The sequence below is a fragment of the Streptomyces sp. NPDC046349 genome (assembly GCF_055587885.1).
In genome coordinates this window covers 1-55,561 of record NZ_JBVJFK010000020.1, presented here as the reverse complement: position 1 = coordinate 55,561, position 55,561 = coordinate 1, and the positions used below count along the sequence as shown (strand labels likewise).

Here is a 55,561-nt window from a genome sequence, read left to right as displayed (position 1 = left end):
GGCGGAGCGAAGGTGTACGTCGCGGACGCGTACTGGGGTCCGGGGGGTGATCGGATCACGTCCGTGGGGCGCGAGCGGCACACCGGGCGGTGGATCGTCATCGACATGGCGACGCGCCACCTCCACAGCTTCCGGCCGAAGCTCGTCCACACGCCGCGGGTCTTGGAGCGACTGGAAGAGGCCCGACGTGCACGTGGGTTCATCTCAGCGGATTACGCAGCGGACATCTCCGTGACGCTGGAGCAGTACGCGTGCCAGTTCCGAGCCAGGACGGCGCCGTTCGCTCCTCACCCGGACCGATGCCTATGTCACGCCTGCCTCACTGGTGAAGCCGGGTGACGCGTGATACTTCGCTCGGGCTGCGTTCCGTTTCTGTAGTCAGCATCGTGCCCAGATGAGGATCCCCGCGAGATGTAGTGCAGCTTGGTAGGCGATGGCCAGCTTGTCCGTCCGCATAGCCAAGCCGCGCCACTGCTTGAGCCGATTGATGCACCGTTCGACTGCGCAGCAGCGCGCTCAAGGCCCGAGAGGACGGCCTGGCCACGTAACCCTTCGGGCCGTGACAGGCCGCACCAGGCGGGTTCTGCGCACCGGAGGCCGCTCCCAACCTCTCTCGGGCCGGCGTCTGCCCGGAACTGGTCGCGGGGCTGAGGCCGAGCAGCACCACCGCCATGCCCTCGCAGAGGCGCCTGCCCCGCTGCTCCGCGACCGCTGGATGAGCACGGCCCGGGTCAGCGCCGGGTGATGCCGTAGCCGGTGTCGTTGAGGGCGGACGTCCAGACTCCCCGGTTGAACCATTTCGTGATGTCGGGCGTCATGGCGGTGATGGTGTCCATGCGGGCCTGCCAGTCGGTGCAACCGTCCTCGCCGTGGATGTGGCCGGCCATCCAGGCGTTGACGGCGACGTTGACGATGACGCTGTAGAGGTCACCGCCGCTCTCCTCCAGGGCGTCGGGGACACCTCCGAGGATGAGCGCCAGCTCCGGGTTGTCGACCGGCGGCATCGGGGCGCGTCCCACCTGGCCGGGCGCGCTGCCGGTCTCGGCCGCCTGCCGTTGCCGGGCGATGTTCGCCGCGAGGCAGGCTGGGTCGAAGTACCGCCAGGCGGAGCGCTCCTGGATCCCCGTCGGGGCTGGGTGGCGACGGCGCGGATGTTCCGTCCGATGGTGTCGGCGACCGTACCCGGTCGGACCGTCACCCCGCGGTGGGCCAGCTGGGCCAGGGTCTCCGCGACCGCTTCCTTGAAGGCTCCGGTGTTCCTCATAAACACCATCCTTCAGCAAGAGAACAAGATCCACTGCTCCAGGCCGGTTCTCGAACCGCTGCCGCGGAGGCCGAGTCGTGGAGCCGTCAGCCACCGGGTCGGCGGCCACCGGTCCAGCCCTCGCTGAACGCCCTGAGCCGGTCCCGTTGCCGTTCCTCTTCCGCACCGTCGTCGAGTTCAACCCGGTCCGGGGCGAGCCCTGCGCGGTGATCCAACGCTAAGGGGAAGCGGAGGTAAAGGATGGGAGTGGCCCCGTTCGCAGAGCGTTGACGGCCGCGAACGCGGCTCGCAGGGCCCTTCCCGTGCGACCATCACAACCCACAGAGGACGACATGTCTCAAGTTCCGGCAGATCTGCGATTCACCCGGTCCCACGAGTGGGTCCGTCTGGAGGCTGACGGCACCGTGACCGTCGGCATCAGCCACCACGCCCAGAACGCTCTCGGCGACATTGTGTCCGTCGAATTCCCCCCGGCTGGGGTGGTGGTCGCCGCAGGCGACCCGGTCACTCCCATCGAGTCAACGGAGGGGGCAGCGGACATCTACGCCCCGGTCGGAGGCAAGGTCGTCAAGGTCAATACCAAGCTCGAATCCCTCCCTCGCCTGCTCAACACGGAACCCTACGCCGCCTGGCTCTTCCGACTGGAGCCCTCCGACAGGAACGCACTCGACGGTCTCGATCTCCTCGACGCAGCCAGCTACAAAACAGAGTGCGGCGAATGACCGCAGGCTTCAGGGGCAGAGCGCAACTCTGTCCCTGAAGCCCACCCTTGTCGGGGTGGCGGCCCGCACTGCTGCGTTCACGCTCCGCCGGTATCCGGGCGGCGGCCGCGCGCCGGCCGTCGCGGACTGACGGAGCGGATACCAGCAACTTCAGCCACCCCGTAGGCGCACACCAGCTTGGCTAGGTACCTGAATTACGATCAAATGCCCACTTGGAACCGTCTGGAGGGATGCTCGCTGGCAATTGTTTCTCGGTGTTCACCCCACTGCCGCCACTGATCATGTGGCCGGGCCACGGCTTGCTGCCCTTGGCCTTCGCGACCGCCGCGGTCGTCGCCGTGCCGCTGCTCCTTCATGCCCGCCCGTCCGGCTTCGGGTGGGCCATCGGACAGCATGCCTACCCCGTGCCCGGTGGATCTCAGGTTCCTCCGACCGCCACGCACCGTTGGCGGTTCAGCCGAGCCCGGGGCGCGGCGGTTCCTTACGTATCGGGGAAGTCGACGACCGCCAGCACGAGCGGCAGCGCATCGGTGCGGGACTGTGCGTCGGGCAGCCTGCCCTGCAGGAAGGTGCCGCTCAGGTAGCTGTCAGTGGTCACCCAGGTCGTGAAGGGAATCTGGCCCAGGTAAGTGAAGCGGTCGATGACGTAGGGGACGGCGTCGGCCTGCAGCAGTGACGGGTCGTCCATAAGTTGGAAGTGCAGGTGAGGGGCGTTGGAGTTGCCGGTGTTGCCCAGCTCCGCGATCTTCTGGCCCTTCTTGACCGTGTCCCCCGGCTTGACCAGCAGACTGCCCTTGATCAGGTGCGCGTACATGGCCCAGACGCCATCGCCGAGGTCCTGGATGATGTTGTTGCCGTCCACGTTCTGGACGGTGATCTTCGGACCGAGAACGGGGTCGTTGGCGGGCAGGATGCCGGGGGTGCCCGCCTCGACCGTGTCGAGCGTCGAACTTACGGTGCCGTCGGCGACCGCGTACACCGCCTCGCCGTAGCCGGCGTAGCTCTCGTTCTTCGTCTTGTCGCCGCTGTAGAACTTGCCGTCGTCGGTGAGTTTCATCCAGTCGATGGCGAAGCGCTGGGAGTTGGCCAGTTTGCCGTTCAGTGAGTTGAGCGCGATGCGGTGCGACCCGCCGGTGCCGCAGCAGCTGTTCAGGGCGACCCAGTCGCCCCCCTTGAGCGGGGGTACGATGATCCGCGGCTTGCCGGAGGAGATGTTGTACGGCGCGGCGAGGTAGTCGACCGGGCTCGGCTTGGTGGCCGGGGGCACGGCCTGCCCGGTCAGAAACAGCCGGTGCATGACCTCGGCGGGCACCTGGTCCAGCGAGTCGAAGGTCAGGTCCACCATCAGAGCTCGGGACTGGCCGGCAGGCATGACGGTGTCGGTCGCGTTCGACGAGGGCAACGTCCGCAGCAGATTGCAGGCTCCGTACTCGCATTCGGGATTGACCAGTTGGCGGCTGGAGAGGGTGGCGACAACAGTGTCAGGTCGTTTCGCGTCGACCACCTGCACCTTGGTGAGCGTGGCCGGCAGCCGTGAGGCGTTGGTCAGCTGCAAGTCGTAGGAAACGTGGTACTTCTGGTCGCTGCCCAGCCAGGGGAACGTCGGATCGCTGATCGGTGTCACGACCACGGGGCTGAAGCTGTCCGGCACGGTCACAGCGGCCCGTGCGCCGGCAGGCGCGGCCTGCTCACCATGGCCCGAGGACGCTCCTTCTGCGGACGTACCCCCTGCGACAAGCAGCCCCGCGACCAGCGTCGCGGATAGCGCCATCGGGCTCGTCCGCCGCCAGCCCGGGTGCGACCACGTCCGTCGTCCTGAGCGGTGCGCTGCTCGCGACGCCAAATGCCGAGTGATCCCGTTCGAGTCCGGACGGGAGAGTTGGATCTTTTCACTCCACCCCACTGGCCAGGTGTCCTGTCGGACGCACAACGGGCCCCTTCTTCCAGCGTGGCACCGCGCCGGTCGGGCCGCGTGAGGTGCGGGTCCGTACGGGGCGGGCCAGCGGGGTGCGGCCGTCCGGGGGACGGAGCGGAGCGGCGCGTTCCCAACCGAAATCGAACAGGTTTACGATTGATGGGTGACCTCATCCGACGCGCGCTCCTTCCCCGACGACCTCCTCAAGCTCCAGGAGCAGCTGCACCGCGCCAACGCCGAGCACCGCGCCTTCCTGGCCCGGCTGCCGTGGAGCGTGGAGCCGATGCCGGGGTGGGCGCGCGGGGAGCGCTTCTCCCACCGCGGGGACGTCCCCGACAGCCCCGGCTGGTCGCAGGAGGAGAAGGAGACCGTCGACCGGATGTGGGCCGAGATCCGGGAACTGGCGATCTCCGTCGTCGACCACCCCCACTGGGCGACCCTGGCGCGGGAGGAGGTCGTCTCCGCGCGCATGGAGCTGAAGAAGCAGGCCCGCCCCGCGGAGGAGCCCTCCGAGCCCGAGGCGGCGTAGGCACGTGTCCGGCCCCGATCCCCTCCTGCCGCTGCCGCCCGCGCTGGAGCAGCTGCTGGTGATACGCCGCTGGCTGGAGCTGACCCTGGCCCGGGTCGACGAGAGGATTGCCGCGGTCCGCGCGGCCGACGCCGAGAAGGCCCGGCGCCGGCCGATGCCGGAGCCGCCGCAGTGGTGGATCGAGTACGGCATCGGCGTCCGCCGCACCCCCGAGCGGGTGCACACCGGCGACTGCCCGATGAGCAGCCGCGGCCGGCCCGCGACCGCGCAGAACGTGCGGGAGATCCTGCTGACGGCCTCCGGCGTGATGGCGTGCCCGCTGTGTCGACCCGACAGCGAACTGGGCCTCCTCGACACCTGACGCGACGCCGTACCCGCACGCCGATTGCACCAGCTGCTCGGGCGGGCGCCACAGGTTCGCCCGGCGCCGACCGTCGCGAGGGGCTATGCCCCCGGCGGGCGCGGCGACCGCCCCGCCGATGAACGAAGCGCCCTTCGCCCTGGTCCACATCAGGGCGCCACATGTGCGACCTGCGGAAGTGTGAGCGAAGAATTCCGCAGAACGGTTGTTACCTGATCAACTAGCCCGGCCGGGTGAGGTCGGCGAAACGTGCGCCCGGTGGTGCGCCGGGGTGCGCGAACCGGAGCCGCGTCTTCCGGGGCGGCTGGGTGTAGCAGTCAGCGAATGTCAGGGGCACGTTCGGGCGGAATGCGTGCAGTGTCCAGGCGACTGTGACGGATATATCCGTGTCTGGTAACCGGCGTCGGCGGAGGCTGCCGCGGGGGTCGTGTCGGGTCGAGAGTGTGGGTCCTCGGCTCAACCGGGCCGACACCGCAAAGGCCTTCACCGACCTGTTTCGGCTGGTGGAGCGCTGTTCTTGAGGGAGCGCCACCCATGTCTTCTGCTTCTTCCTCCGTACGCCGTATCGCTGCCACGGTCCTGGCCGCGGGCGCCATCGTCTCCGCCGCCGCACTGCCGGCGGCCGCACACGACGGCGACCGCCACCACCAGCGGCACCCGCGGGTGGAGATCAGCCGGGTCCAGGCCGACAGCCCCGGACGTGACGACCGCTCCAACCGCTCCCTGAACGCCGAGTGGGTGGAGATCCGCAACACCACCCGCAACCCGATCAACCTCCGCGGCTGGACGCTGCGCGACAGCGACGGCAACCGCTACCGCTTCGACAACGTCCGCCTCGGCGGCCGCGACACCATCCGCATCCACACCGGCAACGGCCGCGACACCCGCACCGACCTCTTCCAGGACCGCCGCGACTACGTCTGGGACAACCGCTCCGACACCGCCACCCTGCGCGACGACCGCGGCCGCACCGTCGACACCGAGTCCTGGGGCCGCCGCCGCTAACCTCCGAGAGGACCCACCCGCAGCCGGACGATGCGGCCACCGCCGCTGACCGGCCGCGAATACGGGCCGTCGCCCCCACCGGGCGGCGGCCCGTACTGCTGCAGAGGCACGCGTGCAGTGGCGTTTCGCCGGTGAACCGCCGTGCGCGGGCGGGTGAATCGGGTCCGCGCGGCCTGTCGCTGACGGCGTGGAGGCCGGTAGAACCGGCTCATGATGATCATGAAGCGGTCCGCTGTCGCGGCCGCCGCCGCCCTGACCATGACCCTTTCCCTCCCCGCCGCCGCCGAGGCGAGCGCACACCCGGCTGCTCCGGCCGCTGCTGTGCCGCAGGTCCTGCCGATCGGGGCGGCGGTGTCCACTCTCCCGCTCGCGGTGGAGGACCGGACGGGCTACCAGCGCACCTCCTTCCGGCACTGGAATGCCGGCGACGTCCCGGCCGACGGCTGCAACACCCGCGCCGAGGTCCTCCTGGCCGAGGCTGTCGTCTATCCGGAGATCGGCCCGGGCTGCACCCTGACCGGCGGCGTGTGGTGGTCGTACTACGACGAGCGCGAGGTCACACCGGCCAGCGCGCTGGACATCGACCACATGGTCCCGCTCGCCGAGGCCTGGGACTTCGGGGCCTCGGCGTGGACCGCAGCGCGGCGTGAGGCCTACGCGAACGACCAAGGGCAGCCGGCCTCGCTGGTGGCGGTGACGGCGCGGTCGAACCGGTCGAAGGGCCGACCAGGATCCCGCGGAGTGGCTGCCCCCGTCCGCGGACGCGCTGTGCCGGTACGGCGCGGAGTGGACCGCGACGAAGCTCCGCTGGGGCCTCGCGGTCGACGAGTTGGAGCGGGACCGGCTGCTGGACATCGCGGCCGGCTGCGGCGGCACCGACGTGGAGTTCGCCCCCGCCTCGTAGCGGGGCGGTCGAGCCCGGGCCTAGACGGCCCCGGTCTCCTATCCCTGACCCACGGTGCAAAGTAGCGGTCGGCTTCCTCTTCTCTCCCGTTGCTCCTGCTCGGCCTGTTCGTTAGGCCGAACGAGGAGTCGACGGAGGAGCGGGAGCGGTCGCCTATGCTCCCGAGCTCAACCCGGTGGAGCTGCTGTGGTCCTCACTCAAGAAGCGTGAACTCGCCAACCTCGCCGGCGACCACCTCGCCGATGTCGCCGACGCCACCGAGCAAGGCATCCATCGCATCAACCACAACCCACAACCGCCATGGTCGTTCCTCGCCCACACCGGCCTGACCATCCACCCACCACACCCACCGAACTTACGAAAAGATCAGTAGCGCCGGTTTTCGTTCCGATGTTCCAAGCGCCGCCAATTGCATCGGATGCGAACTCGCGGCGGTCTGCGATGCGGCGTCGGCGGATGCCCGAATTCCCCTGCGTGACCAGGGCGGTTGAGGCGCTGAAGCGGCATGCGACGTTAGCGGGTGGTGGCACCTGAACGCCAGCCGCGTCACTCGTATGGCTGGCTGGCCTGCGGATCGGCGGCCGACTCGCATCGGATGCGGTTTTCTCGCACCGAATGCGAGTGACGGAGGGTGGCGGAATGGCGTGGTTCAGCGGGTCGGTGCCGGGGGCGGCGAGGCTGCATCTGGTCGACGGGGTCGCGCTGCTGCGGCCCGAGGAGCAAGTCTTCACAGCGATGCTGACCGGCTTCGCCAACCAGCAGCTGGCCCGCAATCTGGCCCGCACGACCGTGGAAGGCCGGGAGAACACGGTGAAGGCGTTCGCCGCCTACGTGAACACCTATCCGTGGCACTGGACGCCGGCGATGGTCGACGAATGGCTCGGTGACCTGCGTTCTTTGCGAGAGTTGAAGCGTTCGACGATCCGCTCGTACTCCGAGGCGGTGCGGGCCTTCTGCCACTTCATCACTGACCCTCTCTACGAGTGGACGGCGACCTGTCAGGAGCGGTTCGGGACCCACCCCGTTCAGGTCGTGCACGAGTGGAACACCGCGGTGCACGTCCAGGACAATGAGGCGGACGCGAAGAAGCGCGCGTTCACCAAGGCCGAGCTGCACGGCTTCTTCGCGCACTGCGACGACGAGGTCGCAAGGATCCGGGCCTTCGGCCGCAAGGGCTGGTTGCCGGCGTTCCGCGACGCCACCTTGTTCAAAACCGCGTACGCCTACGGGCTGCGGCGCAACGAGACGCGGATGCTGGACGCCGCCGACTTCGGCCGCAATCCGTACGGCGCCGAGTTCGGCGAGTACGGCCGGTGCCTGGTCCGCTTCGGCAAGGCCAAGAAAGGTTCGCCGCCCAAGCGCCGCGAGGTGCTGACCGTGTGGGACTGGCCCCCGGACGTCCTGGACGAGTGGTTCACCGAGGTCCGCCCGCTGTTCGGAACCGACAACAACCCGGCGGCCTGGCCCTCCGAACGGGGCTTGCGGATCGGCTGCCAGCGGCTCAACTCCCGCTTCATCGCCTACCGCAAGGCCCTGAGCCTGGACGACGGACTCGACTTCCACTCCTTCCGCAGGTCCTACGTCACCCACCTCATCAAGGATGGCTGGGACCCGCGCTTCGTCCAGGAACAAGTCGGCCACGAGCACGCCAGCACCACCTCGCTCTACACCTGCGTGTCCTCGGACTTCCGCACCCGCACCCTGCGGCGGCATCTGGACTCCACCATCGCCGCGGCCCTCCAGACCCAGACCGGGAAGCAAGCATGAAACGCAAGGTCGGATACGTGTGGCGGCTGCGCGAGGTCATGGCCCAGCACCAGATCTTCACGGCCACCGAACTGGTGCCGCTGCTGCGCGAACGGGGCATCGACCTATCCGCCTCCCAGGTCCACCGCCTGGTTTCCGGCACCCCGGAACGCCTGTCGTTGCAGATCATGGCCGCGCTCTGCGACATCCTGTCCTGCACCCCGGCCGACCTGGTAACCACCACCGCCGAGAACGCCGGAGTCCGCAAGACCGCCACCGACGACCTGCCCGCCCCGCCCGCGAACGTCGCGAAGCTGCGGCCCCGCGCCGCCCGCATCCTGCCCGACTCATGACCCGCACCTACGCCACCGACGAACAGTACGAGCGCTGGTACATGGCCGAGTGCTGCCGCTGCGGCCGCCGCAGGCACAAGGCCGGCAGCTGGCCGGACGGATACGTCTGCCGGACCTGCTCGGACCGCGCCGTCCGGACACGGGGGACGTGCCCGGGATGTGGCCAGGAACGTGCCCTTCCCGGGCTCCGCCCCGGTGACGGGGCCCCGATCTGCACCACCTGCGCCGGCTTCTCCCAAACTTTCGACTGCTCACGCTGCGGCTTCGAGGGAAAGCTCCTGGGCGGGCGGCTATGTGAACTCTGCACGCTCACCGACCGCCTCACCGCGCTCCTGGACGACAGCACCGGCCGGATCCGTCCTGAGTTGGTCCCGCTGTTCAACCTGCTGGTGGCGATGGACAAGCCCAGTAGCGGGCTGGCCTGGTTGGAGATGCGCCGCGGCCAGCCGGGAAACGCCTCACAGTTGCTGCGTCGGCTTGGCCTCGGCGAGATCCCGCTGACCCACGACGCCTTCCACGAGCTCCAGCCCTGGCGGGCCGCCGCTCACCTGGAAGAACTCCTGATGACGTGCGGAGTCCTGCCCGCGGTCGACAAGTACCTGTGTTCCTTCCAACGCTGGCTTCCCGGGCATCTGGCCGGCATCGCTGACCCCGAGCACGTCAAGACGATCAGGCTCTTCGCGACCTGGCGCGTCCTCCCTCGGCTGCGGGCCCGCGCCGAGCGGAGTCACATCACACCCAGCGTCCGACGGTTCGCCGCCGAGCAGATCAAGTACGCGACCGCATTCCTGCAATGGCTCGGCGAGCGCAACAGCACCCTCGCGTCCTGCGGCCAGATCGATGTCGACGCCTGGTATGCCGAGAACACCGAACACGGCCGCACCTGTGTGCGAGCCTTCCTCAACTGGGCCATGCAGAGCCGCCACTGCCGACGCTCCCTCTCCATCCCCGCGCTGAAGGTCTCCCGGCGGGCCGCACTGAGCGAAGACGAGCGCCTCGACGCCCTCGGCCGACTGCTGACCGACACGAAAATACCGACACCTCTGCGTGTCGCGGGAGTCATCGTGCTCCTCTACGCGCAGCCCGTGAGCCGCATCGTCCGGCTCACCGTCGACGACGTGATCCGCGACGGCGACACGGTGCTGCTACGGCTCGGGGAGCCAGCTTCGCCCGTTCCGGCACCGGTCGCGGCCCTGCTGCTGGAGCACATCGCAAACCGCGACAACATGAACACCGCCACCAACCCCGCATCCCGCTGGCTCTTCCCGGGCCGCCGGGCGGGCCAGCCGTTCCGCCCCGATCACCTGTCTGCGCTCCTGAACGAGGCCGGGGTCCCGGCCGCCGCTGCCCGCGGCGCGGCCATCCGGCAGCAACTCCTCGAACTGCCCGCCCCCGTCGTCGCCGACGCGCTCGGCTACCACGACAAAACCACCACCCGGCTCCGCAACGAGACCGGCGGAACATGGAGCCGATACGCCCCAGGGGATCACGCAAGGTCACCAGCGGGCTGGGTTCCTCGGGGAGCCAGCGACAGTTGAAGAAGGGGTGGCCGCACCTCATGCACGATCACACCACGGGCCGTCTGGCACGAGGGCGTCGAGCACGGTCAGCAACTGCGGCGGCTCAACCGGGTCCGGCAGCGAGTCCAGATCCGGCCATGCGATCCAGGCATGCGTGTCCAGGTTGGCCTGCTCGTCGGGGAGCAGGCCGGTACGCACCAGGGACGGTTGCTCGTCGGCAAACTGAGCCACGAAGAAATGCTCCGTCCCGATGTGCCGCTTGCCGTTCCACTGCACATCACGGTCTACGAGCACCGACCGGTCAAGGACGGCAGCCGGGTCGAGTCCGGTTTCCTCGGCCAGTTCACGTCGTGCCGCCACCAGCGGCGTCTCGCCAGGCTCGATGCCGCCACCGGGAGGCTCCCAGAGCCATGTCCCGTCGAACGGATCCCGCCAGTGCAGAAGAAGCAGGCGGTGGGCAGCGTCCAGGCAGATGACCCGGGCGGCGGGCCGGTGCGTTGTTTCCACCGTCCTGACGCTATGCGGTGCTCGAAATGTCGATCAAGACCTGTGTTGATCGACATTTCAAACACGGTTTATCAGGGTTACAGAGGGTGAGTGGCAGGACGGAGTCCCCAGAGGAACTGGCGACGGTTGAATAGGCGAGCCCACCAGTATCGACCCCCGAGTCAGGCGGTGCCGCGCCGAGCGCCTCACGCGCACTCCGCCTTCTCGCCCACGGGGCTCCAGTCGGATGGGCCCTGGTTGCCCACTGCCCGGACCTGGAAGCAGTACCTGACCTTCGGGTCGAGGTGGGGAACCGAGAAGGTCTTGGTATTGGCACCCACGCCGAAGCTCTGGTTGAGGGTGGTGTTGCGGACCTCGTAACCCGTCTCGTTGTTGGCGTTGTCTTCCCAGTCCACTCGGACGGTCTTTTCGTCGCCGACAGGGACCGCCGTGGCGACGACGTTCGAAGCCTCGGTCGGCCGCCCGACGTCCACTGCGGCTGCCCTGTGCGTGATCGAGAATTCCGCCGACGTCGAATCATCCGACAGGAACTCACGGTTCCTCACGACCAGCTCCTCGTTCCGGACTTTGCCCAGGAGAATTGGCCTTTCCGAGACCCGTATCGCTCCCTCTCTGTCGGGGTCGTTGCACTGCGTCCCTTCGTACAGGGACAGCGTGCCGTTGGGAGCGACGGTCTCGTCGCGGAGGAGGTAAAACGTGAGGACGAGGACGCCCGTGGTCTCCCCGCCCGCGCAGCGGGAGAAGCGGAAGGTACCCCTCGTGGCGTCATGCGTGAGGTCGACCGCTTGGGTGAAACTGCCTCCGGTCACCTCCCCGTCGGCGTCCCGCACATTGAGCACTCCCCGAATCCACATCGTATGAGTGTTACGCGCAGCAGCGGGCTCCGTCATGCCCACGAACAGGACGGGGGTCAGCAGCACTGCAGCCCCCGCGGCATATCGCAGCTTCATCTCACACCTCGTGGTTCTCCCCCTCGCCATGGCACTGCGAACTTGGTGCGGGCGTGCACCTGATACCGCCCCTACCGTTACGGTCCCACCGGGGCAATTCCGGCGCATCCCGAGAGTGACGCCCGTGCGGGGCCGGGCCGGCCGCCGGCAGCGGAGCCCGGTGCGCTCCAGGGTCGGCCACCGCAGCGCGGCTAGAGTCAGGGCCGGCCCGTGCCGATATGGCGTGCGCGGGCAAGGCTCGGTGCCCGGTTCCCGGGGGCAGTACCACCGGCTACGGCCTGGGGGTGATCCGGCAGGCTTCGCTGTTGGTCCGGCAGTGCTCCTGCCACAGGTCAATCAACGGGGGCGGCACGGGTTTCTGGGCTACGGTCACGGACGCTTCGGCACTGTCCCACGACTGGGCTTCCTGTGCGTTGGTTACCCAGAGCCTGTCGATCTGTCTTGTTTGCCCTGGGTTGACGCTTGTCGAGGCCCAGTCAGTGTCGTCAAGGTCGAGGTTCTCGCAGGTCGACTCTTCATACAGTTTTAGCTCCGCGAGTGCGTCGACCCTTTGGGAGGGCTGAAGTACCAGTTGGATGGTCAGCTTTCCCATGGTCTCCCCTGCTGCACAGACTCTGTGAGTTATGCGACGGCTGGGCCTGGTATGCGTAAGGGTGAGTGTCGTGGTGGGGATAGTGAAATTGACGGTGTGCCTTTGATTTGGGGGGATTGAAAAAAAGGTTCCATTGTCGGTTACACGCATCCATCCGCTGGCGACGACAGTGTGTGAGGAAGATGCGGCAGCAGGATTCGTCATGCCCGCAAATGGTATGGGGGTCAACAAAACCGCAGCCGCTATGACGTGTCCGAGTTTCATGATGAGGCCTAGCAGATATCGGGTATCGGTGTGCTGTCCCGTATCACCAGAATCTCACCGTTGTAGAACTGGCGCATTCCGAGGAAGGTTCACTAACAAACTACTTGGGAGTTCGTCAGTTCCGGTCTCCCTACGAGCCACTTTCCCGGTTCCGGACATCTTGATCGCCCGCGCCCGCCACGCGGCCACCAGCTTCTCCGAGCAGTCCGCGAACAACCCCTCCGGCAAGCCGAGCCGCCGGACGGCAGTCAGCTTGGTGATCTCCGTCAGCAGCGAGTCCAGCCCCACCGCGCCCGGGTCCCGCTTCAGCGCGGCCAGCAGCGCCGTGCCGTCCTCGCTGCCCTCCTCCACGAGAGCCAGCAGGCGCCCGGCACACGCCCCGCCCAAGCGCTCGACGGTCTGCGCGCAGAAGACGCGATCGGCCCGCGCTCGCGCGGCGGCCACGATCCTCTCGGCTCGCCCCGGGGGCTCGATGCGGTCGCTGCGGCACTGCACGAGCAGGGCCTCACGCAGGCCGGTCCTCGACCAACTCCAGCGGGCAGACCTCATCGGCGAGCCAGGCAGTCAGCCGTTCCTCGTCGGCGCGGGTCGCCGGGCGGAACCCGAGGGCCTCGCGGATCTGCGTCCGGTGACCCTTCGCCGACCGGGACGACAGGTCGTACTTCGCCAAGTCCTCCGCCGGCACCTTGACCACGCTGGCCACGTAGTCGACCGCCGCGGGCGGAACCTCCTCCACGAACTGGGGGAACCGGCCCTCCACCAGACGGCGTCCGGTCCGACGGAGCTGGCGCGGCTGGTGGCAAGGTCGCGGAGGCCGCCGAGGTCACGGTGCTCCCCGGTGACGGAGCGGCCGCCCGGGCCGAACTGCAGGCGGCAGCCGACCGGGCGTCCGAGGCCGCCCGAGCGCGGCGGGGGCCGGACGTAAGGGCGGACCTGGCCGCCGTGCGGGCCGGGTGCCGGCGTGCGGCTGTCGCGGTCGGCGAGCGCGTCGCCGTGCCGGGCCCTGCAGCGCTCGTCGAAGGTGGCCGTCGCCAAGTTCGCGTGGCACAACCGCGAGCGCCTGGGCCTGCTCCGCGTCCTCGACGACGTGATCGTCCTGCACGCGATGCTCTGGCCGGACGAGATCCGTTCCACCGACCAGGTCCCGGTCCCCGACGTGCAGGTCACCGAGGAGGAGCTCGACGTGGCCGTCGCGCTCGCCGAGACCCTGACCGGCCTCGACATGAGCCAGATGCGCGACGAGTACCGGGCCGCCCTGGAGGAGGCCATCGCCGCCAAGGCCACCGGCGAGCGCCCCTCGGCGCCGGAGCCGGCCGAGCCCGCCTCCGCGCAGGTCGTCGACCTCATGGCGATGCTGGAGAAGTCCGTCCAGGACGCGAAGGCCACCCGCGGCGAGCCGGCCACCGTCCACCCGATGCCCGCCAAGAAGAAGACGACGGCCAAGAAGACCAGTTGGACCTAACAGGGTTGACCGTGGCCGAGCAGCTCGCTCAGGTACCGGGGCCAGTTCCGAGAACGCGTCGTGCGACCGAGCCAGGCTCGGGAGGCGGGGCGGGCAGCTGTTGGGCCTCGGTGAGCCGCTCGGCGGCGGTACGCCCGCGCACCGCACGCTCTGCTGCCGCCTCATCATGCGGGACCGGCCCGTGCCCGAGAGGGCGGCGAATACTGCTCACCACCGCAGTCTCGCAGCAGCCGAGTCGTAGACGGCGGCCATTGCGGCGGCCGCGCCCGCACCTCCGTTGACCCGCAGGCATGCGGCCGTGTCCATGGCCGGCCCCGGCACGCGCCGGACGGCAGCGCCCTTTTGCCGGTCGGCCGTCCGCAGGGTGCGGACGGCCGTCAGGAGGCAGGCGCCGTGTAGGTGATGCCGACGTCGCCAGCGGACGTCGCGGCGAGGGCCACGACCTTCCAGATCGCTGCCGGGAGCCCGGGGCGCGGTCCATCGCAGGCATCGTTCAAGAGATCGACCGCTAGGCCCACGCTGTTCCCGCCCGGCCCCTTTGCCGAGAAGCGGACCTTCTGTGCGGTCCAGGGGTCCCCCATGGGCGCCGCGAACTCGACCTGGGCGTGGTAGGGCGCGTACTCCGTGCCGTCCTGGGTGAGCACGAGCGTGCCCTCCTGGAAATGGAGACCGACGTCGACCTGGGGGTCGTCCTGGGTCACGACGGGCTCGCCGGTGGCGCTCAGAACCATGCTGCTCTCCAAGGGAAGGATGGTGACATCGCCCGAGGATCGCAGCCAACCGCTACCGCGGGAGAACGGAACGGATCCCCGGACGGCCCCAAGGCCGATCTGACGGCATCCAACCCGCCGCACCATAGAACGTGCCGCTGCCGGCCTCGGCTGGTTCAGTCCTCGTCGGTTCGGATGATGCCGCCTGGCACGTGGGGATCGAAGCGACCGACGCGCAGGGCCTCGATGCACTGCAAGACACGGGCGTACGACGTCAGCCCGTACGTGATGTATCGCGTGGGCGAGTCCCCGAAGACACTTTCACGCTCAACGGGAACGCCGCCCATGATTGCCTGGTACGTGTCATGCGCCTGGTGCTCCGGGTGAGCCGCCGTCCATGCCATCCCGACGTCCATGGCGAACTCGTTGGCGGCCGTGCATGTGTACTGGTCCCATCCCTCGACGGGCTTGGTTGGGTCGTGCGCAGCGATCGTGCGTACGGCCTCAATGCAGCGCTCGTAGATGCGGGACAGCTCGGCGTTCAGATCCTGGGCCATCGGGTTCCCCTCTCTCGCCGGACTGCCCGGCGACTGGTGAACCCTGCCCGGTGCCGCGGTGGAACAGTCGCGTCGCCTCAGTAGGTGATCCCCCGTTTCATAGGTGGTCCCCGTCGCAACACGGCGCTGCAAGGTCATCCACCTGCAGCGATCAAGTTGCATGAGGCGTTGCAAACGGTGCGTCGCCTGAAACACCTCATGAACGACGGCGGTCTCCGGGACGGCTGACCGCGTGCACCGCGGTCAGCCGGCACGCCAAATCAGCCTGTGGTGCGGCCACTCTCCTGCCCGGCGGGGCGCGAAGCTGCCCGTCGGCGGGCCATCCAAGCCCCGCCCGCGAGGACGAGACTGGCGCTCAGGCTGCCGAGAAACTCGGGCAGCGCTGCCCAGGCCAGTGCGAGCGCGGTGTTCACGCGGCACCGACCAGGGGCCGCCGGCGCCGGTACTCGACGCCGAGACGTCGGAGCTTGCGCATAACGCGCTCGCCGATCTGAGGCGGCAGCCCGGCCGACTCAGCAGCCTCGGCCCAGGACCCGCTGCCGAGTGCGAAGACCTGCGCGACCCGTCGCTCGTCCTCCTTGAGCCGCCCGAGGACGGCGCAGGTGTCGCCCCGGTCCGGAGACCAGTCCAGGACCTCGTCCTCGATCCGGTACGACCCGGCGACCAGCTCGTGGAGGGTCTCCCCGGACGGCAGCCGGTAGTCCAGCATCCACACCCGGCCCGGCCCGGACTTGCGCTGCCACAGCGGCATCAACTGTCGGTGGACCGCCCGGGCCTCCTGGCGCAGGTGGTGCAGGGTGCCCGCGTCGTTCGGTGGCGCTTCGAGAGCATCCACCCAGTTGCCCAGCAGCGCCGTCGAGACCGCCTCCAGCCATTCCCCGTCCGTGCGGGAGACGCCTAGATACGTCCGCGCGAAGAAGGCGACTGCCGGCTTCCAGTCGTCCAACTCTTTGGACTCCAGGATCGCGCGGCGAGCGCACAGGGCAGCGGCCATTACCGATTCGGCCTCGGCCCGGACTGCGGGGTCGCTGGAGCCGGACCGCACGAGGAAGAGCATCAGCATGCGGCCGACGGTGATCGCCAACAGGCGCACCACCGGCTGAGGGGTGAACCACTGGAGGATGTCAGTGTTCAGCTGGCGTGCCTGCCGCTCGATCGGGCCGACCTCGGCAACGGAGGTGGCGATATAGCTGAGCCACGCCCGTCCCTGTGTGGGCATGGGGTAGGGGTAGAAGACGTCGGGGCGGTTCGGCCTGGTTCGCAGAGCCCGTACGACGCAGCGCTGCGGGGTGCTGTCGATGCCGAGGACCAGGAAGCCGCGGGTCAGGTCGAAGTTTCCATGGATGGTCGCCTCCCAGGGCCCCCCGCCGAAGGTGGTGTTGTAGGGACTGCCGAACTCCACGTGGCTCATCATCTGCTGCTCCCTGCTGCTTGGTGTCCAGCCTTCACTGCTCGGGCCCGGGGCGGCGGCGGAGTGTCAAAAAATCTTGGAACAGAAAGAAGTGAGCTCATCGCGTCGGATAAGCTCTCCTTATCCGACGCGACAAACCCGGACACCGGCAGGGGGGTTGGCCACGATGCGCGGACACGACGAAGGGCGCCGGACCGCGCGGTCCGACGCCCTCGTCCCCCGACTGGCGGCCGGGCCCGGTTCAGGCGAGCAGCTGCAACTTCTCCAGGATCTGGAAGGCGATCGGCACCGCGAGCCCGCCCGCCGCGCCGGCGGCCAGCAGGGCCGGCCCCGGCGCCATCGAGACCGGGGCGGCGCGGGAGACGTGGTAGGTCACGACCGCCACGAGCAGGCAGGCGGTGAGCGCGAACAGGACCCACGCGGTGTTGGCAGACCCGGCGGCGACGAGCATCGGAACTCCCCAGACGAGGCGGCAGGGTGACGGCGCGTCTGCGGACGCCCCTATTGTCTCAAAGGGTAGAGACAATCGAGAGACAATGCGAACATCCAGCTCAAGGAGGCAAACAGATGGCCGGACGGCCGCCGAACCCCGTGCCGGACGACGCCCCCGCGGAGCTCGCCGAACTCGCCCACGATCTCCGTGAACTGCTCAGGCGTCACGGAAGCCCGTCCTACGCCGTGCTGGCCCAGCGCTCGGGCCTGGGCAAGTCGACGATCGCCCACGCGCTCAGCGGACACCGGCTGCCGAGCAGGGAGACACTCGCCCGGATCCTCGACGCGATTGCCTCACCGGAGGAGCTGGACCGCGCGGAACGCCGGGTGTACCTGAACCGATGGCTCCAGGCGGCCTCTTACGAGAGGGGCGCACGTGCCGTCACCCCGCCGCCGAGCGCGGACACCGGGGCGGACGCGGTACTAGTCCAGGGCAACCGGATCTGGCTCGTTCAGGCCAAGCACAGTCCGGCGGCCGGCCCCGGGGGGGGCGAGGGGGCCCAGGTCTGGGTGTTCGACACCGACGAGCACCAGGCGGCGGCCGCCGAGGTCGAGGCCGCCACGCAGGCGCTCAACGCGGCAATGGACCGGCTGGAACGGGCGACGGCCGAAGTGGCCGCGGCGCGAGCCGCACTGCGGGACGCGACCGCCCGCGCCGGCTCGACCCTCCGCCCCGCACCCGAGCAGACGAGGCGGGACGCAGAGGCCGCCGTCCGAACCGCCGACGACACCCGGCCCGAACGGTGACGGCGGAGGCGACGGACCCGGTGGGCAGCGCGGCGGACGAACTCCTCCCGGCTGCCGAACGCCTGCTGCTCATCGAGCAGTGGGCGCGGCGCCACGGCATCGACGCCGCCCGGCGGCTGGCCGAGGCCGAGGACCTCGCCGATGCGATCGCCGCGGCCATCGTCCCGGACAGCACCGTGGACACCTACGCGAAGTCGTGGCGGGTGTGGACCCGGTTCTGCGCGGGGGCCGGCCTGCCCGAGCGGGAGGGATCTCGCGGCGCGCTGGTCGCCTTCGTGGCATGGATGCTGCGCGAGGGCCGGCAGAACGGGACCGGCTACGCGCCGAGCTCCGCCGACACCCACCTCGCCGCTGTCGTCATCGGCCTGCGCCAGCGCGGTGCCGCCGTCAGCGGCGACGACCAGGCCGCCGCCCGCAAGGCGCTGGCCGGGCTGGAGGTCAAACTCCTGCAGGCCGGCCAGCGGCGCGGCCGCGGCCAGGCCGTCGGCGCCGACATCGACGGTCTGTACGCCGTCGCCCGCTCCTGCCCCGACACCCTGACCGGCGACCGGGACAAGGCCCTCGTCCTCACCGGCTTCCACTACGCCTCCCGCGCCCAGGACCCCGCCGGCCTCCAGAGCGGCGACGTCACCCTGCACCCGCGCGGCCTGGTCGTCGCCGTTCTCACCGGCAAGACCAAGCACTCCGTCCGCAACGCCAAGATCGGCTACGCGGCGGACCCGGAGATCTGCCCGGTCCGCGCCTACACCGCCTACCGCGAGCGCCTGGTCGGTGAGCACGGCCATCGGTGGGTCGACCCCTCCACCCCCGCCTTCGTCGGCATCGACCGGCACGGCCACATCACCGGCGGCCTGGTTCCCGACTCCGTCACCCGCGCCATCAAACGCATCTCCGCCCGGGCCGGGGTGCCGATCTCCTGGACTGGGCACTCCCTGCGCATCGGCCTCGCCTCCACCGGCCGCCGGAAGGGCAAGGACGCCATCGCCATCGCCGACCAGGGCGGCTGGGCCCGCCACTCCCGCTCCATGCTCGGCTACATGCAGCGCGAGGACGGCTGGGACGACAACGCCTCCGCCGGCCTGACCTGACGTTGCGTGGGCCCCGAGGCGGCGATGGCCGGAAATCTCTCTGCGCGAATTTGCGCCATCCTGAGCATTTATCGAGGTTCCAAAATTTCGAAGCGCTCATCACGTTTCGCCGGGAAGTAGACATTCTGGCTTGAATTCGATCTGAGAATTGAGGTGCCTATGAGGTTTCTGTGCGACCTGAGGCACAGTCAATTGGTCCTCGTTGACTGCCATGTGGCGCGATGGACAAGATTCCTGGGTCATTGAATGCAGCTCGCGGAACTGACCAGTCCGGGATCTGTATTCGTCAGTCCCGATATAGGGGGAGCGTCATGAAGAATTCGGATGACGGGTCGAAGCGGCGTGGAATCGGTACGCTCATTGCCGGTGTGGCTATGGCTGGCACGCTGGCTGCGACGCTGGGGTCGGGAGTCTCCTACGCCGCCAACGGGGCCCCGTTAGGAGTTCCCGCCAGCGCTGTCTCGGCGGACGGCAAGTTCTTCACGCCGGGCCCGAACACCGTGGTCAAGAGGAACGCCGTTCCCGCCGACGCCGGCGCGATGTCGGTCGAGTCCGCCTCTCCTGTCACCCCGGGGCCGGCAGGTACCGCGGACTACTACACGATCAAGAACGCGCACTGGATCGCCCAGTCCTGCGGGACCGAGCTGATCCAGCAGACGAGCGGCCAGGGCAAGACCACGCTGGTCCTCTCGGTCGACAAGAGCATCGCCGCTACCGTCACCAAGGAGATCAATGTTGACCTGAAGTACATCTCGGCCGGCATGGGCTGGAGCGTCACCAGCAGCTACGGGGTCAAGAATGAGACGCGCTACGAGGTGCCGGAGGGCAAGTGGGGGACCGTGCAGGCCTTCCCGCTCTACGACGTCTTCGAGGGTGACGCCCACGCAGGCGTGGGCGGCGGCCTGCCCACGGGCAAGAGGGTCTGGGCGTACAAGCCCGTAGGCGTCTGCTTCAATCAGTGGACGTCGTAAAGAAATTCCTGGCATTACTACATGAGTGAGGTGCAGCCCCGATGGCTCGAATTGCGAAAACTCTAGTCGTTGGGGCTGCATTCCTGTTACTGCTCACAGCCTGCGACGGGGCAGACTCCCGAGCTGACTCTCCGTCGAGCGATTCCCGGCGTGTACCGCTGTCAGATCTGGAATCAATCTCGATCGCGGATGACCCGCTGGCCGACAGCGGCGGAGCCGTAAGGATCCTCTCCGAAGTCAAGTATGAGCACGGCCGCCTTATCGCATACGTGAAAGGCGAATCCTGCGGAATCGTCGCCACATCGACGCACGACACCCAGGAGGAAAAAATCGCGCTCTCATCGGAGTGGCCCCGAGGTGACGAGGGCAGCAACACCCTCCCTGCGGGCCCCTACAACAGCGCCTCCGGTGCCGGCGGCACAAACACCTGGGCGTCCCTGCTGTGCGGCAAGAACGCCATGGTGATCGAGTACTCGGGCCAAGCCGGAGGACCCGGGCAGAGCCGCGGGCAGACCGCCGTCGGGCAGGTCCCCGGCCAGCCCAAAACCTCGCGGATCATCGTGGCCGCCCCCGACACACGCGACGAGATCCAACGGCAGCCAGCAGGCTGAGGAGCGCCTTCAGGGCGAGGCGCCGACCCTCCCGCGCGGCCTCGCACTGGCGCCGCCGACACGACCACTTCTCCGACTCGACGGCGGCACGAAGGCCGAGGTGGCGGCCTGGCTCCTCGCTCACGGCGAGATCACCGACCTGCTGCGCTGACTTCGCTGTCTTGGTCGTTGCCGACGGCAACGCTCACACCGAGCTGCTGCTGCACCGGTTCTTGCTCGAGGGCACAGGTACCGGGGCCCGCCCGGAATGCCGCTCGGTTCGAGTAGCACTCCCCGCCAGCTGGAGCGGCGAATGGACGGCGGCGCGGCGGTAGGCGTACGCGAACGACCAGGGCCAGCCCGCCTCCCTAGTGGCGGTGACGGCCCGCTCGAACCGGTCGAAGGCGGATCAGGACCCGGCGGAGTGGCTGCCGCCGGCGCCGGACGCGTTGTGCCGGTACGGCGCGGAGTGGACTGCGACGAAGCTCCGCTGGGGCCTCGCGGTCGACGAGGCCGAGCGGGATCGGCTGCTGGACATTGCGGCCGGCTGCGGGGGCACCGACGTGGAGTTCACCCCCGCCCCGTAAGCGGGGTGCGGCAGGCGTGCAGGGCTCTCACCTGTCAGGGGTGGGGGCCCCCTTCGTCGGTTGGTGCCCCCGTCCGGCGTCATGCCCCGGGCGGGTCCTGACTGCCCCGCCTGTGCGGTGCAGGCCGGAGCAGGGGTGTGGTCGGGATCCCGCCCTCATGACCTGACCGACCCGCTCGGCGCCCGGATTCTTTCCGCTCTCCTGCCGGTTGCGGGCGTGCCGTGATGCGGGTCGGAAGGGGCTCTGGCCAGGAGGGTTTCCGCCGGGCGTGCGCCGGTGCGTGGGCCGCGCAGGGAAGCGGAGTTGACCGCTCCGGAAAGTTTTCGAAAGTGCCCTGAACGTTTGGGGGTTGTTTTCGCTTGGCTGATGAGTAGGAGCCGGTTTTCGGGCCGGGTCCTGGCTGCCGGACCCGGGGGGTGGCACGGCTGTCTGTCTACTTCATTTGCTTGGAAGGACTCCGTTCGACGTGAACAGCACCGAGCCCCTCGTCCTCGCGCTGATAGCCGCGACTGCTGTGCGGGTGTTCGCGCCCGACGTGGTGAGAGGTCTGCGGCGCCTGCTGGGCGCCGGTGTCCGGGTCGGCGCGGCGGAGCTGTCCGCGAGCCGCCCCGTGTACGGGCCCCGCGGCCCGTCAGCAGGAGATCCCGTCCGCCGGCCTGGACGGGCCTGGGGAACAGCCGTGGGGGAGCTCATGACCGACGCCGAGTACGACCCCTTCGGGGAACAGGCCGTCTCCAGCGAGCTCGCCGGTGTCATGCCGGTGGACTTCGTCGCCTTCCGCGGCGACCACGCCGACCCTGCACTGCCGTCCGGCCGGCACGCGGTCCACGTCCACGTGTCCAAGCAGTCCGGCCACCGCGGCGTCGAGTATCTGGCTGCGCAGGCGGGCGTCCACCCGTGACCAACTCGGCGCTCGTGCACGCCGCCGTCCGGTCCGCATCACCGCACTCGTCCAAGCCGTCCTCGCCCTAGATCTGACCAGCTCAGCGTGAAGTTGGAAAGAGCTCAGTACCGGTGCGAGCAGTGTGCCCGTGACGCAGACCAGTGTCACCGTCAGTGCCGGCATCGTGTTCCCATGGAGCCCCCCGCCGCCCGGCCACTGCGGGGCGCCTCCACGAGAAGTCCCCGTACCGTCCGGACAAGTTGTGGATGCTGCTCGTTCCTGGAGACGCTCCGCCCGGATGCCGCGCGTTGAGGCAGCTCGTAGGCTGGTTGCAGGGCCTCACCGCTCGTGGCCGATGGGACCGCGGACCGCGCTGACATCAGCGTCTGAACGCGACACCGGCCCGGCATCGAGCTTCGACGTTTCAATGGTGCGTCATGACAATTTGGACCGATCTGGGCTTCAATCAGAGCCCCTATGACACTAAATCTCTTCCTCCGACGGCGATCGGAGAGAGGCTGCTGGTGGGGCGGGAGAAGCATATTCAGCGCCTGATTAACCGACTCGCCTCATCGTCGAGCCATGTGACGATCGAAGGCGAGGCCGGGGTCGGTAAGACCAGCCTCATCACCATCGCCAATTATCGCATGAAGAGGAATAGTGATAAGGCTCGGAGCCCAATCCTGCTCCCCATCGAGAAATCGTTTCAGATCACCACCCAGGATGGCGTGAAGCTGCTTGAGGCCGCGGTTTACCGCGCGGTCGCGGAAGCTTTCATAAGATACCGGGAAGCATTGCAGGCCTGGGGCTATGACACGCCTAAAGTGGCAGACATCAACAAATGGATGAACTCTCCCATCATTAAGAACATCTCCGCCGGTGTTTCCGTTGCGGGTGTCGGTGTCTCGGCAGGCAGAAGTGAATCGTTGAATGCCTCAACCGCATTCGCGGAATCCGGCCTGGCCAATATGGTGCGTTCTTGGATGGCTGAGTGCTTCGACCCTCCAGGGTGCGGATACTTCGTCTGCGTATTGGATAACCTGGAGCTTCTCGTCAGCTCGGCCTCGGCGCGACAGGCGCTCGAAGAGATTCGCGACACGATTCTCGCCGAGCCGGGGTTGAGGTGGGTGATATGCGGAGCGCGAGGCGTAGTGCGCACCGCAGCGGCGTCACCGCGACTCCAGGGTCGCCTGTGCCACCCCCTTGAGGTCGAACCTCTGTCCATGGGTGATGCGATCGGGGCGCTTGAGGCTCGCATCAACGAGTTTTCGACAGGAGGAGCTCCGCCGGTCGGTCCTATAGGGTTTCAATATCTCTACGAGATTCTTAAATGCAATCTGAGGAACACTCTTCAAAAGTGTGAGGACTTCAGCTTCTGGCTGCACGACGAAGGGGTCATCGGCGCGGGGGAAATTGAGCATGTTGCGCTGATGCAGTCCTGGATGACGCTCCTTTCGGATGAATATGCGAACAACCCCAACATCTCTCCGTGCGGTTGGAAGCTTCTTGACGACATGGTCGGCAACGAAGGCTCCTGCGATTTTGGCGACTACGAGCTCTTCGGCTTCTCCGGTCCCGACGAAATGAAACGATGCGCCGCGGAGCTTGAGCATCAAAATCTGATCGAGATGTCGCCCGGTGATACCGGAATGGATTCGGCTCTTGTCGCACCGAACGGATGGCTTGCCCGGTTTTCGAGATCGGGTTACCAGATCCCACGTAGCTGAGCGACATCCTGGCTCGGCGGCCGGCCGCGCTGCCCGAGGCCGATCCAGCGACGAGAGAGGACACGCCAGGCTGAGCCGGGGCGTACTCTCGCGTCCCGGGAGCGGGAGGGGTTCCCACACGTAGTCGTCGGTGTAGGCCCAGGCGGCGTCGGTGAGCCAGCCCAGCTCGAGCCGGTGGTCGCGGGCCAGGGCAAGGCCCTGGCGCAGGCAGCCGACTAGCAGGCGCCGGTCCGGCCCGCTGCTGGTCTGCCACTGCGCGCCGAGCGCGGCCAGCGCGCGGGCTGCGGCCTGGTGCCAGTACAGGCCAGGCACCCATGCCGAGAGCCTGCGCGAGAGGACACACCCGCAGCCGGACGATGCGGCCACCGCCGCTGACCGGCCGCGAGTACGGGCCGTCGCCCCCACCGGGCGGCGGCCCGTACTGCTGCACGGGGCACGCGTGCAGTGGCGTTTCGCCGGTGAACCGCCGTGCGCGGGCGGGTGAACCGGTCCGCGCGGGCTGTCGCTGACGGCGTGGTGGCCGGTAGAACCGGCCCATGATGATCATGAAGCGGTCCGCCGTCGCGGCCGCCGCCGCCCTAACCATGACCCTCTCCCTCCCGGCCGCTGCGCAGGCGAGCGGACATCCGGCCGCTCCGGCCGCAGCTGTGCCGCAGGTCCTGCCGATCGGGGTCGCGGTGTCCGCGCTTCCGATCGCGGTGGAGGACCGGACCGGCTACCAGCGCACCTCCTTCCGGCACTGGAACGCCGGCGACGTTCCGGCCGACGGCTGCAACACCCGAGCCGAGGTCCTCCTGGCCGAGGCGGTCGTGTATCCGGAGGTCGGGCCGGGCTGCACCCTGACGGGCGGGGTGTGGTGGTCGTACTACGACGAGCGGGAGGTCACGCCAGCCGGTGCGCTCGACATCGACCACATGGTCCCGCTCGCCGAGGCCTGGGATTCTGGAGCGGCGAAATGGACGCCCGCGCGGCGTGAGGCGTACGCGAACGACCAGGGCCAGCCCGCCTCCCTGGTGGCGGTGACAGCCCGCTCGAACCGCAGCAAGGCGGACCAGGACCCGGCGGAGTGGCTGCCCCCGGCGCCGGACGCGCTGTGCCGGTACGGCGCGGAGTGGACGGCGACGAAGCTCCGTTGGGGCCTCGCGGTCGACGAGATGGAGCGGGACCGGCTGCTGGACATCGCGGCCGGCTGCGGCGGCACCGACGTGGAGTTCACCCCCGCCCCGTAGGGCAGCCGGGGGTGAGGGCCGCCACCTCGATAGGTGGCGGCCCTTTGCTGCTGCCTGGCCAACTACGTGCGTTGTTGGGCCGGCGGGGGTGTGGGTGGTCGTGCGTGCGGGGCAGGGTGGTCGGCGGGGATGTGCGGGGGAGGGTGGTGTGCTGGTGGAGTGGGACTGGTGGACGGTGGAGTTTGGGGACGCGCACGCGGGCGTGGTGGGTGTCCTTGTCGGTGGTGGTGAGCCGGGGCCGGTGTACTTCGACGTCGGGAGCGGCTCGGACGTGCCGTCGACCTCGCACTGGTCGGCCTACGACGGCCGGGCCGGCCGCCCGCGTGCCGAGGCGCTCCGGGCGGGGTGCGCGTGCGGATGGCGCGGCGCCGCCGAGTACCCGCTGGGCTGGGCGACGGCCGGAGACCGGCCGCTGTACGCGGCGGACGTCGACCTCGCCGGGCCGCTTGCGGACTGGACTGCGCACCTGTCCCTCGTCCGCGACAACGCGGTACCACTGCCCGAGCCCCTGGCCGCCCTCCTCGCCGAGATCACCGAGCAGCTGACCGCCAGGACCGCGGACACACCCCTGGCTGCGCTGCGCGCCGTCGGGGTGCTGGAGCGGATCGCCACCCGCGTCGGGCGGGAAGCCGCGGGCGCGCTGGCGGAAGACGGCGTGTCCGCCGAGACGGTGGCCGCCGGGCTCGGGACCACCCACTCCAAGGCCTTGATGCTGCTCCTGACCGCACAGAACAGGTAACAGCACCAGGCATCGGTCTCTTGTCGGCCTTCGGCTACCCGTAGTCCGCCATCCGGGCCGTCACCCCTTGGGCGACGGCCCTTTCGCATGCCCGGTATCGGCTCCCCGGCAGCCCGCCCGGCGGCGCTACAGGCCGGTTCCGCCTGGATGCCCCGCGGCTCGGCCTCGCCGACGACATCGAGGGCACCGACCGACTGTCGGGCTGGGTCGCCGACGATCCGGACGCCGACGCGCTGGCCGCCCGGGCGGCCGGGTATGTCGGAGCCACACTCACCCGGCTCACCGCACCGGCTGCAGGCCCCCTCGCGGTGCTCGGGGACGTCCGGGTGACCGACCGGTTCCGCTCGGGGTCGGGCGGGCTGCGCATCACGCTGGAATGGCCGGCCCGCCTGCGCGGCACCGCCTCGCCAACCGGCGGTGGTGTGGTCCGCCACGGCGTCCCGCAGACGAGGACCGACAAGGACTGCGTGTGCGCGCGGCATGGCTGCGGCGGACTGGACCCGGTCCTGTGGTGCGACGAACACGGCGGCGAGGCGCCCCCGGTGCTGGATGTGGCACGCGGGCGGCGGCCTGGGCTGCGGGCAGCTCGCGCGCGGCAGGGCGGCAAGCGCGTAGGGGCTCGTCGGCTGCGGGTGGTCCTGGCGCACCCTCGGATGAGCCGGGGCCGGTCAGGCCCGGATATCACCGTCCGGGGTGCTGGCGGCGCGCTGGTACCAGGTTTCTGCCTCGGCCACCCGCCCTGTGTTCTGCAGCAGCCGTGCGAGGTTGTTCATGGCAGGGGCGTTTCCGGCTTCGGCGGCGCGCCGGTACCAGGTTTCTGCTTCGGCCGTGCGCCCGGTGCCCTGCAGCACCACTCCGAGGTTGTTCATGGCTTCGGTGTGTCCGGCTTCGGCGGCGCGCTGGAACCAGGGTTCCGCCTGGCTGGTGCGGCCAGTGTTATGCAGCAGCCGTGCGAGGTTGTTCATGGCTTGGGTGTGTCCGGCTTCGGCGGCGCGCTGGAACCAGGCTTCCGCCTCGGTCTCGCGGCCGGTGGTCTGCAGCAGCACCCCGAGGTTGTTCATGGCCTTGATCTGTCCGGCGTCGGTGGCTTTTCGGTACCAGGTTTCTGCCTCGTTGGTGCGGCCGGTGTTCTCCAGCAGCAGTCCGAGGTTGGTCATGGCGCCGGTGTTCCCGGCGTCGGTGGCTTTTCGGTACCAGGTTTCTGCCTCGTTGGTGCGGCCGGCGTCCTCCAGCACCATGCCGAGGTTGTTCATTGCGTTGGTGTTTCCGGCGTCGGCGGCGCGCTGGTACCAGGGTTCCGCCTCGGTCTCGCGGCCAGTGTTCTCCAGCAGGAGTGCGAGGTTGTTCATTGCGTTGGTGTTTCCGGCGTCGACGGCGCGCCGGTACCAGGGTTCCGCCTCGGTCTCGCGGCCAGTGTCCCGCAGCAGCACTGCGAGGTTGTTCATGGCTTCGGTGTTCCCGGCTTCGGCGGCGCGCCGGTACCAGGGTTCCGCCTCGGTCTCGCGGCCAGTGTTTACCAGCAGCATCCCGAGGTTGTTCATGGCGTCGGTGTTTCCGGTGTTGGCGGCGCGTTGGTACCAGGGTTCCGCCTGGCTGGTGCGGCCAGTGTTATGCAGCAGCACCCCGAGGCTGTTCATGGCGTCGGTGTGTCCGGCGTCGGCGGCGCGTTCGTACCAGGGTTGCGCCTCGGTCTCGCGGCCAGTGTTCTGCAGGAGCAGTGAGAGCTGGTTCATGGCGTTGGTGTGGCCGGTGTTGGCGGCGCGCTGATACCAGGTTTCTGCCTCGTTGGTGCGGCCGGTGTTCTCCAGCAGCACGCCGAGGTTGTTCATGGCGTCGATCTGTCCGGCGTCGGCGGCTTTTCGGTACCAGGTTTCTGCCTCGTTGGTGCGGCCGGTGTTCTCCAGCAGCACGCCGAGGTTGTTCATGGCGTCGATCTGTCCGGCGTCGGCGGCCTTCCGGTACCAGGTTTCCGCCTCGTCGATGCGGTCAGCCTCTTTCAGCAGCCACGCGAGGCTGAACATGGCGTCAAAGTCTCCGGCTTCGGCGGCCCGTCTGTGGCGCTGCTCGTCGGTTTCCGATGCCTCCGCTGCCGGCACGGGGGTGGGCCCGGGTGCGAGATGGGCGGTGCGCAGGCGTGCGGCGACGTCCTTGGCGGTGAGGGGACGGCCGGCGGGGTCTTTGGCAATAAGGGAGGTGATGAGGTTGTCGATGTCGGGCGGGATTGCCGGCTGGTGGGTGCTGGGCGGTTCGGGAATGGTGGACAGATGCATGGCGATGACGGCGTACGCGGAGTCCGCGGTGAACAGGGGGCGCCCGGTGAGGAGCTCGTAGAGGCTGACGCCCAGGGCATAAAGGTCGGACGAGTGCGTCGGTGTCTGTCCGCTGAGCTGCTCGGGAGCCATGTACTGAGGGCTGCCGAGCAGCGCTCCGGTCATGGTCAGGCCGATCGTGCCGTCCTGGACCTGGGCGATCCCGAAGTCGCAGATCTTGACGGTGCCGTCGTCGAGCAGCATTAGGTTGGCCGGCTTGATGTCGCGGTGGACGATGTTCCGCGTGTGGGCGGCGGCCAGCCCGTCGCACACCTGGGCGCCGTACTCCACCACCTGCTCCAGGGGGAGCCCGCCGGGGTGGTCCTCGCGCAGGACCGTCGCGAGATCACGACCTTCCAGGAACTCCATGACGAGGAACGGAGAGACTTCCACCTGCCCGTCGGCGCTCGTCTCCCGGTGCTCGCCCAGGTCGTGGACGACGGCGATGTTGCGGTGGTTAAGCCGGGCGGCTGCTTCGCCCTCACGGCGGAAACGGGCCAGGACCTGGGCAGCGAGCCGGTCGTCACGCAGATGGGAGGTGAGCACCGTCTTGACCGCGACGGTACGGCGCAGCCTCAGATCGGACGCCGCCCACACCTCGCCCATGCCGCCGCGCCCCAACCGGCTCTCGAGCCGGTAGCGGCCCGCTAGCTCCATCCCCCTGTACATGCAGGTCAACGTATGCGACTCACCCGCGATGCGACAAGAATCCTCCGAACCTGGGCGGGGTCTTCCGGCCGCATCCGCCAGCCCGCTGCCAGGAGTACGAGCACCGCCGCGACACCGTGACCGGTCCGCTGCGCGGGTCGGCCGCGGGCGGTCCCGACGCACCCTCGGATGCGCCGGGGGCCGGTCAGGCCCGGATCTCGTTGACCAGCATCCGCAGGGTCAGGCTGTGCTCCTCCGGCGGCAGGGCATCCATCGCTGCGGTGGCGTGCGCGACACCGCCGACCCGGTCGCCGGACCGGGCGAGCATCACGGTGGAGCTCCAAGTGGGTGGCGAAGCGCGGCAGGCTCGTGGGGAGTTCCGTGAGGGCCTGGTCCTGCGCCTCGGTGGCGGCCTTCTCGTCGCCGAGACGGGCGAGGAGCAGGGGCCTCGGCCTCGACCGTGATCTCCGCGGCATGGGGGTCGGGGTACGGCCGGTCGGCGCCTTCCCACTCCACCCACTGCGCAAGGGCCGTCAGGCTCCGGTGGAATGCCTGCTGCGTCTTGCTCGGCCTCCCCTTCGTCAGTACGCCCGGCCCCCCCGGGGCCGGTGGCGGTGCCTGGGCGGGCTCCACGCCCAGTGCGGTCAGCCGTGTCTGCTGTTCAGGCAGGAGCCCTGCCCAGGTGGCCGGCTGCTTCTGCTGCTGGAGCCACACTTGCCGATGTCGTCGCCGTCCATGAGCACGCCGGGGGCGATGCCGTGCAGCCGGCCGTCGGCGTCGACCAGGTCGCTAGCGGCTGGCCCTGCTGCCCTACCGATCGAGAAGTATGCTGGCGGGCGCACAGGTACGGAGGCCCGCCAGGAATACCGCTCGGTTCGAATGACGCTCCCCGCCGGCCGGGGCGGCGGAATGGACGCCCGCGCGGCGGGAGGCGTACGCGAACGACCAGGGCCAGCCCGCCTCCCTGGTGGCCGTGACGGCCCGCTGACCGGTCCAAGGCCGACCAGGACCCCGCGGAGTGGCTGCCGCCGTCACCGGACGCGCTGTGCCGGTACGGCGCCGAGTGGACCGCGACGAAGCTCCGCTGGGGCCTTGCGGTCGACGAGTTGGAGCGGGACCGGCTGCTGGACATCGCGGCCGGCTGCGGCGGCACCGACGTGGAGTTCACCCCCGCCCCGTAGGGGCGGTCGTGGCCGGGCCGAGGCGTGTTGTCGGTGGTGGCGGTGACCATGGGGAGATGAGCGCTGGCATAGCACCCGACGGCCCGCACGCGGGGATCGAAGGGCTGTGTGAGCAGATCCGGGGCGCCCTGGCAGGGTGGGCGCCCCGGCTGCTCGGCGTGCACATCCACCAGACGGCGTCCGGTCCGGCCGAGCTGGCGCGGCTGGTGGCAACGGTCGCGGAAGCGGCCGAGGTCACGGTGCTCCCCGGTGATGGTGCGGCCGCCCGGGCCGAACTGCACGCGGCAGCCGCTCGGGCGTCCACGGCGGCCGATGAGCGGCGGGGGACGGACAGACGGGCGGACCTGGCCGCCGTGCGGGCGGGGTGTCGGCGTGCGGCTGTCGCGGTCGGTGAGCGCGTCGCCGTCGGCTTCTGACCGAGGGCTTGCGCGGAGGCTGTTCGCCGGGTTCATCGGCGTGCGCGCCAGGTGCCGTAGAGGGCGGCGACGGCGCTGATGACGCCGGCGAAGCCGGCTTCGCCGACGGTGAGGTAGATGCCGGCGCAGGTGGCGAGGAGCGCGACCAGGACCACGGCGTCGGGGACGCGCCGCTCCCCGGCAGCCGGGTCGCGGGTGGCCGGCGGCTGGGCGGGATCGGGGTCGGGCTTGGGTGTCTGCGGGGTGGTTCCGGTGTCGGTCATGACTCCAGGAGAGCGCCCTGAAGCCCTGCTTCCCAGTGATCCGTACGGGCCCGCCCGGACCCGGATGATCTTGTGCTTCGGTCGTCGGGAAGCGGGCTGTTCCCGGACGGGGCGGAGCGGCCGGAAGCGTTCGGCGCAATCCGCATACATCCGGCTTCACCGCCCTCTAGCGTGGCCTTTCCGCACAGGCAGGGGGGTTGATGGCAACCGAAGCACCCGGGGGCGAGCCGCAGGACCGTGAGGCCATCGACGCCTACGAGGCCGCGCTGCACGCCTTCGCCGACAAGCTGAACCTGGTCCACATATCCGGCGGGACCCCCTCCTACGCCACGGTCGCCGCCGCGTCGGTGCGGCCGCGCCTGACCACGACCGGCCTGAACGAAATGCTCACCGGCAAGCGTCTGCCAACCCTTGAGGCGCTCCTGGAGTACCTACGGGTTGTCACCACCCCCAGAGGCCTGGACAAGCCGGCCGCCGCGAAGTTCCGCGCCGACGCCGCCCTCATTCAGGAGTGGCGCGGGCACTGGCAGGACGCCAAGCTGCTCCAGCGCCGGGCCCAGGCCGCGAAAAGAAGGGTGCGGGCCACGGTCCGCCGGACCCACGACGACGCCGTCCGCGCCGCCGAGGCTCTGCGCACGGAAGCGCACGCGGAAGCCGAACGAATCCGTACGAGCGCGCACACCGATGCCGAGGACATCCGCGCGCAGGCCCGCCGCGACGCCGACGAGCTCCTCGACCGGGCACGCGAGACAACGGCCGCCACGACACTGGACAGATCCGAACCCCGACTTTCCGGCAGCAGAGTTGTAGCCGTCGGATTGCCGCCGGGCCTGAGGGCGCCCTGGGTACGCCCCGCGGGCGTGGTGCTGGGGGTTGCAGTCGTGGCGGTGGCCACGATTTTGGTGGGCGACTCCTTCACCGGGACACCCAGCGGCTGCCGGGACGGCAGCACCCAGGCCGCCGAGCTGCACGCCGACGCCGTCTCGTTCCACGACCCCGGGAGCGTCCGACCGGTCGCGTTCGCTGCCGAGCCGGCCGCCTGGATCACTGTTCCCGCCGGGCATCCACTGCTCCGCGGCTTCCCGACGCCGTCCACCGCCTCCACGACAGGGGAGTCGCCGAGGCCGGACGCCTCCCCGACACCGGAGGCATCGCCGACGCCGAGCCCGTCCGCCACCCCGACACCGACCCCCGCGCCGAGCCAGTCGGCGCGCTGCAAGAACCGCAGCGGCTGACGCACCTCACCACCCACCATCCGCATCCACACCGGCAACGGCCGCGACACCCGCACCGACCTCTTCCAGGACCGCCGCGACTACGTCTGGGACAACCGCTCCGACACCGCCACCCTGCGCGACGACCGCGGCCGTATGACATGACGAGGGCCCGGTCATCGGCCGGGCCCTCGTCGGATCTGGCTTACCGGGGTAACCCGGACGGCGTGCTCACGGTGGTGGCGGGGGCCGAGGGGTTCGAGGTATGGGGCGTGCTTCCGCCGCCCCCGCCGCCGAGTGCCGCCAGGATCAGGATGAGTACCAGGAGTCCGCCTCCTCCCGCAGCGGCCGCGGCCGCCGGGGGCCCGATCCGCCGACGGTGAGGTCGCACGTAGGTACCGTCCGCGCGGTGGTGCCCCCGCACCCCCGTGGTCAGCACCATGTCCGGCGGGAGGGCAGGATGTGATGCGCCGCGCTGCGACGGGATCGTGTGAGCCGACTTGGGCCGGGTCCGCCGTGTGTGAGGCCGGACGTAGGTGCCGTCCTTGCGGTAGTGCCCTTTGACGTGAGCCATGGGTGGTCCATCCCTTGACGAGTCGGGGAGGTGCACGACGACGGCCCGCTCGGCCGCAACCTCCCAAGGTAGACCCGCCCACTGACAACGCTGGGGCACACGCATCGCGGACGAGCCGCAGCCGGGCACCGCTACCCCCTAGGAGAGGGGGAACTGGCGCCGGGGCGGAGGTATCGCGCGCAGCAGCTCCCACAAGGGGCGCGATCCGGCGGCCCACTCGGCGAGCACCCTGCGGTCCACCAGGTGCAGGCGCTGGTCCTTGGCGAAGTCCACGGCGTTGCTTGTGATCCGGCCGTTGGTCAGCATGACCAGCACGTCGCCGTTGTGGACCTGCCGGCCCGTGCCGTTCAGGACGTGGAGATCGGGAGTGCCGACCGGCTTCCCGGACCAGCCGGCCTTGCGGTGCTTGCACTGGATCACCCAGCGCCGCCCGTACGGATCAGTTGCCTTCACATCCGCGCCGTTGTCGCCGCGTCCGCCGACCCGCTGCGCGTCCGCGCATCCGTCCCGGTGCATGAGGTCGCGCACTGCGAACTCGAATTGCGTGTGGTGCAGATGGTCCAGTTGCTCCATCGCGTAGCGCAGGCCCTGCGCGCGAACCTGCTCCCACCGCGCTGCTTCCCCGCGACGCCACATCCAGGCCCCGCCCGCGCCGGCCGCCACCAGGACGGCGAGGACCACGACCCAGGGATGTTCGGCCAGCCACCGCAGTGCTGCGGCCGCCAGGCTGAGCGCGACCGTGGCCGCGAAAGCGGCGAGGAGCACCTGCTCCAGGTGCTGGTTCTGCCGCCGCCGGGACCGCCGTACCGGCCGACGCCGCCCACTCACCGGCCACTCCGCGCCGACGGGGAGTCCGCCGTATGCAGACCGAGCTGAGCACGAAGGGAGTCGGCCGGGGTCACTGGCTCGCCTGGGAGACACCGCTGACGAGCTGGCCGAGGAAATCGGCGATGCCCTGACCCACGTCGGTGGGGGCGAGCATGATGCCTAGCGCCAGCACGATGACCACGGTCATCTTCTCGTCGAACCGGCTCCGGGCCTCAGTACGTCGGCGCAGCCGAAGTACAACGATGACCACCAGCAGTACCGCCACATTGATCGACAGCAAGCGTCAGCCTCCCCGCCGGAACCGGGGCAGCGGACGACAGCCCCCGACCTCTTGTGTAGCTCGGGGTCAGCGGCGGTGTGGCTGGATTGCCAGGGATTGGCGGCAATGCAACGTGCTGGCCGAATCAAGGTCTCCGGCCTCACGTACCAGCAATTCCACCGGCGACTGTCTGTCGTGTCGAGCTCGACGACCGAGCTGCCGACGAGCCGGGGAGCTTTCCGCGCAGCGGTTCTGCCACGCCGCGGGGGCCGCCCCGGGTGGGGCGGCCCCGTGTACGTCTTGCGTGTCTCCAGGAGAGAGTTGCCGGTCAGGGGAGGGCGCGGCGGTGGTGTTCCTGCCTGTGGCTGGTGTGGATGTCCTGGTTGCTGTCGGTGAGGAGGTGGGCGAGGAGGAGGCCGGTGGCGCGTCGGCTGAGGCCTTGGGCCGCGGTGATCAGGCGGGCGTGGTCGTGGGCGGGCAGGGACACGGCGATGCTGGAGGCCCGGCCGGGTAGCCCGAGGGAGAACGCGACGCAGACTTCCTTCTCGGAGTATTCGAGGAGGTCGAACTGGGCGGCGTGGGGACCGGGCTCGTCAAGGACGTCGAGCAGGGCGCGGGGGCTGGTGATGGTGCGTTCGGTCAGTTGCACGGAGGGGTAGCGGGTGAGGTGGTCCATGCGGGAGTCGAAGTCGAGTTGCGCCAGGAGGCTCTTCCCGACAGCGCTGGCATGGGCGGTTTCGGCGAAGGGGGCCCACTCGTGGACGGGTGGGGCGGAGGCGCTGTGTGCGCAGCCGTTCACCTCGATCTCGCCGTCGGCGTAGGTGCTGATGTAGACGGCGGCGCCGAGGTCGTCCCGGAGTTGTTCGAGGGCGAGGTCGAGCATCCGCCGGTGGGGATCCGCCTTGGTGACGAGGTCGAGAACGGGGCCGGTGAAGTAGGCGCCGCCGACGGACTCGACGAGTCGCTGCTCAAGGAGCCAGTCCAGCAGCCGCACGGTCGTGTTCAGCGACATCCCGGCCTTGTGCGCCAGGGCGCGGCTGTCGATGCCGCTGGCAGTGCTGATCAGCTGGAGCAGGTCGCGGGCACGCTGGGTGGTCTGCCACTTCTGGGGCACACGGGCGGGGGTGTTACGGTGCCGGGCCATGTCGTTGAGGACGGCGGGGCGCAACGCGTTCACCGACCAGGGGTCCGTCGTCCCTTGGCCGTCGCCGGTGTCCGCTTCGGCGGCGGCCTGCCGCAGCAGGTGCACCGCGGCCGCGGTCGCGTCGGGCCGCAGATCGGGCAGCGCCAGACGAAGTCCGCCCTCGGCGGGGGGCAGCGCGGCCAGGTGCGGCCGCCGCCCGCCGGCCGTCGTCGGCCGGGGGGCGGGCCCGTATTCGGGGACTTGGGGAGCAGGTACGAGGTGCAGCTGCGGATGCTCGCTGCCCACCGCGCCGGCCGTGGTGGGGGAGTCGTCGGTGTCGGGGTGCAGCAGGTGCCCGGGCACGCCCAGCCCTTCGCGGACCTCGTCGAAGTACTCCTCGTCCTCGGGCTGTCCGGGCTCCTTGTCGGGGAGGCGTCGGGCGAGCGCGGCCAGGAGGCGCGCGGCGTCACCGTGGCCGTGTCGGGCGGCCTCGGCCACCAGGAACCGTGCATCGTCCGTCCAGTCCGCTCCCGCGCGCAGTGTGAGCGCGGCCATGCGGAACATCGCTCCCGGGTGGCCGGCGGAGGCGGACTCACCCAGCCAGTCCGCTGCCACGGTCAGCTCACCCCGGCGCAGGGCCTTCGACCCGAGCAGGTACAGCGAGTTCGCCCGCTCGCACCCGTCCCGGTCCAGCCGGTACAAGCCGCTCAGCGGACCGAAGTCCCCTTGCGGCCGGTCCCAGAAGTCTTCCGGCCCGGCCAGCTTCGCCAGCAGCTCCACCAGCCCGGCCGATGGCGGAAGGCCGCGGCTGTCGTCGATCAAACGGGTCACCACCGTCACCTGTCCCTCTCCCTGCGTCCTGATGATTTCCGGTGCGCATCACGGATGAACTCCTGCAGCGCGTGCCGCAGCTCCACAACCGCGTTATGACGCTCCTGGTGGAGTCGTCGGGCGCGTATGCCGAGGGCGGCGGCGATCTCGACGTCGGTCAGGCCCTGGATCTGCAGCCGCACCACCTGCCGGCGCACCGACGACGGCATCGCATCGATCGCCCCCACCAGCAGGTCCCGCATCGGGTCCAGATCCCCGACCGCCACCTGCTCCGGCGACGGGGCCAGCGACGTGGCGGACGACTCCACCATGTCCCCCACCAGTTCCTGACGGGCCTTCGCGTTCAGCTGGTTGAGCGCCAGGTTCCACGCCGACCTGCGCAGGTACGCGGTCAGGTTCACCACGCCACCCAGCAGCCCTTCGGCCGCCCGCGTGATCACGTTGGACACCGCCTGACCCACGACGTCCTCGCACGCCGCCCACGACAACTTCCCGCCGGTCTTCCCGCGCAGCACCGCCGGTTCCTTCTCCAGGAACTCCAGTGCCTGCCTCGTCAGCTCTTGGGCCTGCTCGGAGTCGGCCCACCCGCTGCCGCGACTTCCTTCCTCCCCGGCCGCGCCGGGTTCCACCGCCGCCAACGGCTTGTCCGTGCGCGAGCGCGGTGGCGTCTTGGGCATCTCACCTGCTACCACGGCGCGCGCTCCCTCGGGGAAGGCCACGATCGGTCGGCCTCGGGGTCCACCTCCATGTCGACCAGGATCAGCCCCCCGCGGTCGGCGACCGTCACGCGCACCCGCGAGGCTCCGGATACCTTGACGTGCATGACGTGCACCAGGACCGGCACCCGGCCGGCCGCCGCCGGGACCACGGCAGCCTCGTCCTCTTGAGGGGTTTCCGGTACTGCCGTGCGGGACCTGCGGTCACGCCACAGCTTCATCAGGGGGGCCGCCAGGGCAGCCACCGCGCCCACAGCCGGGGGGATCCCGGTCCAGTCGAAGGGCATCTGAAGTCGTTCTCCATCTGCGGTTGGTACGGGCGCGGATCGCGCCCACGCAACCCAGACAGCCGACCCGCCCCCCTTCTCCCTTCAACAACCCCCGAATCACCCATTCGAGTGACGCATGCCGTCCGCGGCCACCGCACGTGGATAGCAGCCGCATATTTCCACCACCTGCTGAACTGCAATGCGGGCAGTCGGCAGCGGGTCGGGTGGGGGTTCGGCGGCTGACGCTGGCCTGGACGGCCAACCTGCGCGGCACCGCCGCATCGGGGCGGTCACGGGGCCGCGGACGCGGGTCCGGGCGAGGCCTGCTTCCGCGCGCAGGTGGTGCGGCTCGGCTGGGGCCCCGCTCGGTTCCGTGACCGTCGACGGCAAGCGGCAGGGAGGGGCGACCAGATCCCCCTCTGCCCGGGAGATCGCGGTCCTGGAGTTGGTCCCGGCCCTCCGTGGACTGGTGGGCACGGGCGCGTCCTTCCGTCAGGCTGTGGGCACGGCCCACTCGGCGGGCTCAGCGAGGAGCTTGGTCGTGTAAAGGATCTTGGTGGGGCGCTGGGCGGCGGGGACCGCGTAGACGGTCTTCCCGCGGACGCAGTCGCCTTCCTTCACCGTGGCCTCGATGGGGTACTCGGGTTTGGGGAAGTCACCGAACGTAGTGCCGCTGGGCTCGATGCGGACGCCGTCGGGGTAGGAAAGGATCCAGGGGAACCGGCTGGTGTGGATGGTGCCCTTGGTGCTGCACACCTTCAGCTCCAGGGCGGCCCACACGTAGCCATCGGTGCCGTTCTCCTTGTCGGCGCTCTGCTGTGTTTTGACGCCCTGCTGGTAGCCGATGACCGTGGCGGTGGCGACAGAGCCGTCTTCCGCGGCGTTAGTGGTCAGGGACTGGCCGAACGTCAGCGGGGCGGCGCGGCTGGGGCTGGGGGAGGCGCTGGGCGTCGCCGAGGAGGATGGGGCGGTGACGGCCGGGTTGTCCGCGGGCTTGCCGTCGGTGCTGCTGCAGGCGGTGAGCGGTAGCACCGCGAGGCTGGTGGCGAGGACGGCGGTGGTGCGGATGCGCATGGACCCCCCAAGGTCACGGTGTGGCTGAGGGGGCATCATGCGACGGTCGGTGCTGGTGACGGGCCAGTATTGGCTCTTTCGTGACCTACGTAGCGGTCAGGGTGCCAGCGCGGCGGACGTTGCCCTGACCGGGCCGCTGGCGGATTGGAACGCGCACCTGTCTCTCGTCCGCGACAAGGCGGCACCGCTGTCCGAGCCGCTGGCCGCACTCCTGGTCGAGATCACCGAGCAGCTGACCTCCACGACCGCGGACGCGCCGCTGCGTGCTCCAGCTCCTGGGCGGTGCCACGGTCCTGGAAGCAGTGGGCCTGGCGGGGCAGCACGCCGACCTGGTGCGGCCAGGTCACCGGGGAAGATTCGCGGCGTGGAAGGCGACCCGCCCGCCGGGGCCGACATAGCCGACGGCGAGGCTGTGATCCTTCGCGGTGACACTTCCCGGTAGGCCGGCGAAGCCGGGCGTCGGTTCAAGGCTGGGCGGTCCGCTCAGTCTTTGGGCGGCTCCGGCCTCGGAGGGGGCTAATGTACGCACCACCTTGAATGGGTTGGGCCGCGATTGAGCTGTCCTCGGCATGGATGCTCACGTTGTGGGCTGCCGCCAGTCCGCCTGTCACTCCGCCCTGCGGGGCGTGTTCGTTCAGCAGAGCACGCAGCTGGTCAGCGGCTTGGCTGCGCTCTCCCTCGTCAAGGTTTTCCAGCATGGCTTCGATACGGGCCTGCCCTGCGGGCTGTTGGCTGATCCGCGCCCGCTCTGCCTCGGCCGGGTCGGTGGCCTGCAGGGCGGTAGCGGTCTGGTCGAGGCGCTCCAGCTCCGCTTGCTCACGCTGGGCATCGCCACGCCCGAACCAACGCGCAACGGCGCCCCGCAACCCGTTCCACGCATCGGTACCGGCAACCTGCACTACCGGCCGCCAGCCACAGCCAGGGCTACCAGGGTCTCCAGCATTCTCCGGCCTCCTCACCTGAGTGGCCTCTCTAAGTCCCTATCGCCGCAGAGAAGGACCGCAGGCAGCGCCTTGTCGGGAACACCCTCATGCTCATTGTCCAAGGTCTTCTACTAGTGGGCACCCGCAACTGCCACGACGACCTTGCTCGTTTGCGGCTGGTGTCGTGGTTCGTACCGGCACCCCCATCTCGGCGACCGCGAGACCCCAGCGGAGTTTCGTCGCAGTCCATTCGGCGCCGTACCGGCACAGCGCGTCCGGCGCGGGGTCGGCCCCCCTGCCCGGATCTTCTCCCGCAACATCACGCGCGGCCGGCTGGGTACGGCGGGCGGTGAAGGCGGTCCCGCCCCGGGTGGGGCGAGACCTGGCGGGCGGCCTCAGGGTGCGGTCGAGGCCGCAGGCCCGTTGCACCTGAACTTGGATAGGCATCCCGGGCACACCATGGACGCCCGGGGTCTCCCCGGGCGCGCCGCTGACCTTCCCCCCTCTGCCGTGGCTACCGTGAAGATCCCGACCGCACTCATCGGCAGACGGAAGGCCAGGCAGTTGGGAAAGTTCAAGGCAATCGCGGGGGCAGTGGGCGGGACGTTAGCCGCCGGGGCTGCGATCGTCGGCATTTTGACCTGGGCCGGCGTCGGCCCACCTTGGCTAAGCGAACCGAAGCCGGCGGGGTCATCTACAGACGCACCGAGAGAAATCGGCCGCCCTCTCAACGTTTATGCATACTGCCGGTACAAGGAGTTCGCCTCTTCACGCCCCGAGAAGGAGCTCCGCACCGTCAAAGACTGGACATGCGTACGCACGGATGGAAGCGCGGAACGGATCACCAGCAACGGTCCCCTCTCCTGGAACGAGGCATGCCAGTACCAGTACGGCCCTGCAGCCGTAGCCGTGAACACCGACCCCGAGCAGCAATGGGGGAGCGTGAGGTGTGTGACGGGCTGAGGAACCTCTACCTTGCGGCTGGTGCCTCCGTGCGAGCCGCCGCACGTCGAGGCGGCGGCCCTTCGTCAGCCCGTCCTCGTTCGCTCTACGGGGGCGGGGCGAGCTCCACGGCCGTGCCGCCGCACCCGACCGCGATGTCCAGCAGCCGGTCCCGCTCCATCTCGTCGACCGCGAGGCCCCAGGAGTTTCGTCGCGGTCCACTCGGCGCCGTACCGGCACAGCGCGTCCGGCGCGGGCGGCAGCCACTCCGCCGGATCCCTGGTCGGCCTTCGACCGGTTCGAGCGGGCCGTCACCGCGACTAGGGAGGACGGCTGGCCCTGGTCGTTGGCGTACGCCTCACGCCGCGCGGGCGTCCACGCCGAGGCCCCGGAGTCCCAGGCCTCGGCGAGCGGGACCATGTGGTCGATGTCCAGCGCGCCGGCCGGGGTGACCTCGCGCTTGTCGTAGTACGACCACCACACTCCGCCCATCAGGGTGCAGCCCGGGCCGATCTCCGGATAGACGACCGCCTCGGCCAGGAGGACCTCGGCTCGGGTGTTGCACTGCCCTGCCGGTGTTGGGAAGTGGGCCAGTCAGTACCAGACGGTGAGAATCTCCGCGTTCTGCACCTCGGAGGAGTTGCCGGGGCTGTAGAGCACGGTCCACGGGGCTGACTTCGACTGGACGACGTCGCCAGCTGCCTCACCGATGACTGCGTCATCATCGTTCATGCAGCGCCAGTTCACCCGCTTCCCGGCGATCAGCGAAGTCGCTCCGCCGGCCCACGAGCAGCGAAGAGTGTCGCCGCCGACGGGGTCCTTGATCTCCAGTGCCCAAGGCTGAGTGCCTTCCTTGGTCGAGACCTGGACTCTCGGGGCGAGTTTCACTTCGTCGATGATCAGGACATCCGGATCCCACGGCGAAGGGAGGCAGACGGCCTTGAGGGCGTGCGTCCAGCAAGGGTCGGCGAGGTTGGAGATCGGTGTGCCGTAGCCGCAGCGCCAGGCTGCAGGGTCGGTGGAGAAGAGCGATGCGGCATTGCAGTGGCCCTCTTTTGCCGTGCGTGAGGGGTCGGCCTTGAATGGCGGACGCAATGCTCCTTCGTCGGTGAAGGGCCGGACGTACCGCTCTTTGGTGAGGCGGGGTTTGGGTGGGTCGTTGTCGATGTTTTCGGTGATCACCGCTGCGATGACGGTGCTGGCGACGCCGGCGATCACGGTGGCGACCCAGACCCAGACGTGCTTCCACCAGGGTTTGTGCTGACGCTGGTCTTCGGTCCCGGGGCCGTCTGCGGGCTCGTCGCCGTGGTGGTCAGGGGTCATGGAGCCTCCCAGGGTGCAGGCTCTCATTGCGTGTGGAGGTGACCCGAACGACACGTCGGGCGCCGTGCAGTATGCGCCCGCATGACCGGCTCGGCGGGTTGCGTGCGTACGCTGCCTGTTCGCTGTCGCGGCGGGTTGGACGGAGGGGGCGGCATGGTGGTGGGGGTCTGGCATTGGGTCGAGCGGAACTCGGCGGGGTTGAGCCTGCTGGTGCCGTTCCTGGCCATCGGCGGGGGCCTGCTCGGGAACTGGCTCGGTGCGAAGGTGCAGGCGGCGGGCGGTCTGGCGCAGGCGAGTGCTGCGCGGGAGGCGGCTCGGATCACGGCTGAGGCTTCCCGGTTGGCGGCATTGCGGGACGAGCGCCGGCTGGCGATCGCAGAACTCGTCCGCACCTCGCGCAGGCTCTTCCGCTTCACGGGCGAGCTGTACAGCGAGGACCGCGATGCGGAAGCCCGGCTGATGTACGAGGAGGTGTCCCAGTCGTATGCCGAGGTGGAGCTGAGTGCGCCGGCGAACCTTGTGGCACTGGCGCAGCCGGTTCTGGAAGCCACTCAAGCGGCCTTGGACGCAGCTCGTCTGCGGGGCCCGGCTGCCAGGGCGATGGCGGTCCTGCAGGAGGTGGCGGATGACGGTGGCACACCGGGCTGGGCCGCGCACTCGGCTGCGCTGAGGGCGCGGGAGGCGCTCAGGGTGCGCAGGCAGGATCGGGAAGCGCTTACGAGGGAAGCGGTCGAGATGATGCGGCGGTGCGGCCTGCTGACCTACGGGCAGATACGCGCGGTTATCGGCGACTTGCCTCGTGGGCCGGTCACAGTGACGCAGCATGAGCGAGCGCAGGCCTACGTGGGGGCGCTTCGAGAGTTCTTGGACGCGGCGCGGGTGGAGTTGGGGGCCAACCGCGAGGGCGGGGTGGAGTGGATTCCCCAGCCCGGAGAGGGCCGCCCCACCCAGATCTAAGTTACTTGTAACAGACCAGCCCGCGCGGGCACGCCCCAGCAGCGCCGCACCTGGACGAGAGCACCTGTCCGGGTGCGGATCACAGCCGCATGAGCGCGTCAACGGTGATCCTCACCCGAAACAGGGGTGCAATAGCCACTGCCGGGAGCCTCTCGGACTGGCTGCTGCCAGCCCCCGTGGCGCTGTCGGCCGCGGGCGGCTCCAACAGCCGACACACGCCGTCGACTGGGACGAGCCCGCAGAGAAGCCCGACAGCCGGCGGTCCTTGGCCGACCACTGTGGTTGTGGCGCGGGTCAGGTGCAGGGGAGCCATCCGGCGGTGAAGTCGGCGCTGTCCCGGGCGTTGTGGGCGCGTTGCTCGATGAGCTTGCGGAAGCCTGCCACGGCGTACCGTTCCCCGGTGGCCGTGCGGGCTCCCGGGATACCGGCGATGTCGGCCATACACTGCTGGGGTTGCTCCTGCCACCCGATGACAAGGACGCGCAGTCCCCGCCGCTCGGCCCGCCGGTGGACGTCGAGGAGGTGCAGCAGGCCGTCGCAGTCCATGACCGGGACGCCGTGCAGGTCCACCAGCAGGTCCCGCACCTCGGCGGTGACACCATCCACAGCGGCGCGGAGGGATTCCCCCGCGTACTAGTCGAGTTCGCCCGCGGCGCTGAGCAGGACGGTGCCGCCGCGGTGCTGGACGTCGACAGTGATCAATGCGTACTCCTCGCTCTCACCCCCACAAGCCTGCGCCCGCAGGACCTTCCATCCTGGCGCGGCAGCTCCCCGAAGCCTGGGCGCGGCTCGCAGAGTCGAGTCATTGAAATGCCGCGGGTGCGGCGTCGCCGTCCGTTTCACCGGGCCGGCTCGGCCACAGCGCAGCGGCGCTTGACCAGCCCTGTCCGCTTCCTGCCGCGCCCACCCGGCGGAGTTGATGACCGGGCGCCGGCCGTCGAGCGGGGGCGGAACCGCCGCTCGGGCGTGGTGCCCGCCCGGGGCGCCGTGGCGCCCTCGAGGGTCGGCAGTGCCGGGGAGAGGCCCGCCGCCCCGGCTCATTCCGCTCCCTGCGCATGGGAGATCATGAGGACGAGTTCCTGCTGAGTGTGCGGGCGGTGCTGGCTGAGGCGGGCTTCGGGGAGGCCGCGCCCGGGGGGAGGAGGGCGTGCATCCGATACGGCATGCCCGCGGGTGTTGATCGGCGGGCTGCCCGTGCAGATCACCCGGTCCGAGCAGGTCGTACCCCGCGACACCCTCGCGGCGACGGCAGCCTTGCAGACGGCCGGCTTCGTCGTCGATCCGCGTGGCGATAGGGGCTGCTCGTGGTCGATCCGGAGCAGCCCTCCGCGTCGGGGGTGCGGTGCTGGGGTGTCCGCGGCCGGGTGAAGGATCCCTTCGGCTGTGATGAACCGGAGCGCGCGGCAGCAGGGGTCTGTGCGGGTGGTTCGCGGCGACGCGGGGCAGGTCCTGGGGGCTCAGCGCGGGCGGATCAGGTGGGATGGGCTGTGGTGAGGAGCGCACCTGCCGTGTCGGTGTCCTTCTTCCCCCTGCGGTGCTGTTGGCCGGGCATCGGCCGCCGTCACACGTCGCTCCACGCAGGCGCGGTCGACAGCACCCGCCTTTCCTCGAGCAGTCGGTGTCCGCCGCCGGCAGCGGGGAGGGCTTCAGCCGGCCAGGGCGTAGTCCAGTTGGTCTGTCCGCCGGGCGGTGAGGTGGACGTGAACGTCGGAGAGGTGCTCCTTCAGGACGGCGTACCCGGCCGCGTACGTCTCCTCCTGTTCGCCGGCGTCGTGCGGCATCCAGAAGATCAGGAGCTGTTCGTTCCTTCGCGTGCCCTCGAGGCTTGCGAAGGACAGCTGATGGACGACCAGTCGCGGCTCGTCCGCGGGCATGGCCTGCCCCAGTTCGTCGTGCGTCAGGTTGCCTTCGACCTCGGGAACCAGAACACCTGCCGCGTATCGCAGGATCACAGTGTTGACCTCCCGCGTCTCCCTCAAGCCGTACAGGGCGGCAAGGCAGCCTTCCGAATGACCGATCGGGGTTCAAGTCTCACCTCGGTAGTGGTCAGGACCTGGGCATCACGGTGCGACAGCCGAGCTGTCAGAAGCTGGCACGGTTGCTCGCCACGGTCGCGGACGCAGCCGAGCTCACGGTGCTCCCCGGTGACGGTGTGACCGCGCGGGCGGAGCTGCACGCGGCAGCCGACAGGGCATTCGCGGCCGCCGACGGGGGTTGGATATATGGGCGGACCTGGCCGCGGCTCGGGCGGCGTGCCGTCGTGAGGCTGTCGCGGTCGGCCAGCGTGTTGTCGTCTGCTTCCGACTCAGGGCCTGTGCCGATGCCGTCGACCTCGTCATCGGCGTGCGCGCCAGCTGCCCAGGAAGGCGGCGACGGCGCTGATGACGCCGGTGAAGCCGGCTTCACCGGCGGTGAGGTAGATGCCGGCGCAGGTCGCAAGGAGCGCCACCAGGACCACTGCATCGGGGAAGCGGCGCGTACCGGGGTCCGGTTCGCGGAAACGTCGTGCTTCGACCAGGTCCACGGCCCCGGCCCTACAGTGAAGGACCAGCTCAGCGACTTGGATCTTTCTCTTGGAAGGAATGCGGCATGGGGGGTATCGGCGTGGCCGACGCAGCGGTGGAGGGGCTGAAAGCCTACCGGGGGGAGCTGATCCGGTACTGCTACCGGATGTTGGGGTCGTACTCCGAGGCTGAGGACGCCGTGCAGGAGACGCTGGTCCGGGCGTGGCGGAGCATCGAACGCTTCGAGGGCCGGGCAGCGTTGCGGTCGTGGGTGTACCGCATCGCAACCAACGTTTGTCTGGATGCCCTCGCCTCGGGTAAGCGGCGCGCGCTGCCGATGGACTTGTCCGGCCCGAGCGTGGGCGGCACGCCGCCGGCGCCCCCGGAGGACACCGCTCTGTGGGTGGAGCCCTGCCCTGGCGGTGATCCGGAGGCGGCCGCAACGACGGGCGAGTCAGTGCGGCTGGCGTTCGTTGCTGCGCTGCAGCACCTACCGCCCAGGCAGCGAGCCACGCTGATCCTGCGCGATGTTCTGCGCTTCTCAGCGCGCGAGGTCGCTGAACTGCACGGCTCCACAGTCGCCTCGGCCAATAGCGCCCTGCAGCGGGCTCGAGCCACACTGGCCGACCGCCGGGGGAAGGACGAACTGGACGTACGGCCGTCCGACGACAGCGTCCGTCGGGTGTTGGCCGAGCGGTACGCCGCGGCGTTCTCCCGCTACGACATGGAGGAGCTGAACATGCTCCTCCACGTCGACGCCACGCTGTGCCTGCCCCCGTACTCGAAGTGGATGCGCGGTTTGCCCGACATCCAGGCATGGCTGACCGGTCCCGCCATCGGCTGCCGCGGGTCGCGTCTGGTTCCGACCGCCGCGAACGGATCCCCCGCCTTCGGCCAGTACCGCCCCCGCCCGGACGGTACCGACTACGAGCCGTGGGCCCTGCAGGTCGTCGAGTTCTCCGGCGACCGGATCACCGGCATTACGGCCTTCCGTGACACCGAGCGACTCTTCCCCCTCTTCGGCCTGCCGGGCCGCCTGGGCGAGGACGCGCGATTCGTTGATCGTGCCTGACTGTTTGCCAGTCCTCGGCGAGGGTGTGGGCAACGGAGGGCGTTGGTGTCACCGTGGCCCGGAAGCTGCTTGGCCTCGAGCCGGTTGACGAGCTGCATGTGCTTGGTGAGCGGGCAGGACCTTTCTAGGTGGCCATGGGTGTCCTTGTCTCTTCCGGATGCCCAGCGGTCAGCGGTCGGCTGGGGCGCTGGCCAGTCGGGTTGTCACCGCGGTCAGCCACAGCAGACCAAGTCCCGCGCCTGCGGTGAGGGCCAGGACGGAGGCGGCGGGGGCCATGAAGCCGGCGAGGACGGCAAAGGGGACGACGGACCTGGCCGGCCTGGCGCCGGATCCCACGCCGACTACCTGGAGCCGATCGTCCGGGGGGGGGGCCGCACGGAGCGGACACCGCCCATGTGATTGATGGCGCGGTGCCAGGTGGCGCACGCCTGCTCGATGCTTCCGCGCTTTGAGGGACATCTCGGCACCTGCGACCAGGTCGAGGGCGACGATCCGCGCGTAGGTGGCGGCCGGGCGGGCTGTAGCGGCCAGCGCGTACTGCTCGGCGGCGGCGCGGTGATGGCCGAGCTTGGCGGTACGGGAATACACGGATGCGGCCGGCGGCCCCCATGCCAGCGCCCAGAGCGGCACTTCGTCGCCGGGGGCTCCGGTCAGCAAGGTGCGGGCGTGCTCGACTGCGGCCAGTGCCGCACGGTGCTTGCCGCTCTTGGCCAGGGTGTGGGCGTGGACGACCCTGAAGAGAGCTTCGGTCTGGGCGTCGACCTGGCCCTTGGCACGGTTCGGTCTCGGGCAGTCCCAGGCAGTGCTCGGGGCGGTGCAGCTTGAGTCCCTGCATACCCATGGTGCGCATCACGAAGCCGTCGTGCCCGCGGAGTCCGGATTCGGTGGCCAGAGCGTAGGACTGGAGGTAGTAACGCTGGGCGAGGCCCTGCTGGCCGGCGTCGTAGGACTTCCAGCCCAGTAGGTGAACACCGCGGCTGGCTGCGGACAGCATCTGCTGTCGGACTTCACCGGTGCGGAATCGTGCCCGGCACAGGGGGGCGATGTCGTCACGTAGGTAGGTGACCAGGGCGCTGCGCCCGTGCTGTCCGCCGTGGCGTTCATCCATCTCGGAGAATGCGTTGATCATGTCGCGGACCGCGGCGACCTCGGCCATGCCGACGGTGTGGCTGGTCCGCGCGGCGGCGATACGCGCCGCGATCTCCTCGACGTGCTGGAGGGCGGCAGGGCGGCGGCGTCGGTCGGCCCGCGTTGTCCGGTGCCATGGCTGGCAAGGCGGAGGGGCGCCCGGGTACTGGACGTACTCGGGCGCCCCGACAACGCGGCCGGGTGCGGTGCCGGGCGGCGCGGGCCCGGCAAGATCCGAAAGAGGCGGTCTAGCCGCAGCAGACTGGGAGCACGCCATCCTCACCGGCTACGCCGCATAACGCAGCTGCGTGAAACAAGACGGTGGCACCGTCCGCCTTGATCTCGACCGGCGTCTCCCCACCGTTGACCCACAGTGACTGAAGACGCCGGCGGGAGGCACATGCTGCGCATCAATCCCTGATAGGGCTACGGGCGATGGCCGACTGGCCGTGCGTTGGACCTGCGGAAGGGCTTACGTCACGCAGCGGGGCGGCTGGGGTCCCGAATCAAGCGGTCGCTGATCCGAATCGCGTATTGCAGTTCTCGGTGGAGGGACGCCGGGAGGGTGCCAGAATCGATGCCGCACGCCTCGACTAGGTCTCGGCATCTGCGTGCTTCGTCCTGTGTGGACAACGTGGTAAAGAGGGCGTGGGCTTGGGCCTCCTTGGCTGCGGCTCCGTCGGCTGCACGGGTGATCCGCCGGTGCAGTTCGCGCACGACACCTCTGGCTGCCGGGCTGGGGCAGATGACGTCGATGATGGTGAGGCCGAGGCGCACTTCGAATGCGATCGTGCCTGGCCTTTCGGGCAGCGCGAACAGGGCGTCCGCGAGTGCATGCGGCTGGTCCAGACCAGCGGCAGGGTGGTAGCACAGAGCGCGGAGGCAGGCAGTGACTACGGCTTCCCATGGCTCGCCGGGCTCGGTTGCGGCGATGAGTTCCGCGGCGGCGGAGCTGTTGTCGTTGGTGAGTGCTGCGATGACGGCGATCTGGCGGCCGTCGAGCATTCGTGTGCCGACCCCGTGGTGTTCGTGGACGTGGGCGAGCGCTGCGTCCCACCGGCCGACTGCGGTGAGGGTGCGGGAGCCGTCGGCCAGGAGGACCCGCCACAGCCAGGAGCGGACCTCTTGTCGGGTGGTCGGCGTCCCGACGAGGTTGGCCGGGACGGCCACGCCGTCGAACTGGTCGGCGGTGCCGGTGCTGACGGCGTTGAACAGGCGCAGGAGGTGGTCGAGTGCGCTGTCTCCCTGTCGGGCGCGCAGCTGCAGGCGGGCCAGGTTGATGACCGGTTCCAGTGCGCGGATCGCGGTATCGGCGGGCAGCGGGGCTGCGTGCAGGTAGGCGGCCGCGTGCTGGCGACACATCTCTGACGCGAGGTCGCGGAGGCCGACATCGGAGGCGAGTAGAGCGGCTTGGTTATAGACCGCGGAGGCGGTGACGGGGTCGCTGGTGTCCGCCGCTGTCTGCGCGAGGTTGCTCAAGGAGCGGACGCGCTGGGGGAGAGGCAGGCATATGGGCCGGGGGCGGGGGACGAGGGGGAAGCGGGCGACGAGGTCAGTGAGAGTCGGCGCAGTCATGCGGCTTCCTCCCGGTGGTGGGGTCCGGGCCGAAGACGGCAGTCTTCGCGGCGGTGGCCAGGGTGGCTTGGGTGGTGTAGGGGAGGCCGACGCGGTTCCAGGCGAAGAGGATGTGGTGGGCCACGACGTCGCGCAGTCCGCGGTGGAGGTGGCCGGAGGCTGCGAGGTGGGAGAGGTCGGTGCCGGCGGTGGTGTAGGCGTGAGCCCACTCGGCTGCGTAGGCCAGCCGTTCACCGGGGCGCATGAGGTCTTCCCCCGTCACGGAGACCATCCGGTGCACAGCGGGGGTCAGCCGGCCCTGGTCTTCGGGCTTGGCAGTCGCCGCATCGGCGCGGTGTTCGGCTACGCGTGCCCAGACGTCGCCCTGTTCGTACCAGTCCAGTCCGGCGGAACGCATGAGTAGGCTGCACAGCAGGAGGGACAGCTCGCGGCGGTGCTGGCGGCTACCGTTCGGGAGGTGGGTGGCCAGGTTGCGGCTGTCCTGGTGGAAGAGGCGGTGGGCGGCGGCCATGGCGTCGGGGCCGCCGAAAGCGTGGACTTCGGGTTCGTAGACCATCACAGTCCATCCGGCGATGTGCCGGCGCGCGGTGAGGGCGTCGAGGTGCCCGCCGATGCTGTCTGCGCGGTCCGGGTTGGGCCGGTAGCGGATGCGCCAGCAGGGGTTTTTGCGGACGTAGAACCAGGTGGTGACGGTACCGGCCTTCTCGGCTGCGAGTAGCAGCGGGATGATGCGGGCCAGGGCCGTGGTCTCGGCGTTCTCCCAGTTGGCGAAGGCGACATTGGCTTGTTGCCAGGTGAGTTTGGGCATGGCGGCGGCTCCCGGGAAGGGTGTATCAGGCCAGGGCGAGGAAGGTGTCCCAGTACGGGGCTGGGGTGTGGTTCGTGCCGAGGGTGTGCAGGGCGAGGGCCGCGCCGGCGGCGCCGTCGAGGAGTTCGGGGTCGTGGCCGGCTCGGCTCAGGGTGGTGATGAGGCGGTCGGCGAGGCGTGGCAGCTCGGCTGCGATGTGCGCGTTGCCGGTTTCGGTAGCCATGCGCCATGAGGCGTGCAGCAGGCCGGCCATGCCGTGGCACAGGCCGATCTCGGGCAGTCGGTCGAGCTCGGCGGAGTCGCGCAGGGGCGCGAGGACCGCGGTCTCGGCGGTGCGGACACGGGCGGGGTCACCCAGGGCCAGGCCGGCGAGTTGCTGGGCTCGAGCGGTCCCGCTGACTCCGTAGCACCAGGAAGCCCGCGGGCGGAGGTCCACGTCCACGCAGCCGCTCGCCACCTGCTCGGCGTCGATCAGTCCGGGCCACCAGGGGCAGGTATCGTCGCCTTGGCGCCATTGGTCCGTCCAGGCGCATACCCGCTCGACTGCGCCGGTGAGGCCGGGCACCTCCAGGCCCCGCAGGAGGGCCTGGGACATGATGGCCAGGGCCGCGCCGATGCCGTGGGCGACTCCGAAGTTCCCGTGGCCACCCCGATAGTCGGGGTGGAGTGCTCCGGTGGTGCCGACGTTCATCCACCACGGCGGCAGCCCGGCGGAGTCCGACAACGGCTCGGTCAGCCGGACCAGGTAGGCCAGGACTTCCTCGGTGATTTCGGCGTCTCCGTACCGGCTGAGGTGGTAGGCGCCAAGCCCCGACAGGCCCTGGATCAGGTCGAACTCCTCCATGGGCGGCCGCTCCCCGCGGTCGAGGCGAAGGTGGGCCTGCGCGAGGCGGGTACGGGTCAGAGCGGTCGTCGCCGCGTCCAGGCGGGCCAGCACCCGTGTGTACCGCCCGGTGGCGTTCTCCGCTCGATGCAGGAGGAGCGCCAGCGCCGGTACGCCGAAGAAGACGTTGGCGTTGACGGCTCCGCTGATTTCGCCGCGGACGGCCTCCGTCAGCCAGCGGTGAGCGGTGTCCCAGTCGCCGTACCCGGTCCGGGCCCGCTCGACGTGCAGCAGGGCGATCCCGGTGGCGCCGCCGGCCAGGGACTGGGGCCAGGCCCGCCAGCCGTCCGGGCGGCCGCCGGGCCAGAGCGCATCGGGCTCAGCTAAGAGGTCGGCCAGCGTGGTGGCGGCCGCCAGCGCGGCGGGCGCGGTCATCGTCGCGGTCATGGGGTCCTCCGTGCACGGGCGGTCCAGCTCAGGGCGGCGGCCCTGGCCAGGTGAAGGTGGGTGCGTTCGGTGTCCAGGTCGGGGCCGCTCATCCGGACGTGGTGCAGGTGAAGCAGGTCGGCCAGTACCTGCTGCGGGGGCAGAGCGGTACCGGTGAGGGCGTGGCGGTAGTCGGCGAGCGTCGCGCGACGTTCGGCCCAGGTGGCGGCGACGTGCTCGCCGAGGCTGTCCGGGGTGCGGGCGGCCAGGTCGACGGCCTGCCGGTAGACGCCCCGTGGAGGTGGGGTCGGCTGGGTGCGGGTGTGCTTGATGAACCAGTCCATCGCTGCGGCGGTGGTGCCGAGGAGGCCGGTGGCGATGTCCACCATGCTGGCCGCGGTGAGCGCGCGGGGATCCGGTCCGGCCGGTGTCTGCGCGGCCAGCTGGGCGACCGCAGCTGCGGAGTCGGCAGCGAAGTACTCCTCGACCGCCTCGATCGTGGCCGTGCCGCCGAACCGGCCGACTTCCGGCATGTGGGTGGCCAGGGTCAAATCCGTGATGAGGCCGCGGCGCTGGAGCCGCTGGGCCCACGCGCCGGTCGTCTCTACGGCCCGTCCGAACGTGCCGGGCGCGACGGTCAAGCGGAGTCGGAGGTGGTCGGCCGGGTCGGGGTAGCGGATGAACCACCACCGCGGGCCGCCGAGCTCGTGCAGAAGGTCAGGCAGATGCCGCGTCAGAATCGAGTCCTGCCGGTCACAGCGCCCATGGAGCTGGAGGTACAGGGTCCTGCCGCAGCCGGGAAGCTGCCCATCGCTGCGCCCGGCCACCGTGGAGCCCGGGGTGGGGATGGGCGCGAGGCGTGGGTCCGCTGCAAGGGGTATGACCACCTCGTGGGCGCGGCCGCCGCACCACCCCATGTCCTGCGGGTGAGGCGCCGCGAGCAGCGTCACCGCAGGGTGGCGCTCCAGTTGGGTGCGCAGCACGGCCTGGTGCGCGGGCTCCGCCAAATCCAGGGCGAGGAACTGATCACCCTCGCTCAGGTAGACGTGCCGGGGCACGTTGACGTCGCGGCGCCAGCCTTCCACGGCCTCCCCCCACCGGTCCGTCGCCGACGTCGCGGGCGAGAGGTCCGCGCCGGTGAGCAGCCAGCGGGCAGGGGACACGACGGTACGCCCGTAGCGGAGGGCGGGGAGGAAGGGCAGTGCGGAGGCGGCGGTGCCCCACTGGAAGCCGGTGCAGGGGACGGCCAGCGCGATGGGGGCTTCGAGGAGGAACCGGGCCAGCGGGTGGGTGTGTCGGGTCAGGTCGACGGCGTTGAGGAGCAGGGTGTGCACGGGCCGGCGCCGGGAGAGCGAGACTAAGTGCAGGTTGTCGGCGTCGGCGGTCACCGCCAGGTCCGCAACGGGCAGGACCCCGGTGCCCGGGGCCAGGAAGTCACCGACCGGGATCACCAGAGGCGTCGTCTGCGGGGACCGTGCGACGTTCTGTCCCAGGACGGAGAGTGGGGTGGAGCTGATCTGCGCGACGAGCGCGTGCTGGTGGAGGCCTGGCAGCGCGGCGTAGACGTCGCTCATGCGGCGGCGGTCCTGCTGGGGCAGCAGGCTGAGGAACCGGCCGGTGGTCGCGCCGGCCGACCGCGCCACCCCGGTGACGTGCAGCACGAAGTCCCGCCGCTCCAACGCCGGCAGGCTCTCGGCGTGAATCCGCACGGTCAGCTCGGTGCTCGGCTGCACCGGGCGGTCGGCGCCGACGGTGGCCAGCTCCTCGATCATCACGTCATCGAGCACGACTTCATGGCGGTGCTGCAGCGCGGCGCGGTGGGCGAGCTTGAGCAGGGCCCTGTCTCGGTCCGGTAGGGGAGCGAGTGCGGAATCGGGGGCCCCGCGGTAGCCGGGTGGGTAGCCAAGTACATCGATGGCGTCCAGGACGGGGACGACAGCCCGCGGCCCGTACCGGTCGAGGAACCGGCCGTGCCACTGCGCCCAGCCGGCCAGCGCGGGACGCGGGGCAAGGCGGGCCAGTGCGCGCGCTGCGGCTTCTGCCTCGCGGAGTACTGGGGTAGGGATCGTCAGGTCCCAGTCCACGCGCAGGTCGATCGCCGAATGCGGGGTCTTGCGCAGCAGCGGATCCTTGGGCGTGTGCGTCTCGACGTGGGCCGTCAGCGCGGTGAGCGGGTCGGGCGTGGTCATCGGCGAGCGCAGGTCGGTCAGGAGTACGCGCTGCTCGACCAGGCCCGCGAGGAGCTTGTTCACCGCGGTGGTGGATGCGCGGGGGAAGGCGAGGGACAGCCGCTCCGCGAGTTCGCTCCACCGGACCGGGGACCGGGCGCCGGCCACGGCCGTGCGGACCGGACCGGTCAGGCGGATCCGTACGTGGTCGGGCGGGCTGTCTGGCACGGTGGGCGGTCGATGCTCGATCACCACGTGCCCGTCGTGCTCGACGGCGAGCGAGGAGGTGAGCAGCAGCAGGTGGGGCCGCAGCTCCGAGTCGGCTTCGAAGCGGGCGACCAGGGCGTTGAGGGCTGTCGCGTCCGGCTTGGTGAAGGCGTGGTGGCGGCCGCCCACGGTCAGGGCCGGTGTCTTCCCGTACCGTGCGGCGGCGACGCCGGCGAACAGTCCGAAGGGGGTGGCGCGCCCGCTCGCGCGCAGGTGGTAGCGCAGAACGGCGAGCACCGTGCGGCGTAAGGCGGGAGCCGCAAGCGGCTGGCCATCGCGGATCTGTTCTACGCGGTCTGCTAGATCCGGGCTCGCGGCTGCCACGGCCGCGGAAAAGCCGTCGGTCTCCCAGACCTGGTCCAGCCATACACGCCACCGGTCCGGGCTGGCGTCGGGGCCGAGGTCGGGCCAGGCTGTGCGCGAGTCGAGGCGGCTTCCTGCTGCTGCCCGGACCGCTGCCGCATCGACAGCGCTATACACGTGCCCTCCTGTGGCCGAGCGGTGTCCGGCCGCACCCGAAGGCGCGACCGGACACCGCGGTGCATACGGGGATGTGCCGTTACGGGCAGCTGACGCACGCGGTCGCGCACGTCGAGCCGCAGCCGTCACCCGTCAGCTGGATGAGCTGGTCCGCGGCGACGCCGCCCTCCACGATCGTGATGTCCAGCTCGAAGCTGGCGTGGTACGGCTCCGTGGCCGGCGCCTTCGGCGCGGCCGTCTGTTCCACCTGAATCGTCATGGTCCCCTCCTTGGGTTTCCGGATGGATGGTGCGATGTCCCGAGACCGTATTGGCCCCGGAGTCTCAGGCCCAGGTCACGCTCACGTAGCCGTGGCGCTTGCGGACCGTGCCCTGGGGCAGTACGGCGGGGGCGGCGCCCGGCACGTACCGGATCGTCGCGGCCCCGCGTCGCAGGTAGTCCGTCGCCCACTTCCGCAGCAGCTCGGCGTACTGCTCGGTGAGCGCTTCGGCCTGCGGTCCGTGCGCAATGACGCCGCTCTCGAACCCGGCGCCCCCAGTCGCGGAGTTGGGACGGCGGGTGCGGTAGGCGAAACTGTCCTCGCTGACCAGGGCCGCCACGCCCAGGCGGGCGGAAGGCTCCACGAGACCGCTGTCGATCACGTCCTGGCTGGCGTGCAGACGGGCGGGGGACGGAAGGTTGAAGGTCATGTACCACTCCAGCTCGTCGGGCAGGTCGTAGGCCGCCCCCGACCACTTCTCCAGCCGGCCGCCTTCCAGGGCCAGGTCCAGGGCCTTCGCGTCGAGCGGGACCTGCCGGTCGTCGGTCTGGAGGGCCACGCCGTCGCGCAGCAGGATCTTGCGGTCCGGGGCGACGCCCTCGCCCTGCATCGGCACGAAGCTGCACAGCCGGTAGGAGAGGCTGGTGAGCAGGCCGCCGCCGTCGCGCTTGAACGCCACCGACCTGGTCGTGCCGCACACCGTCAGCGGTGTGACGAGTCGGCCGTCCGCGGTGAGGGCCTGGATCCAGGACGGGGGGATGTCCCATGTCGCGACCGTCACGATGATGCGGTCGAACAGCCCGAGGCCGGCCACAGCGGTCTCGGCGTCGGCCACGACCGTCTTGACCTGGGTGTACCCGGCGCTGTCCAGGTGCTTGCGGGCCCGGTCGATGACGTCGCGGTCAATGTCGAGACTGCTGACCTCGCCATCGGGGCCCACGAGTTCCTGGATGAGGGCGGCGTTGTATCCGCCCGACCCGATCTCCAGCACCCTCATGCCGGGCTCGATGTCGGCCTGCTCCAGCATCACCGCTTGCAGATGCGGTGCGGAGATGACGCTGATGTCGAGGCCGCGCACGTCCTTCTTCACCGGCATGATGCCGTGCAGGTCGTAGGCCCGGTCGAGGGGCATGTCCGGCGCGAACAGGTGGCGGGGGACGGCGGTGAAAGCGGCCGCGACCGACGGGGAGGTGATCGCGTCCTGGTCATGTAGGGCTCGCACCATGTTGGCTCGCAGAGCCTCGGGGCCGACGGTCTCAAGATGGCTCATCTGGTTCCTCTTCCTTGTCGTGGTGGAGCAGGGGGAGGACATCGAGGCCGCCCGCAGCGCGGCCACGAGCTCAGGTCCGTATTCGGGGTCCTCCCAGGTGACAAACGGCGCCAGGGCCGCGGAGGGGTCTCTCAGCAGCGGGCGCATCAACTGCGCATCACCGTGCCCGAACTCGGCAGCGGCTTGGACGAGATAGCGCAAATACGGGTACAGAGCGTCGTCGCCGAGTACGCAGGGGCCACGACGGTGGACGATGACGGCGAAGCGGAACCAGGCTCCAGGGTGATCGGCTTCCACGGCCGTCCACAGCCAGTTCTCGGCCACCTCCAGGTCTCCTTGCGACAGCGCCACGGACCCCTGGCGGTAGCAGGAGTTCGCGTAGGCCCTGAGTTCCAGGAGCGCCGTCTCCTCCGGGCGCCCCTCGCCCCAGTCGCATTCGGGCCGGTCCCAGAAATCGCGCCCTTCTGCAACCGGCGTCGTCATCGTGCCCGCATCCATTCACGCGGGGCCCGGTACCTGAGGGCGACCCGACCGGTCAGGATGCGGTCTTCGCTCGCCGGCCGGGGTTCGTGCTCCAGGCTGACGGCCAGGAAGCAGCCCCCTCCGCCGCGCACCACGTACGGCCAGATCGGGTCCTGGGGGAAGAAGGTCAGGACGTCGCGCGGGTGTCCGTAGTCCAGCGCAAAGTAGTCCCAGATGTTGTAGACGAGCTGCCCCGTGCGTGGGAAGCTCCGGCCGTAGCGGAGACCGAGACCGTTCGCGATGGCCAGCATCGCCGTGCCGGCGACCATGTTGCGGGTGTGCGCATGCGGGTGGAACAGGGTGACGACGGGCACCGACTCGCGCCGGGTATAGGTGGTATCGACCTGGATCCCCGGCAGGAACTCCGGGTCCGGCGGCGCGAGCCTGCTCAACGGCTGCTCCCGCTGGCGGCGGGCGCTGCGGTGCCAGGGCGGTGCGGCGCCACGACCTGGCCGTCCGGGAGAAGCTCACCGGTGTCCTCGAAGAGCAGCAAGCCGTTGCAGAGCAGGCTCCAGCCCTGTTCAGGATGGTGAGCTACTGGTCGGGCAGCCTCTTTGTCGGAAGCATCTGAGCTGGGGCAACAC

At 69.9% G+C, this 55,561-nt stretch carries 54 protein-coding genes and 7 pseudogenes; 26 read left to right on the top strand and 35 right to left on the bottom strand.

What is annotated here, in order from left to right:
• Nucleotides 1-378 precede the first annotated feature (378 nt).
• Nucleotides 379-501, bottom strand: a pseudogene (locus tag ACZ6JS_RS34285) (IS5/IS1182 family transposase); the annotation flags it as partial.
• A gap of 230 nt (nt 502-731) precedes the next feature.
• Complete coding sequence (locus ACZ6JS_RS34280; protein WP_469303863.1) at nt 732-1,004, bottom strand: hypothetical protein; 273 nt, start codon at nt 1,002-1,004, stop codon at nt 732-734.
• 592 nt (nt 1,005-1,596) lie between these two features.
• Here ACZ6JS_RS34280 and gcvH point away from each other — a divergent pair.
• Nucleotides 1,597-1,986, top strand: a complete 390-nt coding sequence (gene gcvH, locus ACZ6JS_RS34275; protein WP_469303862.1) for a glycine cleavage system protein GcvH — start codon at nt 1,597-1,599, stop codon at nt 1,984-1,986.
• Between the two features lie 481 nt (nt 1,987-2,467).
• Here the strand turns inward: gcvH and ACZ6JS_RS34270 are convergent, their stop codons facing one another.
• Nucleotides 2,468-3,616 carry a M23 family metallopeptidase gene (locus tag ACZ6JS_RS34270; protein ID WP_469303860.1) on the bottom strand — a complete coding sequence of 383 codons (1,149 nt, stop codon included), beginning with the start codon at nt 3,614-3,616 and terminating at the stop codon, nt 2,468-2,470.
• 448 nt (nt 3,617-4,064) lie between these two features.
• On the opposite strand from ACZ6JS_RS34270, the gene ACZ6JS_RS34265 reads away from it, so the two are divergent.
• The 8 genes and pseudogenes from ACZ6JS_RS34265 (at nt 4,065) to ACZ6JS_RS34230 (ending at nt 10,337) form a co-directional block, all read left to right on the top strand.
• On the top strand, nt 4,065-4,430 hold the full coding sequence (locus ACZ6JS_RS34265; protein WP_469303858.1) for a hypothetical protein: 366 nt from the start codon (nt 4,065-4,067) through the stop codon (nt 4,428-4,430).
• Nucleotides 4,431-4,434: 4 nt separating this feature from the next.
• Nucleotides 4,435-4,791 carry a DUF6233 domain-containing protein gene (locus ACZ6JS_RS34260; protein ID WP_469303856.1) on the top strand — a complete coding sequence of 119 codons (357 nt, stop codon included), beginning with the start codon at nt 4,435-4,437 and terminating at the stop codon, nt 4,789-4,791.
• 534 nt (nt 4,792-5,325) lie between these two features.
• Nucleotides 5,326-5,796, top strand: coding sequence for a lamin tail domain-containing protein (locus ACZ6JS_RS34255; protein ID WP_469303854.1), 471 nt, complete (start codon nt 5,326-5,328; stop codon nt 5,794-5,796).
• Between the two features lie 210 nt (nt 5,797-6,006).
• Nucleotides 6,007-6,700 (top strand): annotated as a pseudogene (locus ACZ6JS_RS34250) (HNH endonuclease family protein).
• A gap of 175 nt (nt 6,701-6,875) precedes the next feature.
• Nucleotides 6,876-7,073 (top strand): transposase, encoded by a 198-nt coding sequence (locus ACZ6JS_RS34245; protein WP_469303852.1) that lies wholly within the window; start codon nt 6,876-6,878, stop codon nt 7,071-7,073.
• A gap of 266 nt (nt 7,074-7,339) precedes the next feature.
• Nucleotides 7,340-8,467 carry a tyrosine-type recombinase/integrase gene (locus ACZ6JS_RS34240; protein ID WP_469303850.1) on the top strand — a complete coding sequence of 376 codons (1,128 nt, stop codon included), beginning with the start codon at nt 7,340-7,342 and terminating at the stop codon, nt 8,465-8,467.
• Nucleotides 8,464-8,799: a helix-turn-helix domain-containing protein gene (locus ACZ6JS_RS34235; RefSeq protein ID WP_306946155.1), complete on the top strand. Its 336-nt coding sequence runs from the start codon at nt 8,464-8,466 to the stop codon at nt 8,797-8,799. Before ACZ6JS_RS34240 ends, ACZ6JS_RS34235 begins: the two co-directional genes overlap by 4 nt.
• On the top strand, nt 8,796-10,337 hold the full coding sequence (locus ACZ6JS_RS34230; RefSeq protein ID WP_469303848.1) for a hypothetical protein: 1,542 nt from the start codon (nt 8,796-8,798) through the stop codon (nt 10,335-10,337). The genes ACZ6JS_RS34235 and ACZ6JS_RS34230 overlap by 4 nt, the downstream gene beginning before the upstream one ends.
• A gap of 18 nt (nt 10,338-10,355) precedes the next feature.
• Here the strand turns inward: ACZ6JS_RS34230 and ACZ6JS_RS34225 are convergent, their stop codons facing one another.
• The 5 genes from ACZ6JS_RS34225 to ACZ6JS_RS34205 all read right to left on the bottom strand — a co-directional run bounded on the left by ACZ6JS_RS34225 (nt 10,356) and on the right by ACZ6JS_RS34205 (nt 13,368).
• Nucleotides 10,356-10,826 carry an NUDIX hydrolase gene (locus ACZ6JS_RS34225; protein ID WP_366868250.1) on the bottom strand — a complete coding sequence of 157 codons (471 nt, stop codon included), beginning with the start codon at nt 10,824-10,826 and terminating at the stop codon, nt 10,356-10,358.
• Nucleotides 10,827-11,011: 185 nt separating this feature from the next.
• Nucleotides 11,012-11,776, bottom strand: coding sequence for a fibronectin type III domain-containing protein (locus ACZ6JS_RS34220; protein ID WP_469303846.1), 765 nt, complete (start codon nt 11,774-11,776; stop codon nt 11,012-11,014).
• Nucleotides 11,777-12,047: 271 nt separating this feature from the next.
• Entirely contained in the window at nt 12,048-12,368 is a 321-nt protein-coding gene (locus ACZ6JS_RS34215) for a hypothetical protein (RefSeq protein WP_469303844.1), read from the bottom strand.
• Nucleotides 12,369-12,686: 318 nt separating this feature from the next.
• Nucleotides 12,687-13,181, bottom strand: coding sequence for a hypothetical protein (locus ACZ6JS_RS34210; protein WP_469303842.1), 495 nt, complete (start codon nt 13,179-13,181; stop codon nt 12,687-12,689).
• Entirely contained in the window at nt 13,138-13,368 is a 231-nt protein-coding gene (locus ACZ6JS_RS34205) for a DUF4158 domain-containing protein (RefSeq protein ID WP_469303840.1), read from the bottom strand. Before ACZ6JS_RS34205 ends, ACZ6JS_RS34210 begins: the two co-directional genes overlap by 44 nt.
• Nucleotides 13,369-13,593: 225 nt before the next feature.
• On the opposite strand from ACZ6JS_RS34205, the gene ACZ6JS_RS34200 reads away from it, so the two are divergent.
• Nucleotides 13,594-14,094, top strand: a complete 501-nt coding sequence (locus ACZ6JS_RS34200; RefSeq protein ID WP_469303839.1) for a Ku protein — start codon at nt 13,594-13,596, stop codon at nt 14,092-14,094.
• A gap of 377 nt (nt 14,095-14,471) precedes the next feature.
• On the opposite strand, the gene ACZ6JS_RS34195 is transcribed toward ACZ6JS_RS34200, so the two are convergent.
• The 4 genes from ACZ6JS_RS34195 to ACZ6JS_RS34180 form a co-directional block, all read right to left on the bottom strand.
• Nucleotides 14,472-14,837, bottom strand: a complete 366-nt coding sequence (locus ACZ6JS_RS34195; protein ID WP_469303838.1) for a hypothetical protein — start codon at nt 14,835-14,837, stop codon at nt 14,472-14,474.
• A gap of 143 nt (nt 14,838-14,980) precedes the next feature.
• Nucleotides 14,981-15,361: a hypothetical protein gene (locus ACZ6JS_RS34190; protein WP_469303836.1), complete on the bottom strand. Its 381-nt coding sequence runs from the start codon at nt 15,359-15,361 to the stop codon at nt 14,981-14,983.
• A 409-nt stretch (nt 15,362-15,770) separates the two neighbouring features.
• Entirely contained in the window at nt 15,771-16,775 is a 1,005-nt protein-coding gene (locus tag ACZ6JS_RS34185; protein WP_469303835.1) for a hypothetical protein, read from the bottom strand.
• Nucleotides 16,776-17,013: 238 nt separating this feature from the next.
• Entirely contained in the window at nt 17,014-17,223 is a 210-nt protein-coding gene (locus ACZ6JS_RS34180) for a hypothetical protein (RefSeq protein ID WP_469303834.1), read from the bottom strand.
• Nucleotides 17,224-17,339: 116 nt separating this feature from the next.
• Between ACZ6JS_RS34180 and ACZ6JS_RS34175 the strand changes: the two genes are divergently transcribed.
• The 9 genes and pseudogenes from ACZ6JS_RS34175 (at nt 17,340) to ACZ6JS_RS34135 (ending at nt 25,825) form a co-directional block, all read left to right on the top strand.
• On the top strand, nt 17,340-18,011 hold the full coding sequence (locus tag ACZ6JS_RS34175; protein WP_469303832.1) for a helix-turn-helix domain-containing protein: 672 nt from the start codon (nt 17,340-17,342) through the stop codon (nt 18,009-18,011).
• 20 nt (nt 18,012-18,031) lie between these two features.
• Nucleotides 18,032-19,099 carry a site-specific integrase gene (locus ACZ6JS_RS34170; protein WP_469303831.1) on the top strand — a complete coding sequence of 356 codons (1,068 nt, stop codon included), beginning with the start codon at nt 18,032-18,034 and terminating at the stop codon, nt 19,097-19,099.
• A 368-nt stretch (nt 19,100-19,467) separates the two neighbouring features.
• Entirely contained in the window at nt 19,468-20,070 is a 603-nt protein-coding gene (locus tag ACZ6JS_RS34165; RefSeq protein ID WP_469303829.1) for a hypothetical protein, read from the top strand.
• Nucleotides 20,071-20,111: 41 nt separating this feature from the next.
• Nucleotides 20,112-20,681, top strand: a complete 570-nt coding sequence (locus ACZ6JS_RS34160; protein WP_469303828.1) for a hypothetical protein — start codon at nt 20,112-20,114, stop codon at nt 20,679-20,681.
• A 263-nt stretch (nt 20,682-20,944) separates the two neighbouring features.
• Nucleotides 20,945-21,247: pseudogene (locus ACZ6JS_RS34155) on the top strand (HNH endonuclease); the annotation flags it as partial.
• A gap of 466 nt (nt 21,248-21,713) precedes the next feature.
• Nucleotides 21,714-22,148, top strand: a complete 435-nt coding sequence (locus tag ACZ6JS_RS34150) for a hypothetical protein (protein ID WP_469303826.1) — start codon at nt 21,714-21,716, stop codon at nt 22,146-22,148.
• Nucleotides 22,149-22,567: 419 nt separating this feature from the next.
• Nucleotides 22,568-23,857, top strand: a complete 1,290-nt coding sequence (locus tag ACZ6JS_RS34145) for an ATP-binding protein (protein ID WP_469303825.1) — start codon at nt 22,568-22,570, stop codon at nt 23,855-23,857.
• Nucleotides 23,858-24,393: 536 nt separating this feature from the next.
• Nucleotides 24,394-25,086 carry an HNH endonuclease family protein gene (locus tag ACZ6JS_RS34140; protein WP_469303823.1) on the top strand — a complete coding sequence of 231 codons (693 nt, stop codon included), beginning with the start codon at nt 24,394-24,396 and terminating at the stop codon, nt 25,084-25,086.
• 148 nt (nt 25,087-25,234) lie between these two features.
• A complete protein-coding gene (locus ACZ6JS_RS34135; RefSeq protein WP_469303822.1) occupies nt 25,235-25,825 on the top strand; it encodes a hypothetical protein in 591 nt (196 codons plus the stop codon).
• Between the two features lie 668 nt (nt 25,826-26,493).
• Here ACZ6JS_RS34135 and ACZ6JS_RS34130 read toward each other — a convergent pair.
• Together ACZ6JS_RS34130 and ACZ6JS_RS34125 are read right to left on the bottom strand one after the other, a co-directional pair.
• Nucleotides 26,494-28,803 carry a tetratricopeptide repeat protein gene (locus ACZ6JS_RS34130; protein WP_469303820.1) on the bottom strand — a complete coding sequence of 770 codons (2,310 nt, stop codon included), beginning with the start codon at nt 28,801-28,803 and terminating at the stop codon, nt 26,494-26,496.
• A gap of 184 nt (nt 28,804-28,987) precedes the next feature.
• Nucleotides 28,988-29,113 carry a hypothetical protein gene (locus ACZ6JS_RS34125; protein WP_469303818.1) on the bottom strand — a complete coding sequence of 42 codons (126 nt, stop codon included), beginning with the start codon at nt 29,111-29,113 and terminating at the stop codon, nt 28,988-28,990.
• A 564-nt stretch (nt 29,114-29,677) separates the two neighbouring features.
• Between ACZ6JS_RS34125 and ACZ6JS_RS34120 the strand changes: the two are divergent.
• Nucleotides 29,678-29,963: pseudogene (locus ACZ6JS_RS34120) on the top strand (HNH endonuclease); the annotation flags it as partial.
• A gap of 56 nt (nt 29,964-30,019) precedes the next feature.
• Nucleotides 30,020-30,379, top strand: coding sequence for a hypothetical protein (locus ACZ6JS_RS34115; protein ID WP_469303816.1), 360 nt, complete (start codon nt 30,020-30,022; stop codon nt 30,377-30,379).
• A gap of 32 nt (nt 30,380-30,411) precedes the next feature.
• Here ACZ6JS_RS34115 and ACZ6JS_RS34110 read toward each other — a convergent pair whose 3' ends face one another.
• Nucleotides 30,412-30,642 carry a hypothetical protein gene (locus ACZ6JS_RS34110; protein WP_469303815.1) on the bottom strand — a complete coding sequence of 77 codons (231 nt, stop codon included), beginning with the start codon at nt 30,640-30,642 and terminating at the stop codon, nt 30,412-30,414.
• 200 nt (nt 30,643-30,842) lie between these two features.
• On the opposite strand from ACZ6JS_RS34110, the gene ACZ6JS_RS34105 reads away from it, so the two are divergent.
• Nucleotides 30,843-31,877 carry an ATP synthase F0 subunit B gene (locus tag ACZ6JS_RS34105; RefSeq protein ID WP_469303813.1) on the top strand — a complete coding sequence of 345 codons (1,035 nt, stop codon included), beginning with the start codon at nt 30,843-30,845 and terminating at the stop codon, nt 31,875-31,877.
• A 15-nt stretch (nt 31,878-31,892) separates the two neighbouring features.
• Nucleotides 31,893-32,021 (top strand): annotated as a pseudogene (locus ACZ6JS_RS34100) (lamin tail domain-containing protein); the annotation flags it as partial.
• 547 nt (nt 32,022-32,568) lie between these two features.
• On the opposite strand, the gene ACZ6JS_RS34095 reads toward ACZ6JS_RS34100, so the two are convergent.
• The 6 genes from ACZ6JS_RS34095 to ACZ6JS_RS34070 form a co-directional block, all read right to left on the bottom strand.
• Nucleotides 32,569-33,258: a restriction endonuclease gene (locus tag ACZ6JS_RS34095; protein ID WP_469303811.1), complete on the bottom strand. Its 690-nt coding sequence runs from the start codon at nt 33,256-33,258 to the stop codon at nt 32,569-32,571.
• A gap of 70 nt (nt 33,259-33,328) precedes the next feature.
• Nucleotides 33,329-33,538: a hypothetical protein gene (locus ACZ6JS_RS34090; RefSeq protein ID WP_469303809.1), complete on the bottom strand. Its 210-nt coding sequence runs from the start codon at nt 33,536-33,538 to the stop codon at nt 33,329-33,331.
• A 307-nt stretch (nt 33,539-33,845) separates the two neighbouring features.
• Nucleotides 33,846-35,471: an IclR family transcriptional regulator domain-containing protein gene (locus tag ACZ6JS_RS34085; RefSeq protein ID WP_469303808.1), complete on the bottom strand. Its 1,626-nt coding sequence runs from the start codon at nt 35,469-35,471 to the stop codon at nt 33,846-33,848.
• A 5-nt stretch (nt 35,472-35,476) separates the two neighbouring features.
• Nucleotides 35,477-36,190 (bottom strand): RNA polymerase sigma factor, encoded by a 714-nt coding sequence (locus tag ACZ6JS_RS34080; protein ID WP_469303806.1) that lies wholly within the window; start codon nt 36,188-36,190, stop codon nt 35,477-35,479.
• Entirely contained in the window at nt 36,157-36,474 is a 318-nt protein-coding gene (locus tag ACZ6JS_RS34075) for a hypothetical protein (protein ID WP_469303804.1), read from the bottom strand. The genes ACZ6JS_RS34080 and ACZ6JS_RS34075 overlap by 34 nt, the downstream gene beginning before the upstream one ends.
• A 474-nt stretch (nt 36,475-36,948) precedes the next feature.
• The gene (locus tag ACZ6JS_RS34070) at nt 36,949-37,530 is read right to left on the bottom strand and encodes a hypothetical protein (RefSeq protein ID WP_469303803.1); all 582 of its coding nucleotides are present in this window, start codon (nt 37,528-37,530) and stop codon (nt 36,949-36,951) included.
• 626 nt (nt 37,531-38,156) lie between these two features.
• Here ACZ6JS_RS34070 and ACZ6JS_RS34065 point away from each other — a divergent pair.
• The gene (locus ACZ6JS_RS34065) at nt 38,157-38,588 is read left to right on the top strand and encodes a hypothetical protein (RefSeq protein ID WP_469303802.1); all 432 of its coding nucleotides are present in this window, start codon (nt 38,157-38,159) and stop codon (nt 38,586-38,588) included.
• A 913-nt stretch (nt 38,589-39,501) separates the two neighbouring features.
• Here the strand turns inward: ACZ6JS_RS34065 and ACZ6JS_RS34060 are convergent.
• A pseudogene (locus ACZ6JS_RS34060) lies at nt 39,502-39,959 on the bottom strand (HNH endonuclease family protein); the annotation flags it as partial.
• 30 nt (nt 39,960-39,989) lie between these two features.
• A complete protein-coding gene (locus ACZ6JS_RS34055) occupies nt 39,990-40,718 on the bottom strand; it encodes a hypothetical protein (protein WP_469303800.1) in 729 nt (242 codons plus the stop codon).
• A 153-nt stretch (nt 40,719-40,871) separates the two neighbouring features.
• Here ACZ6JS_RS34055 and ACZ6JS_RS34050 point away from each other — a divergent pair, with 153 nt between their 5' ends.
• A complete protein-coding gene (locus ACZ6JS_RS34050) occupies nt 40,872-41,675 on the top strand; it encodes a hypothetical protein (RefSeq protein ID WP_469303798.1) in 804 nt (267 codons plus the stop codon).
• A gap of 294 nt (nt 41,676-41,969) precedes the next feature.
• On the opposite strand, the pseudogene ACZ6JS_RS34045 reads toward ACZ6JS_RS34050, so the two are convergent.
• The 3 genes and pseudogenes from ACZ6JS_RS34045 to ACZ6JS_RS34035 all read right to left on the bottom strand — a co-directional run.
• Nucleotides 41,970-42,284, bottom strand: a pseudogene (locus ACZ6JS_RS34045) (STAS domain-containing protein); the annotation flags it as partial.
• Nucleotides 42,285-43,321: 1,037 nt separating this feature from the next.
• Complete coding sequence (locus ACZ6JS_RS34040) at nt 43,322-43,693, bottom strand: cofilin family protein (RefSeq protein ID WP_469303885.1); 372 nt, start codon at nt 43,691-43,693, stop codon at nt 43,322-43,324.
• 317 nt (nt 43,694-44,010) lie between these two features.
• Nucleotides 44,011-44,199: a hypothetical protein gene (locus ACZ6JS_RS34035; protein ID WP_469303797.1), complete on the bottom strand. Its 189-nt coding sequence runs from the start codon at nt 44,197-44,199 to the stop codon at nt 44,011-44,013.
• 65 nt (nt 44,200-44,264) lie between these two features.
• Here ACZ6JS_RS34035 and ACZ6JS_RS34030 point away from each other — a divergent pair, with 65 nt between their 5' ends.
• A complete protein-coding gene (locus ACZ6JS_RS34030) occupies nt 44,265-45,251 on the top strand; it encodes a sigma-70 family RNA polymerase sigma factor (RefSeq protein ID WP_469303795.1) in 987 nt (328 codons plus the stop codon).
• Between the two features lie 168 nt (nt 45,252-45,419).
• Here ACZ6JS_RS34030 and ACZ6JS_RS34025 read toward each other — a convergent pair whose 3' ends face one another.
• From ACZ6JS_RS34025 to ACZ6JS_RS33985, 9 genes are all read right to left on the bottom strand, one after another.
• On the bottom strand, nt 45,420-45,587 hold the full coding sequence (locus ACZ6JS_RS34025) for a hypothetical protein (protein ID WP_469303793.1): 168 nt from the start codon (nt 45,585-45,587) through the stop codon (nt 45,420-45,422).
• A gap of 1,269 nt (nt 45,588-46,856) precedes the next feature.
• Nucleotides 46,857-47,858: a hypothetical protein gene (locus ACZ6JS_RS34020; protein ID WP_469303792.1), complete on the bottom strand. Its 1,002-nt coding sequence runs from the start codon at nt 47,856-47,858 to the stop codon at nt 46,857-46,859.
• A 73-nt stretch (nt 47,859-47,931) separates the two neighbouring features.
• Nucleotides 47,932-48,762: a thiopeptide-type bacteriocin biosynthesis protein gene (locus ACZ6JS_RS34015; RefSeq protein WP_469303790.1), complete on the bottom strand. Its 831-nt coding sequence runs from the start codon at nt 48,760-48,762 to the stop codon at nt 47,932-47,934.
• 25 nt (nt 48,763-48,787) lie between these two features.
• Entirely contained in the window at nt 48,788-50,032 is a 1,245-nt protein-coding gene (locus tag ACZ6JS_RS34010) for a lanthionine synthetase C family protein (RefSeq protein WP_469303789.1), read from the bottom strand.
• Entirely contained in the window at nt 50,029-52,926 is a 2,898-nt protein-coding gene (locus ACZ6JS_RS34005) for a lantibiotic dehydratase (protein ID WP_469303787.1), read from the bottom strand. Before ACZ6JS_RS34005 ends, ACZ6JS_RS34010 begins: the two co-directional genes overlap by 4 nt.
• A gap of 79 nt (nt 52,927-53,005) precedes the next feature.
• A complete protein-coding gene (locus ACZ6JS_RS34000) occupies nt 53,006-53,185 on the bottom strand; it encodes an FxLD family lanthipeptide (RefSeq protein ID WP_469303786.1) in 180 nt (59 codons plus the stop codon).
• 64 nt (nt 53,186-53,249) lie between these two features.
• A complete protein-coding gene (fxlM, locus tag ACZ6JS_RS33995; RefSeq protein ID WP_469303784.1) occupies nt 53,250-54,938 on the bottom strand; it encodes a methyltransferase, FxLD system in 1,689 nt (562 codons plus the stop codon).
• Nucleotides 54,935-55,369 (bottom strand): hypothetical protein, encoded by a 435-nt coding sequence (locus ACZ6JS_RS33990; protein ID WP_469303781.1) that lies wholly within the window; start codon nt 55,367-55,369, stop codon nt 54,935-54,937. Before ACZ6JS_RS33990 ends, fxlM begins: the two co-directional genes overlap by 4 nt.
• Nucleotides 55,366-55,561: DUF5999 family protein (locus ACZ6JS_RS33985; protein WP_469303780.1), on the bottom strand; the 196-nt coding region annotated here is incomplete at its 5' end. The genes ACZ6JS_RS33985 and ACZ6JS_RS33990, both read right to left, overlap by 4 nt.

Coding starts and splice junctions, on each gene's coding strand:
- ACZ6JS_RS34190 (WP_469303836.1), bottom strand. CDS start 15,361: ATGGCCCAGGATCTGAACGCCGAGCTGTCCCGCATCTACGAGCGCTGC.
- ACZ6JS_RS34130 (WP_469303820.1), bottom strand. CDS start 28,803: ATGTACAGGGGGATGGAGCTAGCGGGCCGCTACCGGCTCGAGAGCCGG.
- ACZ6JS_RS34110 (WP_469303815.1), bottom strand. CDS start 30,642: ATGACCGACACCGGAACCACCCCGCAGACACCCAAGCCCGACCCCGAT.
- ACZ6JS_RS34215 (WP_469303844.1), bottom strand. CDS start 12,368: ATGGGAAAGCTGACCATCCAACTGGTACTTCAGCCCTCCCAAAGGGTC.
- gcvH (WP_469303862.1), top strand. CDS start 1,597: ATGTCTCAAGTTCCGGCAGATCTGCGATTCACCCGGTCCCACGAGTGG.
- ACZ6JS_RS34240 (WP_469303850.1), top strand. CDS start 7,340: ATGGCGTGGTTCAGCGGGTCGGTGCCGGGGGCGGCGAGGCTGCATCTG.
- ACZ6JS_RS34010 (WP_469303789.1), bottom strand. CDS start 50,032: ATGACCGCGACGATGACCGCGCCCGCCGCGCTGGCGGCCGCCACCACG.
- ACZ6JS_RS34180 (WP_469303834.1), bottom strand. CDS start 17,223: ATGCTCGTCGCCGCCGGGTCTGCCAACACCGCGTGGGTCCTGTTCGCG.
- ACZ6JS_RS34145 (WP_469303825.1), top strand. CDS start 22,568: ATGACAATTTGGACCGATCTGGGCTTCAATCAGAGCCCCTATGACACT.
- ACZ6JS_RS34255 (WP_469303854.1), top strand. CDS start 5,326: ATGTCTTCTGCTTCTTCCTCCGTACGCCGTATCGCTGCCACGGTCCTG.
- ACZ6JS_RS34230 (WP_469303848.1), top strand. CDS start 8,796: ATGACCCGCACCTACGCCACCGACGAACAGTACGAGCGCTGGTACATG.
- ACZ6JS_RS34280 (WP_469303863.1), bottom strand. CDS start 1,004: ATGCCGCCGGTCGACAACCCGGAGCTGGCGCTCATCCTCGGAGGTGTC.
- ACZ6JS_RS34185 (WP_469303835.1), bottom strand. CDS start 16,775: ATGATGAGCCACGTGGAGTTCGGCAGTCCCTACAACACCACCTTCGGC.
- ACZ6JS_RS34015 (WP_469303790.1), bottom strand. CDS start 48,762: ATGCCCAAACTCACCTGGCAACAAGCCAATGTCGCCTTCGCCAACTGG.
- ACZ6JS_RS34140 (WP_469303823.1), top strand. CDS start 24,394: ATGATGATCATGAAGCGGTCCGCCGTCGCGGCCGCCGCCGCCCTAACC.
- ACZ6JS_RS34160 (WP_469303828.1), top strand. CDS start 20,112: ATGGCTCGAATTGCGAAAACTCTAGTCGTTGGGGCTGCATTCCTGTTA.
- ACZ6JS_RS34175 (WP_469303832.1), top strand. CDS start 17,340: ATGGCCGGACGGCCGCCGAACCCCGTGCCGGACGACGCCCCCGCGGAG.
- ACZ6JS_RS34070 (WP_469303803.1), bottom strand. CDS start 37,530: ATGCGCATCCGCACCACCGCCGTCCTCGCCACCAGCCTCGCGGTGCTA.
- ACZ6JS_RS34030 (WP_469303795.1), top strand. CDS start 44,265: ATGGGGGGTATCGGCGTGGCCGACGCAGCGGTGGAGGGGCTGAAAGCC.
- ACZ6JS_RS34105 (WP_469303813.1), top strand. CDS start 30,843: ATGGCAACCGAAGCACCCGGGGGCGAGCCGCAGGACCGTGAGGCCATC.
- ACZ6JS_RS34050 (WP_469303798.1), top strand. CDS start 40,872: ATGGTGGTGGGGGTCTGGCATTGGGTCGAGCGGAACTCGGCGGGGTTG.
- ACZ6JS_RS34055 (WP_469303800.1), bottom strand. CDS start 40,718: ATGACCCCTGACCACCACGGCGACGAGCCCGCAGACGGCCCCGGGACC.
- ACZ6JS_RS34235 (WP_306946155.1), top strand. CDS start 8,464: ATGAAACGCAAGGTCGGATACGTGTGGCGGCTGCGCGAGGTCATGGCC.
- ACZ6JS_RS34000 (WP_469303786.1), bottom strand. CDS start 53,185: ATGACGATTCAGGTGGAACAGACGGCCGCGCCGAAGGCGCCGGCCACG.
- ACZ6JS_RS34115 (WP_469303816.1), top strand. CDS start 30,020: ATGAGCGCTGGCATAGCACCCGACGGCCCGCACGCGGGGATCGAAGGG.
- ACZ6JS_RS34220 (WP_469303846.1), bottom strand. CDS start 11,776: ATGAAGCTGCGATATGCCGCGGGGGCTGCAGTGCTGCTGACCCCCGTC.
- ACZ6JS_RS34210 (WP_469303842.1), bottom strand. CDS start 13,181: ATGAGGTCTGCCCGCTGGAGTTGGTCGAGGACCGGCCTGCGTGAGGCC.
- fxlM (WP_469303784.1), bottom strand. CDS start 54,938: ATGACGACGCCGGTTGCAGAAGGGCGCGATTTCTGGGACCGGCCCGAA.
- ACZ6JS_RS34075 (WP_469303804.1), bottom strand. CDS start 36,474: ATGCCCTTCGACTGGACCGGGATCCCCCCGGCTGTGGGCGCGGTGGCT.